General features: G+C 61.3%; 52 protein-coding genes and 7 pseudogenes (1 of these 59 running past the window's edge). 18 read left to right on the forward strand and 41 right to left on the reverse strand.

What is annotated here, in order from left to right; genetic code table 11:
* Positions 1-300: 300 nt before the first annotated feature.
* The 5 genes from DC522_RS36940 to DC522_RS19990 form a co-directional block, all read right to left on the reverse strand.
* On the reverse strand, positions 301-423 hold the full coding sequence (locus DC522_RS36940; RefSeq protein ID WP_256369879.1) for a hypothetical protein: 123 nt from the start codon (positions 421-423) through the stop codon (positions 301-303).
* The gene (gene cydB / locus DC522_RS19970; RefSeq protein WP_116530408.1) at positions 423-1430 is read right to left on the reverse strand and encodes a cytochrome d ubiquinol oxidase subunit II; all 1008 of its coding nucleotides are present in this window, start codon (positions 1428-1430) and stop codon (positions 423-425) included. The genes DC522_RS36940 and cydB overlap by 1 nt, the downstream gene beginning before the upstream one ends.
* Before the next feature lie 3 nt (positions 1431-1433).
* Positions 1434-2858, reverse strand: coding sequence for a cytochrome ubiquinol oxidase subunit I (locus DC522_RS19975; protein ID WP_116530409.1), 1425 nt, complete (start codon positions 2856-2858; stop codon positions 1434-1436).
* A 323-nt stretch (positions 2859-3181) separates the two neighbouring features.
* Complete coding sequence (locus DC522_RS19985) at positions 3182-3829, reverse strand: hypothetical protein (RefSeq protein ID WP_116530451.1); 648 nt, start codon at positions 3827-3829, stop codon at positions 3182-3184.
* Between the two features lie 114 nt (positions 3830-3943).
* A complete protein-coding gene (locus DC522_RS19990; RefSeq protein WP_116530452.1) occupies positions 3944-4780 on the reverse strand; it encodes an alpha/beta fold hydrolase in 837 nt (278 codons plus the stop codon).
* Positions 4781-5394: 614 nt separating this feature from the next.
* Here DC522_RS19990 and DC522_RS19995 point away from each other — a divergent pair.
* Complete coding sequence (locus DC522_RS19995) at positions 5395-5685, forward strand: helix-turn-helix domain-containing protein (protein WP_205769707.1); 291 nt, start codon at positions 5395-5397, stop codon at positions 5683-5685.
* Positions 5686-5819: 134 nt separating this feature from the next.
* On the opposite strand, the pseudogene DC522_RS20000 reads toward DC522_RS19995, so the two are convergent.
* Both DC522_RS20000 and DC522_RS20005 read right to left on the reverse strand, forming a co-directional pair.
* Positions 5820-6161, reverse strand: a pseudogene (locus DC522_RS20000) (cupin domain-containing protein); the annotation flags it as partial.
* Positions 6162-6257: 96 nt separating this feature from the next.
* Positions 6258-6839 carry a TMEM175 family protein gene (locus DC522_RS20005; RefSeq protein ID WP_116530412.1) on the reverse strand — a complete coding sequence of 194 codons (582 nt, stop codon included), beginning with the start codon at positions 6837-6839 and terminating at the stop codon, positions 6258-6260.
* Positions 6840-7377: 538 nt separating this feature from the next.
* Between DC522_RS20005 and DC522_RS20010 the strand changes: the two are divergent.
* Positions 7378-8597: pseudogene (locus DC522_RS20010) on the forward strand (IS3 family transposase).
* A gap of 31 nt (positions 8598-8628) precedes the next feature.
* Here DC522_RS20010 and DC522_RS36085 read toward each other — a convergent pair.
* The 16 genes and pseudogenes from DC522_RS36085 to DC522_RS20090 form a co-directional block, all read right to left on the reverse strand.
* Positions 8629-8774 (reverse strand): annotated as a pseudogene (locus DC522_RS36085) (FAD-dependent oxidoreductase); the annotation flags it as partial.
* Complete coding sequence (locus DC522_RS20020; RefSeq protein WP_116530453.1) at positions 8771-9232, reverse strand: DUF4126 domain-containing protein; 462 nt, start codon at positions 9230-9232, stop codon at positions 8771-8773. The gene DC522_RS20020 and the pseudogene DC522_RS36085, both read right to left, overlap by 4 nt.
* A gap of 230 nt (positions 9233-9462) precedes the next feature.
* Complete coding sequence (locus DC522_RS34955; RefSeq protein ID WP_116530414.1) at positions 9463-9645, reverse strand: hypothetical protein; 183 nt, start codon at positions 9643-9645, stop codon at positions 9463-9465.
* A 37-nt stretch (positions 9646-9682) separates the two neighbouring features.
* Positions 9683-10627, reverse strand: coding sequence for a pirin family protein (locus DC522_RS20035; protein WP_116530415.1), 945 nt, complete (start codon positions 10625-10627; stop codon positions 9683-9685).
* 43 nt (positions 10628-10670) lie between these two features.
* Positions 10671-11864 (reverse strand): adenylate/guanylate cyclase domain-containing protein, encoded by a 1194-nt coding sequence (locus DC522_RS20040; RefSeq protein ID WP_116530416.1) that lies wholly within the window; start codon positions 11862-11864, stop codon positions 10671-10673.
* A gap of 10 nt (positions 11865-11874) precedes the next feature.
* The gene (locus DC522_RS20045) at positions 11875-12807 is read right to left on the reverse strand and encodes a bestrophin family ion channel (protein WP_165820227.1); all 933 of its coding nucleotides are present in this window, start codon (positions 12805-12807) and stop codon (positions 11875-11877) included.
* A gap of 90 nt (positions 12808-12897) precedes the next feature.
* Complete coding sequence (locus tag DC522_RS20050; RefSeq protein ID WP_116530418.1) at positions 12898-14181, reverse strand: cytochrome b/b6; 1284 nt, start codon at positions 14179-14181, stop codon at positions 12898-12900.
* A gap of 29 nt (positions 14182-14210) precedes the next feature.
* The gene (locus tag DC522_RS20055; protein ID WP_116530454.1) at positions 14211-14981 is read right to left on the reverse strand and encodes an SDR family oxidoreductase; all 771 of its coding nucleotides are present in this window, start codon (positions 14979-14981) and stop codon (positions 14211-14213) included.
* A gap of 328 nt (positions 14982-15309) precedes the next feature.
* A complete protein-coding gene (locus DC522_RS20060) occupies positions 15310-15756 on the reverse strand; it encodes an isochorismatase family protein (RefSeq protein WP_245444351.1) in 447 nt (148 codons plus the stop codon).
* A 27-nt stretch (positions 15757-15783) separates the two neighbouring features.
* Positions 15784-15960: a hypothetical protein gene (locus tag DC522_RS36090; RefSeq protein ID WP_245444353.1), complete on the reverse strand. Its 177-nt coding sequence runs from the start codon at positions 15958-15960 to the stop codon at positions 15784-15786.
* Positions 15961-16014: 54 nt separating this feature from the next.
* Positions 16015-16233, reverse strand: a pseudogene (locus DC522_RS36095) (MFS transporter); the annotation flags it as partial.
* Positions 16234-16295: 62 nt separating this feature from the next.
* The gene (locus DC522_RS20070; protein WP_116530419.1) at positions 16296-16751 is read right to left on the reverse strand and encodes a DoxX family protein; all 456 of its coding nucleotides are present in this window, start codon (positions 16749-16751) and stop codon (positions 16296-16298) included.
* Between the two features lie 92 nt (positions 16752-16843).
* A complete protein-coding gene (locus DC522_RS20075) occupies positions 16844-17293 on the reverse strand; it encodes a cupin domain-containing protein (RefSeq protein ID WP_116530420.1) in 450 nt (149 codons plus the stop codon).
* A gap of 50 nt (positions 17294-17343) precedes the next feature.
* Positions 17344-18180 (reverse strand): alpha/beta fold hydrolase, encoded by an 837-nt coding sequence (locus DC522_RS20080; RefSeq protein ID WP_116530421.1) that lies wholly within the window; start codon positions 18178-18180, stop codon positions 17344-17346.
* Positions 18181-18274: 94 nt separating this feature from the next.
* On the reverse strand, positions 18275-19030 hold the full coding sequence (locus tag DC522_RS20085; RefSeq protein WP_116530422.1) for an SDR family oxidoreductase: 756 nt from the start codon (positions 19028-19030) through the stop codon (positions 18275-18277).
* 53 nt (positions 19031-19083) lie between these two features.
* The gene (locus DC522_RS20090) at positions 19084-19560 is read right to left on the reverse strand and encodes a carboxymuconolactone decarboxylase family protein (protein WP_116530455.1); all 477 of its coding nucleotides are present in this window, start codon (positions 19558-19560) and stop codon (positions 19084-19086) included.
* Positions 19561-19926: 366 nt separating this feature from the next.
* Between DC522_RS20090 and DC522_RS20095 the strand changes: the two genes are divergently transcribed.
* Positions 19927-20130 (forward strand): hypothetical protein, encoded by a 204-nt coding sequence (locus DC522_RS20095; protein ID WP_116530423.1) that lies wholly within the window; start codon positions 19927-19929, stop codon positions 20128-20130.
* Positions 20131-20153: 23 nt separating this feature from the next.
* Here DC522_RS20095 and DC522_RS20100 read toward each other — a convergent pair whose 3' ends face one another.
* From DC522_RS20100 to DC522_RS36100, 6 genes and pseudogenes are all read right to left on the reverse strand, one after another.
* A complete protein-coding gene (locus DC522_RS20100; protein ID WP_116530424.1) occupies positions 20154-21110 on the reverse strand; it encodes an MBL fold metallo-hydrolase in 957 nt (318 codons plus the stop codon).
* Positions 21111-21285: 175 nt separating this feature from the next.
* The gene (locus DC522_RS20105) at positions 21286-21696 is read right to left on the reverse strand and encodes a response regulator transcription factor (protein WP_165820228.1); all 411 of its coding nucleotides are present in this window, start codon (positions 21694-21696) and stop codon (positions 21286-21288) included.
* Positions 21697-21788: 92 nt separating this feature from the next.
* On the reverse strand, positions 21789-22433 hold the full coding sequence (locus DC522_RS20110) for a response regulator transcription factor (RefSeq protein ID WP_116530425.1): 645 nt from the start codon (positions 22431-22433) through the stop codon (positions 21789-21791).
* Positions 22434-22497: 64 nt separating this feature from the next.
* Entirely contained in the window at positions 22498-26094 is a 3597-nt protein-coding gene (locus DC522_RS20115; protein WP_116530426.1) for a PAS domain-containing protein, read from the reverse strand.
* Between the two features lie 313 nt (positions 26095-26407).
* Positions 26408-26815, reverse strand: a complete 408-nt coding sequence (locus tag DC522_RS20120) for a TetR/AcrR family transcriptional regulator C-terminal domain-containing protein (RefSeq protein ID WP_245444363.1) — start codon at positions 26813-26815, stop codon at positions 26408-26410.
* Between the two features lie 45 nt (positions 26816-26860).
* A pseudogene (locus DC522_RS36100) lies at positions 26861-27034 on the reverse strand (TetR/AcrR family transcriptional regulator); the annotation flags it as partial.
* Positions 27035-27364: 330 nt separating this feature from the next.
* Between DC522_RS36100 and DC522_RS20125 the strand changes: the two are divergent.
* The 3 genes from DC522_RS20125 (at position 27365) to DC522_RS36945 (ending at position 30869) form a co-directional block, all read left to right on the forward strand.
* Positions 27365-28399, forward strand: coding sequence for an HlyD family secretion protein (locus DC522_RS20125; RefSeq protein WP_116530428.1), 1035 nt, complete (start codon positions 27365-27367; stop codon positions 28397-28399).
* The gene (locus DC522_RS20130) at positions 28396-30060 is read left to right on the forward strand and encodes an MFS transporter (protein WP_116530429.1); all 1665 of its coding nucleotides are present in this window, start codon (positions 28396-28398) and stop codon (positions 30058-30060) included. Before DC522_RS20125 ends, DC522_RS20130 begins: the two co-directional genes overlap by 4 nt.
* A 155-nt stretch (positions 30061-30215) precedes the next feature.
* The gene (locus tag DC522_RS36945) at positions 30216-30869 is read left to right on the forward strand and encodes a TetR/AcrR family transcriptional regulator (protein ID WP_116530430.1); all 654 of its coding nucleotides are present in this window, start codon (positions 30216-30218) and stop codon (positions 30867-30869) included.
* 528 nt (positions 30870-31397) lie between these two features.
* Here DC522_RS36945 and DC522_RS20140 read toward each other — a convergent pair.
* A complete protein-coding gene (locus tag DC522_RS20140) occupies positions 31398-32039 on the reverse strand; it encodes a DUF2585 domain-containing protein (RefSeq protein WP_371680057.1) in 642 nt (213 codons plus the stop codon).
* 43 nt (positions 32040-32082) lie between these two features.
* Positions 32083-33216, reverse strand: a complete 1134-nt coding sequence (locus DC522_RS20145) for an alpha/beta hydrolase (protein ID WP_245444357.1) — start codon at positions 33214-33216, stop codon at positions 32083-32085.
* Positions 33217-33513: 297 nt separating this feature from the next.
* On the opposite strand from DC522_RS20145, the gene DC522_RS20150 reads away from it, so the two are divergent.
* The gene (locus DC522_RS20150) at positions 33514-33771 is read left to right on the forward strand and encodes a hypothetical protein (protein WP_116530431.1); all 258 of its coding nucleotides are present in this window, start codon (positions 33514-33516) and stop codon (positions 33769-33771) included.
* A gap of 196 nt (positions 33772-33967) precedes the next feature.
* Positions 33968-34864 (forward strand): annotated as a pseudogene (locus DC522_RS20155) (LysR family transcriptional regulator).
* A 544-nt stretch (positions 34865-35408) separates the two neighbouring features.
* Here DC522_RS20155 and DC522_RS20160 read toward each other — a convergent pair.
* Complete coding sequence (locus DC522_RS20160; protein ID WP_116530432.1) at positions 35409-36239, reverse strand: SDR family oxidoreductase; 831 nt, start codon at positions 36237-36239, stop codon at positions 35409-35411.
* A 51-nt stretch (positions 36240-36290) separates the two neighbouring features.
* Entirely contained in the window at positions 36291-37481 is a 1191-nt protein-coding gene (locus tag DC522_RS20165; RefSeq protein WP_116530433.1) for an acetyl-CoA C-acyltransferase, read from the reverse strand.
* Between the two features lie 77 nt (positions 37482-37558).
* On the opposite strand from DC522_RS20165, the gene DC522_RS20170 reads away from it, so the two are divergent.
* Together DC522_RS20170 and DC522_RS20175 are read left to right on the forward strand one after the other, a co-directional pair.
* Positions 37559-38155: a TetR/AcrR family transcriptional regulator gene (locus DC522_RS20170; RefSeq protein ID WP_116530434.1), complete on the forward strand. Its 597-nt coding sequence runs from the start codon at positions 37559-37561 to the stop codon at positions 38153-38155.
* Between the two features lie 66 nt (positions 38156-38221).
* A complete protein-coding gene (locus DC522_RS20175) occupies positions 38222-38695 on the forward strand; it encodes a MaoC family dehydratase (protein ID WP_116530435.1) in 474 nt (157 codons plus the stop codon).
* Positions 38696-38834: 139 nt separating this feature from the next.
* Here DC522_RS20175 and DC522_RS20180 read toward each other — a convergent pair whose 3' ends face one another.
* A complete protein-coding gene (locus DC522_RS20180; RefSeq protein WP_116530436.1) occupies positions 38835-39512 on the reverse strand; it encodes a TetR/AcrR family transcriptional regulator in 678 nt (225 codons plus the stop codon).
* Between the two features lie 120 nt (positions 39513-39632).
* Between DC522_RS20180 and DC522_RS20185 the strand changes: the two genes are divergently transcribed.
* The 7 genes from DC522_RS20185 (at position 39633) to DC522_RS20210 (ending at position 46107) form a co-directional block, all read left to right on the forward strand.
* On the forward strand, positions 39633-40850 hold the full coding sequence (locus DC522_RS20185) for an HlyD family secretion protein (RefSeq protein ID WP_116530437.1): 1218 nt from the start codon (positions 39633-39635) through the stop codon (positions 40848-40850).
* A 30-nt stretch (positions 40851-40880) separates the two neighbouring features.
* On the forward strand, positions 40881-42497 hold the full coding sequence (locus DC522_RS20190; protein ID WP_371680062.1) for a DHA2 family efflux MFS transporter permease subunit: 1617 nt from the start codon (positions 40881-40883) through the stop codon (positions 42495-42497).
* 56 nt (positions 42498-42553) lie between these two features.
* Positions 42554-42991, forward strand: coding sequence for a hypothetical protein (locus tag DC522_RS37320; protein WP_371680064.1), 438 nt, complete (start codon positions 42554-42556; stop codon positions 42989-42991).
* 18 nt (positions 42992-43009) lie between these two features.
* Positions 43010-44182, forward strand: coding sequence for a patatin-like phospholipase family protein (locus tag DC522_RS20200; RefSeq protein ID WP_116530438.1), 1173 nt, complete (start codon positions 43010-43012; stop codon positions 44180-44182).
* 138 nt (positions 44183-44320) lie between these two features.
* Complete coding sequence (locus DC522_RS20205; protein ID WP_116530439.1) at positions 44321-45106, forward strand: acetoacetate decarboxylase; 786 nt, start codon at positions 44321-44323, stop codon at positions 45104-45106.
* Positions 45103-45225 carry a hypothetical protein gene (locus DC522_RS36950; RefSeq protein ID WP_256369880.1) on the forward strand — a complete coding sequence of 41 codons (123 nt, stop codon included), beginning with the start codon at positions 45103-45105 and terminating at the stop codon, positions 45223-45225. Before DC522_RS20205 ends, DC522_RS36950 begins: the two co-directional genes overlap by 4 nt.
* 96 nt (positions 45226-45321) lie before the next feature.
* Positions 45322-46107 carry a 3-hydroxybutyrate dehydrogenase gene (locus tag DC522_RS20210; RefSeq protein WP_116530440.1) on the forward strand — a complete coding sequence of 262 codons (786 nt, stop codon included), beginning with the start codon at positions 45322-45324 and terminating at the stop codon, positions 46105-46107.
* Positions 46108-46345: 238 nt separating this feature from the next.
* Here DC522_RS20210 and DC522_RS20215 read toward each other — a convergent pair whose 3' ends face one another.
* Together DC522_RS20215 and DC522_RS20220 are read right to left on the reverse strand one after the other, a co-directional pair.
* Positions 46346-47653 carry a family 1 glycosylhydrolase gene (locus tag DC522_RS20215; RefSeq protein WP_116530441.1) on the reverse strand — a complete coding sequence of 436 codons (1308 nt, stop codon included), beginning with the start codon at positions 47651-47653 and terminating at the stop codon, positions 46346-46348.
* Between the two features lie 188 nt (positions 47654-47841).
* On the reverse strand, positions 47842-49545 hold the full coding sequence (locus DC522_RS20220; protein WP_205769709.1) for an FAD-dependent oxidoreductase: 1704 nt from the start codon (positions 49543-49545) through the stop codon (positions 47842-47844).
* A gap of 613 nt (positions 49546-50158) precedes the next feature.
* Here DC522_RS20220 and DC522_RS20230 point away from each other — a divergent pair.
* A pseudogene (locus DC522_RS20230) lies at positions 50159-50834 on the forward strand (type 1 glutamine amidotransferase domain-containing protein).
* A 63-nt stretch (positions 50835-50897) separates the two neighbouring features.
* Here DC522_RS20230 and DC522_RS20235 read toward each other — a convergent pair.
* The 5 genes from DC522_RS20235 to DC522_RS20260 all read right to left on the reverse strand — a co-directional run.
* On the reverse strand, positions 50898-51947 hold the full coding sequence (locus DC522_RS20235; protein ID WP_116530443.1) for an alpha/beta fold hydrolase: 1050 nt from the start codon (positions 51945-51947) through the stop codon (positions 50898-50900).
* Positions 51948-52032: 85 nt separating this feature from the next.
* On the reverse strand, positions 52033-53286 hold the full coding sequence (locus DC522_RS20240; protein WP_371680068.1) for an epoxide hydrolase family protein: 1254 nt from the start codon (positions 53284-53286) through the stop codon (positions 52033-52035).
* A 393-nt stretch (positions 53287-53679) separates the two neighbouring features.
* Entirely contained in the window at positions 53680-55059 is a 1380-nt protein-coding gene (locus DC522_RS20245; protein ID WP_116530445.1) for an FAD-containing oxidoreductase, read from the reverse strand.
* A gap of 97 nt (positions 55060-55156) precedes the next feature.
* Positions 55157-55813 carry a VOC family protein gene (locus DC522_RS20250; protein ID WP_116530446.1) on the reverse strand — a complete coding sequence of 219 codons (657 nt, stop codon included), beginning with the start codon at positions 55811-55813 and terminating at the stop codon, positions 55157-55159.
* Between the two features lie 932 nt (positions 55814-56745).
* A protein-coding gene (locus DC522_RS20260) for a PLP-dependent aminotransferase family protein (RefSeq protein ID WP_116530448.1) crosses the window boundary here: on the reverse strand, positions 56746-57671 show its 3' portion. 418 nt of this gene lie beyond the right edge of the window; only the last 926 of its 1344 coding nucleotides appear in the window; its start codon lies off the right edge, out of view; the stop codon is at positions 56746-56748.

Here is a 57671-nt window from a genome sequence, read left to right on the forward strand (position 1 = left end):
GCTCAGATCGGTATCGTAGGATGAGGCTGTCATGCCCCTTCAGATGGGCACCACCCGATTTTCCAGACATCCTCTAGCTCTGGCGTGAGTTTGATAGCCTCTGCTTCTCCCGGCGCGGGATCCGTGCTTTTGTTCGAAAGCCAGCCGCATAACCCGTGACCTTGACGCGGCAACAACGAGCGCCTGCCATCAAGCGCCAGTCCGAGCCTTGTCCGACCCTGTTCTTTCGTGATGCGATCTATGCACAAATCCAACGCGCCGATCACGGCCGGTTGCGTTATGTTGGGTCCTGCATGGTCGTCAGGTCAGCCAGAACCGGATGACGAGACCGACAGTTCCCGTCGTGCCCACGCCGGCCATCCAGAGGCCGATGAACCACAGCCAGCGGTGCAAGGTGGAGCCATGTTCGAGATCGTTGCCCATCAGTGATAGCCCTCGTGACCGGTCTTGCCGCGGAACACCCAGTACGAGTACCCGGTGTAAGCCAGGATGATCGGGATCAGCACGCTCGCACCGACCAACATGAACTGGAGGCTGGCATGTGGCGCCGCGGCCTCATGGATCGTGACGGCGATCGGCACCATGTGCGGGAACATGCTGATGCCCAACCCGAGCAGGCAGAGGGCGAACAGCGCCAGCGTCAGCAGGAATGGCCAGTGCTCCCAGCGGCGCGCCAGGCTCATGAGGAGCGCGCCGGAGCAGAGGCCGACCAGCAGCGGCACCTGGGCTGTGAACAGCACCTGCGGCCAGGCGAACCAGCGTTCGTAATAGGCGCCGCTCAGGAACGGCGTCGCCGCGCTGACCAGGCCGATGCAGGCGATCAGCCCGAGGGCGAGGCGACCGGCGAGGCGGAAGCTGTGGTCCTGGACGGCGCCTTCGGTCTTCATCACCAGCCAGGTCGCCCCGAGCAGGGCATAGCCGATCACGAGGCTGATGCCGACCAGCAGGCTGAAGGGCGTGAGCCAGTCCCACCAGCCGCCGGCATAGGAACGCCCCTCGACCACGATGCCCTGGAGCAGGGCGCCGAGCGTGATGCCCTGCGCGAGCGTCGCCACGATCGACCCCATCGTAAACGCGATGTCCCAGTAGCGGCGATGACCCGGATCGCGCCAGCGGAACTCAAAGGCGACCCCGCGGAAGATCAACGCCAGCACCATGGCGATGATCGGCGCATAAAGAGCCGGCAGGATGATCGCATAGGCGAGCGGGAAAGCTGCCATGAGACCGCCGCCGCCCAGCACCAGCCAGGTCTCGTTCCCGTCCCAGACCGGCGCCACCGAGTTCATGGCGCTGTCGCGTTCCGGTCCCGGTGCGAAGAACGGGAACAGGATGCCGATCCCGAGATCGAAGCCGTCCATCACCACATAAGCAAAGACGGCAAAAGCGATGATGAAGGCCCAGAGGGTGGGAAGGTCAAAAAGAGGTGTCATGGTTCAAACCTCCGCGCCGAGAGTGCGGGCCGGATCGACCGAGGGCGCCGGGGTGATGCCGGCCGTGCGGATGGGATGGTCGGGTCCGGCCTCTGGGCCTGTCTCGCCCCGATGCGGCGGCTTGCCCATGAGCTTGAGGATGTACCCGGTGCCCGCGCCGAAGACGATGAAGTAGACCACGATGAAGGTCAGCAGCGACGCCGCGACGGCTGGGGCCTCGAGCGGCGAGACTGACTCCGCGGTTCGGAGCAGGCCGTAGACGGTGAAGGGCTGCCGCCCAACCTCTGCGGTGACCCAGCCGGCGATCACGGCCACGAAGCCAGCGGGACCCATGGTGAGCGCCAGCCAGTGCAGCGGGCGCCAGTCGTAGAGCCGACCGCGAAATCGTGCCCACAGGCTGAGCACCCCGAGACCCAGCATGAGAGTGCCCAGTCCCACCATGATGCGGAAGGCCCAGAACACCACCGGCACGTAGGGCCAGTCGGCGCGAGGGACCGTGTCGAGCCCGTTCAAGGGCGCGTTCAGGTCGTGCTTGAGAATGAGCGAGGAGGCCTTCGGGATCTCGACGGCATAGCGCACCGCGCCAGCCTCCTGGTCGGGAATGCCGAACAGGATCAGGGGTGCACCCTCGGGATGGCTCTCGAAGTGCCCCTCCGTGGCCATGATCTTGGCGGGCTGGTGGTCGAGCGCGTTGAGGCCGTGCAAGTCGCCGACAAGGATCTGGAGTGGGGCGACGACCGCTACCATGCCGGTGGCCATCGAAAACATCACCCGGGCGCCCTTGTTGGTGCGGTCGCGCAGGAGGTGCCAGGCGCCGACACCGCCGACGACCAGCGCTGTCGTGAGGTAGGAGGCGAGCACCGTGTGCACCAGGCGATAGGGGAAAGATGGATTAAACACGATGGCCCACCAGTCCTGCGGCACGAACTGCCCGGCCTCGTTGATGCTGTAGCCGACCGGAGTCTGCATCCAAGAATTGGCGGACAGGATCCAGAAGGCCGAGATGCAGGTGCCGATGGCCACCGCGAGCGTGGCGGCGAAGTGCAGCTTCCGGCCGACCCGGCCCATGCCGAACAGCATGATGCCGAGGAAGCCTGCCTCCAGGAAGAAGGCGGTCATGACCTCGTAGGCCATCAGCGGGCCGACGATCGGCCCGGCCTTGTCGGAGAACACGGCCCAGTTGGTGCCGAACTGGTAGGACATGACGATGCCCGAGACCACGCCCATGGCAAAGGCCAAGGCGAAGATCTTGAGCCAGTACTTGAACAGGTTGAGGTAGACCTCGCGCCCGGTCCACAGCCACAGCCCTTCCAGCACGGCGAGATAACTTGCCAGCCCGATGGAGAACGAGGGGAAGATGAAGTGGAAGGAAATCGTGAACGCGAACTGGAAACGCGCCAAAAGAAGAGCGTCGAACTGATCAAACATCTGTTTCCCCTCCGGATAGAGCGACGGCCAATTGGGCCCGTTCGTTGACGTGGAGACGGAAGGCGTCGGGAAGCGCGTAGTGCCCTATGACGTCGAAGTCGTACTTGCCGCAGGCGATGTTCACGACCTTGTTCCTTCAAGGCTCGAACTTGAGTTTTCTAACGATACCAGGGCCTATACTGACAATTGCAGGATCGCTCTCGCGATCAGCCTCATATTCAAGAACCAGCACTTTTGCCCGTGATGGTGAAAACTTTCTCCTCTGAAGAATTCATTTTAATCTTCGCACTGTATTGAACTAGCGCAAGACCGGTCTCGCCGCGTCACTCTGGAAACGGGGCGTCCGCCACAAAATCGACAGCTGAAGGAGCCTTGTAGTCGGCAACAAAGCGCTCTCCGAAGTCGCGAACAAAGTTATCGTAGGTCAATTCGGGCTTCACTTCGGCGATGTGACAGAAGCATCGCGTCATTCGCTGCTTCATTCCAAGCCTGGGGAACTCAGCGATGATCCGTTGCATCTCGTCGGAAGGAATGAGGTCAAATTGCCAGCCGATCACATCAAGGCAGATGCCAGCCGTGCAAAGTGCGACCTCTGCCTCCTTGTAGAGCCCGATCGAGGGTGTTGAGTTGAGGGCGACGCTATCCCAAATCAATTGGGCACGATGGTCATCGAGTCCACCCGCCCTTGCGAAGCTACTGGCGAGATCGGCAGCCTCCACCTCGAAGCGGCGTGGTCCGGCAAAGCGCTCGTTGAGGGTGATATCATGCAGCAAAGTTCCGACGGCAACGACCTCAGCGTCGTGCGTGATGTTCTGAAGCTGTCCAAGGCGGATGGCAAAGAGCCAAGAACGAACGACATGATTATAAAGGTACGGTTCGCATCGCTGCCGAGCGTACTCGAGAGCGGCATCAACGATCGGAGTGTCTGGAACCGAGACACCGGCGACCACTCTGTTATCTGTCCCAGGCATCGTCATACCCTTCATATCAGATCGGCAGTGCGAATGGATTGGATCGCCTCTGCCGGCGACGGTGGATCGGCCGAATTTCCGGCCGACCCTTGATGCAAGTTCGGCGAGCCGCTCTCAGCCTTTGATGAAGGCGAGCAGATCGGGATTCACTACATCGGCGTGGGTGGTCAGCATACCGTGGGGGAATTTCTCATAGACCTTCAGCGTGCCCTTCTTGAGAAGCTTCACCGACAGGAGCGCGGAGTTCGCGATCGGCACGATTTGGTCATCGTCGCCGTGCATCACCAACGTCGGCACGTCGATGATCTTCAGATCCTCGGTGAAATCGGTTTCGGAGAAGGCCTTGCTGCCGTCATAATGAGCCCTGGCGCTGCCTGCCATGCCTTGGCGCCACCAGTTCTGGATGATCCCCTGCGATGGCGTGGCCCCGGGGCGATTGTAGCCGTAGAAGGGGCCGCTCGCGAAATCGAGATAGAACTGCGCGCGGTTCCCTGCGAGCTGCGCCCGCAAGCCGTCGAGCACCTCGATCGGCAGACCTCCCGGATTGGCTGGCGTCTTCACCATGAGCGGCGGTACGGCACCGACCAAGATCAGCTTGGCCACGCGGCCCTGCGGCTGGCCATGGCCGGCAACATAGCGGGTCGCCTCACCGCCGCCGGTCGAGTGGCCGATATGGACGGCGTTGCGCAGGTCGAGATGCTCGACCACCGCCGCTACATCGGCAGCGTAGTGGTCCATGTCGTGACCGTCCGACACCTGCGCGGACCGCCCATGGCCCCGGCGGTCGTGTGCGACGACGCGATACCCGTGGCTCAGGAAGAACAGCATCTGGTTGTCCCAGTCGTCAGCCGACAATGGCCAGCCGTGGTGAAAGACGATGGGCTGAGCGTCCCTTGGGCCCCAATCCTTGTAAAAGATCTCGACGCCGTCATTGGTGGTGACTGTGCTCATGTCTGCTGTCCTTTCGGTTGGTGGATTGATGCGGTGAGCGGATTGAGCCGCTGCTGGCCGAATGGGCAGTGCCGCCAGAACAGTGGCAACAGTGGCGCTCAGGCCGAGTACGAGGAGATTACGGCGCGCCGGATCAACCGGCTCGGAAAGGGTCAGTTCGGTCATCGGCTCTCCGTCGCTTTGATTGAGTTGACAAGCACGGCGTATGGACGTCCACGGGTATGTCCGCTGGAATCGACATGGCACTGGCGATGATCGAAGAAGATCTTGGAAAGGAGATCGCCCGGGGCCTTGGCATGTTTTGACGTCGTTGTGTCCATGCGCTATCTCCTTGATGGACGCTGTTAGTGCATTGCCTTTGAAGCATGCCTGCCTAGTGGAGATCGCGCTATTGAGCTGGTGGCCTAGGTCCCCACTTGATAAGTCTACGAATGACTAAACCAAAGTTTAGGTCGTACCTATGACAGCATAGGTGCCAATAGACAGGCGCGACTGGATCCCGACACCCCGGTGGACAATACCAGTTCTCGTCGCTTCTCGAGTGCGATCCAGGCTCCGACAAGGTTCGCAGGGCTCTGAGCTTCGCACGGGAGAATCTGCTACAGAAACTTTCGGTGGAGCGTATCGCCGAGGTGGCCAATCTCTGCGTTCGGCAGTTCAGCCGGGCTTTTGTCTCATCGACGGGAATGACACCCGCAAAAGCCATCGAGCGCCTGCGTGTCGAGGCGGCGCGCCCCATTGTCGAGGACAGCCGCCGGACCTCCGACGAGATAGCCCGTCTGGTCGGGTTCCTCGATCCGCACAGGATGTCCCAGAGTTTCATCCGCACTCTCGGCCACACGCCATCGCAGATACGCCGCCTGTCCCGACAGGCGACGGCGGCCGACCAGCACAGCACAAACTGACAATCCTGTCGGTCCTTTGTTTGTCTCAGAGGTTGGCCCGGTTTCGATCAAAGACCCCATTTGGGCTCCGCTCTGATGATTGATGCATCGTCGGAGTGGAATCGATGCCCATACCGAAAGCACCGGAAGACACATCACCTCTGATCCGGGATCGTGAGTTCGGTATCGACGTCATCCACGACGAACACGGCGAGGATCTTCGCAGGCTGCGTCTGGCTCGCGTTGGCGCTGACCCGATGATGATCGCCGGGCATCTCCGTCCAGTTCTGGCCGGTTTGATAGGTCACTTCAGGTCCTTCGTTGACCTGCATGCGGACGGAACCTTCAATGACTGTCGCGTAGATGATCGCGGATTTCGCATGGGTGTGGGACGGCGAATACCCACCCGGTCCGTATTCGACCAGGACACCCTTGATGCTCTTGCCTGGAACCCCTGGCAAAGCGCGCTGGTAGACCTGCGTCACTTTTGCGTTCTTGGCGCCGGAGAGCGTTACCTCTCTGTCCGGCGAGCTGGTGCTTGGGCGTCGACATTGGCCACTCCAAGGGCGGCAGAGCCACCGATTCAAACCATGTCATGGCTTTTCGCGCAGCCCCCTTTCGATTCTACGGTCGGGAACGAGCCACGCGAGTGCAACCAGGACGTACACGGCGAGGGACAGGCGCACATCGACCGAGGCCAGGACGATCGCCAGGATGCCGCCCGCAATTGAGATCTTGCCCTTCCGATCGGATCCGACCGCTCGCCGTAGCTCAGACTCTCGACCCTGCGCATGGATGATCGCGGCCTGGAGGATCAGAAAGGCTCCCGCCGCCATCAGAAGTGACACGCCGTAGATCGCCGTTGGCAGAGGGGCGAAGTGGGCTTCGTTGAGCCATGCGGTCGTAAAGGGAATGAGCGATAGCCAGAACAGCAGATGGGTATTCGCCCATAAGATGCGGCCGTCGACCTTGAAGGAGATTTGGAAGAGATGGTGGTGATTGTGCCAGTAGATGGCGACATACAGGAAACTCAGGACATAGCTGAGGAAGACGGGCGCAAGGGCAAAGAGAGCATCGAGATCCGCGCCATGCGGTGCCTTCAGCTCGAGCACCATGATAGTGATGATGATCGCGATTACGCCGTCGCTGAATCCCTCCAGCCTGTTCTTGTTCATTGCACTGCCTCCTCGGGCAGGATCTCCCTATCCACTATCCGCAGATACGACGAGCGGGACGCGGCCGTGAGGGTTTGATTTCGGGTATACCAAGATTATCCTCGCGGCACTTGGGTTGCCTGTGCATCTCTACAGGATTGTACGTTATAATGTTGCCAGAGAGCTGCCTAAGCAGAATGAACACTCCCTGAGTGGGCGGCGCCTGTAACCAGCTTAACAGCTAACATCTGGATGTCCGACGGTGGATCTTCGCTCATGCCGCCGATCACGTCAGCTCTATGCATGTCTAGCGAGGGTGCTGACCTGCTTGTCCGTAGTTGAAGGGCCTATACCGAGGTACAGGACCGCTGCGCCCGCTGACCAGAGCAGTAGGTATAGAGCGTCTGGTTAGATCCCACCACACCAGCGTTCATGTAGCTACGGTTGAACCGCGGTCGTGTTGCCTTCGACGCATTTAGCGTCTTCATCGTGAAGTAGCCCCCGAATAGACCGGCCACGATCTCCCACCTCGCTAAGAGATAGGAGTAGTGTTGGTGCCATGACTGGTTCTTCCCCGAAGTTAGAGGTCCTGGACGGACCGCAACGCCGCCGCCGTTGGACGGCCTCTGAGAAGCTTTCCATCGTCCAGGAGACCTACGAACCTGACGCCACGGTCAGCCTGGTCGCCCGCCGGCATGGGGTGGCGCCCAACCAGCTCTTCCGCTGGCGCAAGCTCGCCGCTCAAGGAGCACTGACCGCCACCAGGGGCCCAGGAGGAGGTCGTTGCCGCCTCTGAATACCGGGCCCTGCAGAACCAGATCCGTGAGCTGCAGCGCCTGCTCGGCAAGAAGACGCTCGAGGCCGAGATCCTCAAGGAGGCGCTGGAGGTCGCCACCGGGCCCAAAAAGCAGCTGTTGCGCTCGCTGTCGTGGCCCAAGGACGGTTCGCGATGAAGGCCGTCTGCACCACTCTCCGGGTCGCCCGTTCCAACATCGCCAAGCAGGCAGCGGGTCGACCACCAAAGCGCCGGGGCCGCCCGCCGTTGCCGGAGGAGGAGCTCGTCACGGCGATCAAGGCGATCATCGGCAGCCTGCCGACCTACGGCTACCGGCGGGTTCATGCTCTCCTGGAGCGCCAGGCCAACGAGCAGGGTCGTCCTGCTCCCAACCACAAGCAAGTCCATACCTGGTAATGAAGGCCCATGACCTGCTGCAGCGCCACGCTGGAGGTGCCGAGAGGCGCCGGCACGACGGTCGTGTTGCCGTGGAGCGCTCCAATCTGCGCTGGTGCTCGGATGGGTTCGAGATCGGCTGCGACAATGGCGAGAAGGTGCGGGTCGCCTTTGCCCTCGACTGTTGTGACCGAGAGGTGCTGGGCCATGTGGCCACGACGGAAGGGATCAAGGGCGAGGACGTGCAGGAGCTGATGATCACCGCAGTTGAATACCGCTTTGGGCAGGTGAACCGTCTGCCGCAGACCATTGAGTGGCTCTCGGACAACGGCTCGGGCTATATCGCCCATGAGACGAAGAGCCTCGCGCGAGAGATGGGGTTGGAGCCGAGGACCACACCGGTGCAGAGCCCCCAGAGCAATGGCATGGCTGAAGCTTTCGTGCGCACGATCAAGCGTGATTACGTCCGAGTAAACGGGATCCCGGATGCCCGGACGGTGATGGAGAGCCTGCCCTTATGGTTCGAGCACTACAACAGCCTTCACCCGCATAAAGCGCTCGGCTATCGTTCCCCGCGTGAGTTCATCGCCTCACGTCAACTGGGATGATCTGTCCGATCTTTCAGGGGCAACAACACATCGGCATGCAGCCAGTGTTGATGCATGTTCCCAAAAGAGTTTGTGCTCCAGAAGCGCCGTCCTCATGCCGGATGTGGTCAACCGCGCGGCAAGCGAGGGGCCGGCTTGTCCAGCGCCGATGATGATGGCGTCGAAAGTCTGGGTCATGGGAAAGCTCCCACGATCAGCATCGCACCTAAGATTGCGACTGAATCTTCGATCAGGGCGGCAGGACGATCCTTGCCGAAGGCAGCGGCTAGACGCGCCCGGCCTTCCGCCCCTCCAAGCGTGCCAACGATCCCTCCCAGAGCTCCGGCAACAAGCCCGCCGAGAAGGGAGCCACTCTTCGCGGCAATAGCTCCGCCGCATAGGCCGCCCACGATGATCCGAGTAGCGAAGGGCAGGAGCAGCTTGCGGCTCGGTGTGGTCGGGAGCTGATCGGTAATCAGTTCCCCAATTGCGAGCACTGTCAGTATCCAAGGCGTGAATCGATAGCCCAGAAAGGCAAGCCAGGTTCCCTCAAGATTGAGGAGCCCGAAGAAGGCGGCCCAACTTACCGCAGCTGGCGCGGTCATGGCTCGAAGGCCAGCAATCACGCCAATCAGGAATGCTAACAGGATAAGCACCATCAATCATCTCCATCACCGTCGAGACCCAGACCTCGGAAAGCATCCCTGGATTTCGACCATGTCCCGTCACATCAACTTTCTTGTCTATCAAGGCTTCGTGCTGTTGGATCTCAGCGGCCCTACGGAGGTGTTCTCTTGGCATAGCCGGATGTCAGCCCTGGTAGTTTTACTCAGGCGTCGTTTGGACGACTACACAGCCCGAGGTCCAGTCGTAGGCATACGAACGTTTAGGCCTCCATAGCGACCTGCATGCCGCAGCGGTCGCCCGAGCTGACCGGTTGGAGGAGGGAGGAGGTGGGCAGGCGCTTGGCTGCTGAGCCCAAACTCGCCAACTTGCGCTTCAAGCCGCCGGACCCACACGCTTTGCCGGAGCCCTCCAAGTCGTCGCTCACGCCAAGGAGGGCTCGCATCCAGACACTTCCGCGATCAGACTTGGTACAATTGCAGTTATGGATAGCGCACTGGCGGAGGCGGCGGCTCGGGCAGAGGGATAAACTCAGCCTCGTCACTGGGTACCGTATCGAACCGGGCCGCCTTCCAATCAGCCTTGGCCTGTTCGATGCGATCCTGTCGCGACGAGACGAAGTTCCACCAGATATAGCGCGGCCCGTCCATCGGCTCGCCGCCCAGCAGCATGAATCTGGCATCATTCCGTGCCCGGATCGTGATGCGATCACCCGGCCGGAATACCAGGAGCTCGCCGGTCGGGAACACGTCGCCGGCGATCTCGACCTCGCCCGAGACGGTGTAGATCGCCCGCTCGTCGTAGTCCGGATCGAGCGGCAGGCTGGCGCCCGCCGGCAGGATGGCGTCGGCATAGAACATCGGGCTTGAGGTCTGCACGGGTGACGCCGCGCCAAGGATTGAACCGGCGATGATCCGCACCGTCTTACCATCCGCATCGAGCACCGGCATGTCGCCCGCATCGTAGTGGACGAAGCCGGGATTTGCCTCCTCGTCCTGGGCCGACAGGGCCACCCGGCTCTGGATGCCGAAGAGCTTCGAGCCCGTTGCCCGCAACTCCTGCGACGTCCGTTCGGAATGGACGATGCCGCGCCCGGCGGTCATCCAGTTGAGCTCACCCGGCCGGATCGGCAGTTCCGTTCCAAGGGAATCCCGATGCATGATCTCGCCGTCGAAGAGGTAAGTGACTGTCGAGAGTCCGATAGGGGGATGAGGTCTGACATCCATCCCTGATCCAAGCAGGAACTCGGATGGGCCCATCTGGTCGAAGAAGATGAACGGGCCGACCATCTGCCGCTGCGCCGATGGGAGCGCGCGGCGGACCTCGAAGCTGCCAAGATCACGGGTCCGAGGCACGATCACGGTTTCGATGGCGTCGCAGGCGAACTTGTCACCGGGTTTCGGATCTTCTGCGGGATTCCAGCTCATGAGCTTCTCTCCTTCCTAGTTTCTTGCACAAGTGCCCTGGTGTTCACGCTCGATGGCCCTGTTCGGCAGCTATGGCGAAAACGTCGTGCTCTCCGTCCAATCCCTTGAGCTCGAAGCGGCCTATGCTTCTGGGCCATGTGTCCGGTAGGGCGGAGGCGAAGGCTTCGGAGCAAACCACCGTCTCACCGCTCGCCTTGGCGATCACCTCCAGACGGCTGACCATGTTCACCGCAGGCCCGACCACGGTAAAGTCCAGGCGGTCGAGGCTGCCGATATTGCCGTACATCACGGATCCCGCGTGCAAGGCCGCTACGAACGGCGGCAGGCTCTCGGCCCGGGCCACTGCGATCGCTCGCGACACGGCACGCACGGCCGCCGCACACGCCGCTGCGCGGTCGTCCTCACCCAGCTGGAAGATCGACAAGACCCCGTCACCCAGAAACTTGAGAACGTCACCTCCCTCCGCCCGCACAGCATCGGCCACGGCCTCAAAATAGAGACCAAGCGTGGCTAGGAGCTGTGATGGGGGTAATGTGAGCGAGAGAGGTGTGAACCCGCGCATGTCAGTAAGCAGGATGGCCGCTTCGGTCTCGACGATGTCGCCGCGGTGGATCGCGCCGGCTTGCACGCGTGCAGCCGGCTCCTCGCCCAGGAAGGTGGCCAGCAGGCTTGCTGTCGAGCGGCGCATGGCGATGGCTTCCAGCGCAGCAGAAAGCGGAACGGAAAGGCTCTTGATCAGAGCGATGTGGCTTTCATCAAACCCGCTGTCGTGCCGCGTGGCGAACATCGCCGGTTGGATGATCCCGTTGCCAAACGCAATCGGCACCGCGAGGTAATCGGTAAAGCCGGCACTCGCCAACTCATGGAGGACAGCGTGATCCCCGGGCTTAATCTGGTCGAGCCGCCATCGGACCGAGGTCCCGGTCTCCATAACGTGCTGGGACGGGCTGCCGAAATAGGCCGGGGACTCGCGCAGAGCCTGGCTGATGGTGAAGAGTTCGGCTGCCGTCTCCGGCACCCAGATGATGCCCCAGGCGGTCAGGAGCGGGTTATCGACACGCATCGCGATGCGCAGCCGGTGCAACGGAACCCCTATCGCGGTCAACTGCTCTGCAAACCCGGATGTCAACGCAACTGCATCGCCAGACAAGCGCCCCGGCCCGATCAACCACGCCGCGAGTTGCTCCCCCTTGCGTGTCCAGTCGTCCAAGGCAGCGGTCTGACGGAGTGGCACCATGCGCTCTACCTTAGAACAGGATACTATCCTTTGCCTCGATCGGTTTGAGCTCCGTCTGCTCGCCGAGCATCACCCGCATCTCGATCTCAATTCGCCGCGTGATCGATGAGATCGGGACATCGTTGGCGTTCCCTTCAAAGGGGTTCGAGGAATTCTCTCCAACCTTTTCCATCGAGACGAATATCCAGCCGACAATCGCACTGAGCGGGACATTCAACCAAGCTGTCCACGCCGCGATCCCAGCCGGTTCGCCCAGCTCCCGCGCGTATGGGAATAGGCTGAACGGCACGATCGCAGCAAAGATCTTCACCACGATGACGGCAATGGAATAATAGTTGCGCGAATACGGATAGTTCTTGACCCGCTTCAAGCCCCCTTGCAATCGAAGAAGTTCATCGAGGGCGCCCGCCAACCCGGTAAAGATGAATTCGCTGATGAGGCTTCTGCTATGAATGTCCTTGATGGCTTCATACTGCCACTGAAGAAGGAGAGCCTCCTTGTCGCCGCGATGCACCTTGAACTTCTGCAACTCGGCATCCGACAAATAGGGTCTCAGCTCATCCTCAAGGACGGACTGGCTTTCAGGGCTCGGAAGCCTGGCAAGGAAACTGACGTTCCCCCGGTCATAGGTATTTTCCCAGGATCTTTTTTCGCGCAGATAAAAGCGCAGCGCGGTCAGCCAGGCAAAATGGCGATAAAAGATCTCTCTCAGTCCCGGCTCAGGCGCGGCATCTCGGTTGTCGATCGTTGCCATCAACCTGTTGGCCAGGACCAAACTAGCCGTACTGACCTGCCCCGACAGGGTCAGACCGTCATTGAAGCGTGCGTAGCATTGCTGGTTCTTAAAGGCGAGACTGATCGCGAGTGCCGACCCTACAATGGTCAGAATTGGCCCTGGTACCGTCAGAAAGCTCCAGCCCGAGACCTCCAGAAACAAGGTCACTAATATTGACCAGGAAATGATCCAACCGATCTCCCATCGCGTCCAGGCGAGAAAGTCGGTGGTCTTGTACTGTCGACCTAAGTGCATGGCCTAGCCACCCTTAAGTTGTCGGATGCGGATGACGGACCTGTCGGACACCGGATCAGGCGTCTTGTGACGGGCGAGCACGGACTCGTTGATCGATACGGGCAGCGGTAGCGGCGTTTCAAACAGACCAACGACTGGCAGGGCGACGAAATAGCCAAAGTAAACAGCCGTGAGAATTTGAGCGGCAATCACGTATGCGCCCTCCGCCGGCCTGCTGCCGAGATATCCAAGGCCGATGAACGCCACAACGAAAGCCCAGAGCATCCACCGGCCGATCGGGCGGTAGGACATGGAGCGCACCTTCGAGGTGTCGAGCCAAGGTAAGAAGGCGAGCACGAGGACTGCGGAGGCCATCGCGACGACACCGCCGAGTTTGTCGGGAATGGCACGCAGGATAGCGTAGAACGGCAGGAAATACCACTCCGGCACGATGTGCGCGGGCGTCACCGCCGGGTTGGCCGGGATGTAGTTGTCCGCATGGCCGAGATAGTTCGGCATGTAGAACACCCAGTAGGCGAAGAAGACCATAAAGATGATGATCGAGAGGATGTCCTTCACGGTGGCATCTGGGGTGAACGGCACCGTGTCTTTCTTGAAGTCATTGATCTCGACACCGGTCGGGTTGTTCTGCCCCACATGGTGAAGCGCCCAAATGTGAAGCGTGATGGTACCGACCAGCATGAAGGGCAACAGGTAGTGGAGCGAGAAAAACCGGTTCAGGGTTGCATTGCTGACCGAGTAGCCGCCCCACAGATACTCAACGATCGTTTCACCCACGAGCGGAATGGCGGAGAACAGATTGGTGATGACGGTCGCGCCCCAGAACGACATCTGCCCCCAGGGCAGGACATAACCCAGGAATGCGGTCGCCATCATGATCAGGAAGTTGATGACACCCAGGAGCCAGAGGATCTCGCGCGGCGCCTTGTACGATCCATAATACAAGCCACGAAAGATGTGGATGTATACCGCGATGAAGAACATCGACGCGCCCGTCGCGTGCAAGTACCGGATGAGCCAACCGTAGTTGACGTCACGCATGATCCGCTCGATCGACTGAAACGCCAGATCAGCATTCGGCACGTAGTGCATCGCGAGGAAAATGCCGGTCACGATCTGCGACGCGAGCATGAGGGTCAGGATACCACCAAACGTCCAGAGGTAGTTCAGATTCCGCGGCACCGGATACGACACGGCCGTATCATAGGAAAAGCCGATGATGGGCAGTCTCGCCTCAAGCCACCGCTCGAACCGGCTTTTCGGCTCGTAATTGCTATGCTTGAACATTTCGTGACCCGATCCTGTTCAATCGTCTCTTAAAAGGCCACAGGTAACGCATCGGCCACATAGCGCCTGAGCCAGTCCTCGAACCGGGTTGGCGCAAATCGCGGATGATCGCCCGGCACCAGGGTGTCGTCCTTCAGCACCGCCCCGAAATACAAAGCTCGGGGATCGGCAATGACGCTTCGGGGATCCTCGTTGGCAGCCAGGATCTGTTTGGCGAGCTCGTTGAGGCGGAACCTGTCCGGACCGACAATCTCAAGCTCGCGGTTCTGGGGACGACCCATCGCCACGTCGCGCAGCGCTACGACAACATCATCAGCCGCAATGGGTTGGATAGGGGCCGGCGACAGACGAAGCACGTTGCCGTCGGCGGCACTTTCGACAATCCCGGTCAGGTACTCGAAGAACGGCGTCGATCTTAAGATTGTATAGGGTATGCGCGATGCACGGATCAGGTTCTCCTGTGCCATCTTCGCTCTGAAGTAGCCGCTTTCGGCCAGACGATCGGTGCCGACGACGGACAAGGCGACATGATGCTGGATGCCAGCTTTCTCTTCCGCTGCCAGAAGGTTCCGTCCCGATGTTTTGAAGAACTCCAGTGCAATGTCATCCTGGAGTGACGGCGAATTCGATACATCCACGACGATCTGGGCACCATCCAATGCTTCAGCCAGTCCCTCACCGGTGATTGTGTTGACGCCTGAAGACAGTGAAGCAATCACAACATCCTGATTGCAGTCCTGTAGCGCAGTAACCAGTCTGGATCCAATGTGTCCGGTGCCACCTACTACAACCATTCTCATCATTCACTCCGCATGCAAGATCGATCTGGTTCGAAGGAGGATGCCGTGGGCCGGCGTAAGCCGACGGTCCGCTGTTGTAGTTTTAGTCGAGTGCGTTCGGGCCGCTACATAGCTCGAAGTCCAGTTGAAGGCATACGAAAGTTTAGCTCTTTATTTCGGCTCGGGTGATGCGCATCTGTAGTTCCATGTTCGAGGTGTCCGTAAACATCTCGGATGCATCGACCGGAGCCGACGAGGTTACCTTCGCCATTGCGTATCCGCGTTTCGTGACCTGTGGTTCAATCGGATACCCGGCCTACCGATCACAAGTCGCGGCGGCCGGAGCATTTCATTTCGGAGATCCGACCGGGCTTGGCGGCTTGATCATGTCGCGGGCGTAGCTCAGACCGATTCCGTATCCTCCTCCATGAGTCTCCACGATGGAGCGTGCGTCGTCATAGGTCTCGCGACGGGTCCAATCGCGCTGCAGTTCGAGCAGGACCTGGATCCAGGATGTCATGCGTGCTCCAGCGGATTCCATTCGACGGAGAGCAAGATCATGGCTTGTGGGAGTCAGACCTCCGCATGCGTCTGCGACGACGGACACTTCGTAGCCTTCCGCCAACGCGGAGATCACGGTGAATGAGACACATGCTTCCGTCAGGAGACCTGAGACCAGCAGGCGCCTTCGGCCCAATGACGCGACCGCCGTGCGGGCCGGTTCGTCCTCCCAGACATTCATATTCTTCCGGTCGATCGCCTGCACATCCGGAATGATCTTCTGAATCGAAGGCATCAGAGGCCCGCTGTAGACCTTCGTCGCCTATGTCGAGACGACGATCGGAAGGCCGAAGACGACGGCGGTCCGAGCCAGGGCGGCGGTATTGTTGAGCAGCGTCTGACGATCGATGGACTCCACGGCAAACGCCAGGCCCGCCTGATGATCGATCAAGAGCAGCGCGCAGTCGGATGGAGTCAGAAGGGATGTAGTGTCTACCATAATTCCTCCTCTTGGAAGTTGGCGCTGGCCAATACTGCTGGCCGTCAACGATCCTCATGACACGCCCTCCCCTGTGACGGGTCTTCCTGCCCGGTGAGGTTCGAACGCCAGGAGGTGCTGGACCATCGGCTGCTCGGGTTCTTGATGAAAGTGTCGGGCCTCCTGGGTACTCGTATCAGCCACGGAGACACGACGATCCTGACGTAGGTGCTCAGCCCAGGACTCGACGAAGAATCACTCGACCACGCGCTCCGGATTGGCCGCATCCTCCGAATTAGCCTTCATAATAGAGACCCTGAACGATGGCCGGCTTGGCATTGCCGGCTTACGCGAGCTCAGTGTGTCTCGCACCGTAGCGCCGGTGCACCAACCGATCCGAGCCTTGCATCGACCGAGTATTTGCCCGGGCCCGTCACATACAGCAGCATGAAACCGCCGATCATGCTGAAGTTCTTATAGAAGTTGATCATGTTCGCAGAGCGGTCGGCCCCCTCCATGCTCCAGTAGGGATGACCGATGTACGCAGTCGCAAGGCTATAGAGCGCCAGCACCACCGCCAGCGGTCGCGTCCAGACACCAAGGATGATTGCGATAGACACAAAGAGCTCGACCATGATCGCCACGAGGGCGGAAATGGTCGGCAAAGGAGCGCCGCTCTGCGTCATATAAGCGACGGTTCCAGAATAATCGCCAAGCTTATCCCAGCCGAATATCAGAAACAGCAGGGCAAGCAGGAAGCGAGCGATCAGAATGACCTCATCCCTGATCCTCTCGGCGCCAAAGTCGTTCATGATCCGTCTCCGTGGCTATCGGTGGGTTGCGAATTCTGCCGGGCGCTACCGGGTTGTCGTCTTGGCGCGAGCTCGCAGTGCAGCAATACCTTTCACCTCTGATCCGGGATCGTGAGTTCGGTATCGACGTCATCCACGACGAACACGGCGAGGATCTTCGCAGGCTGCGTCTGGCTCGCGTTGGCGCTGACCCGATGATGATCGCCGGGCATCTCCGTCCAGTTCTGGCCGGTTTGATAGGTCACTTCAGGTCCTTCGTTGACCTGCATGCGGACGGAACCTTCAATGACTGTCGCGTAGATGATCGCGGATTTCGCATGGGTGTGGGACGGCGAATATCCGCCCGGTCCGTACTCGACCGTAACACCCTTGATGCTCTTGCCTGGAACCCCTGGCAGAGCCTGCTGATAGACCTGTGTGACCTTTGCGCTCTTGGCGCCAGGAACCGCTAGAGCTTTATCGGATGAACTAGGCGCTTGAGCATTGGCATTTGCCACGGTCAGCAACAATGCTATGGCTGCGGCATTGATCGTCACTTTCATTGGAAGTCCTCCTTTTTCAGCTGCCACCGTCTATGTACAGCTGACGGCCTTCACGCTTTGACGAAGCTAAGAAGGTCCGGATTCACCACATCAGCGTGAGTAGTGCACATGCCATGCGGGAAGCTCTCATAGACCTTGAGCGTGCCATTCGTCAGCAGCTTCACGGAAAGCAGCGCGGAATCCGCGATGGGTACAATCTGATCGTCGTCGCCGTGCATGACGAGTGTCGGAACATTGATTGCCTTCAAGTCCCCGGTGAAGTCAGTCTCTGAGAAAGCTTTGATGCCATCGTAGTGAGCCTTGGCACTGCCTGCCATGCCCTGGCGCCACCAGTTCTGGATGATGCCCTGCGACGGTGCCGCTCCCGGACGATTGTAGCTGTAGAAGGGCCCGCCCGCGAAATCGAGATAGAACTGCGAGCGATTTGCTGCGAGCTGCGCCCGCAAGCCGTCGAACACCTCGAGCGGCAGCCCACCCGGGTTCGCCGGGGTCTTGACCATGATTGGCGGCACAGCACCGATCAGCACGAGCTTGGCGACCCGGCCTTGAGCCTGTCCATGGCGCGCCACATAGTGCGCCGCCTCTCCGCCCCCGGTCGAATGGCCGATATGAACGGCGTTCCTGAGATCGAGATGCTCAACCACGGCCGCAACATCGGCGGCATAGTGATCCATGTCGTGACCATCGCCGACCTGAGACGAGCGGCCGTGGCCACGTCGGTCATGGGCAATGACACGATACCCCTTCCCCACGAAAAAGAGCATCTGAGCATCCCAGTCGTCGGAACTCAGTGGCCATCCATGGTGGAAGACGATCGGCTGGGCGCTCTTTGAGCCCCAGTCCTTGTAGAAGATCTCGACGTTGTCCTTGGTGGTGACTGTACCCATCGGTTGTCTCTTTCGTCAGAATAAATGCTAGCCTGGGGCAGAGCCCATACGTGAACGGAGGGCAGTTCTGCCGGAACGTTGTTCTCGCCGGCGTTCAGGCAGCCTTAGCTCTGGCCGCGAACCACTGGTCGAAAGCGATCTTGCCGAGGCGTGGATTGTTGTCCGAAACCAGCGTGGCCTCTTCGAGCTTGGCCCCGGAATAGGGGACCTCCGCCGAGGCTTCGACAGCCCGGGCATCCCCCGTCGCAGCCAGATACTTCGCAACCAGGTCGCGTATGGGGAACCGCTCCGGTCCGGCGATTTCGATTGTGCCATTGCGGGGCGGAGCAATCGCCACTTCGGCCATGACATCGGCGACGTCGTCCGAGGCGATCGGCTGGATCAGCGCGGCGGGCACAACCACTTTATCGCCGAGATCCCAGGACTTGACCAAGAAGCCCAGCAACTCGAAGAACTGCGTCGAATGGACAATGGTGTAGGGGACACCGGACCTCTTGATCAGTGTCTCCTGTGCCAGCTTGGCTACGAAATAGCCGCTCGCCTGCAGACGATCCGTTCCGACGACGGACAAGGCCACGTAATGCTTGACATCGTTCGCCGTCGCGGCGGCAATGAGATTGCCTGTCGACCTTTGAAAGAACTCGAGAACGGCGGCATCCTCCCAGGAGGGCGAGTTCGACAGGTCGATGATGACCTGGGCCCCCTTTACCGCTTCGGCGAGGCCCTCACCCGTTACCGAGTTGACACCGCTTTGCGGTGACGCGGCAACCACGTCGTGTCCAGCGCTGCGCAGGCGGGCGACAGTCTTCGAACCGATGAGGCCAGTTCCACCGTTGATGACGATCTTCATAACCGATCTCCTGTTGTAAAGCCTTTAATGCTTGTGTGCCGCGATACCCCGGTTCAGCTCAGCCCCGCCCTGTCGAGTCCGTAGAGCTTGTCGGCCGATCCCGGGACAGACCGGAAAGCCACCCCTGCCCGGTTCCAGGCGTTGATCGCCATGACCGCAAAGGTCAGGTCGGATAGTTCCTTCTCGGTGAACTGGCTGCGGACCCGCTCATAGAGTTCGTCTGGAACCCCGCCTTCAGGGAGCCTTGTGAGCGCCTCGGTCCAGGCGAGGGCAGCGCGCTCCCGCGGCTCGAACAGAGGCGACTCGTGCCACGCTGCAATATGATGGAGCCGCAGTTCACGCTCTCCATGGAGCTTCGCCTGCTTTACATGCATGTCGAGGCAAAAGCTGCAGCCATTAAGCTGTGACGCGCGGATCTCGACCAAACTGAGAATCGACGCCGCGATGCTGCCCTTGCGAATAGCCGTCGAAAGATCGACAAGCTTTTTGAGGAGTTCAGGCGATTGGGCACCATAGTTGAGACGTTCTATGGCAGAGTTCGCTTGAAGCGTCTTGACTTGCTGTGAGGTTACGGCGTCCACAGTCTATCTCCGTGATGAGCTCTGTCGGTGCATTGCCTCTGAAGCATGCCGGTCCAGGGGAGATCGCGCTATTGGGCAGGTGGCGTGTGTGCCTACTTGATAAGTCTACAAGTGGCTAAACTAAGGTTTAGGTCGCGCTTATGACAGCATAGGTGCTGCGGCTGTATAGAGGATTGACTCAGATCCACTGGATGGGTCGAAATGGTAACATGAGTCGAAACGCGGCACCCCTGTCAGGATGATTTGCTGCTTATCAGCCAGGGGAGCAGCTCGACGTTCGCTGACGGCGTCCTTGCCACATATCTCATCTGATCGATGGACAGCGAAATAGAAGTCGGCCGGATCGATCCCGGGCAGAGCTCCTGCACCGGCATGCTGCCGGAGCACAAGCCGGTGCGGCGCGGGCGAGAGATGATCGACCTGCTCGCGGTGGAGGAGCCGAGGTCTAAGCTGGCGAAGATACGAGTGGTGTCGTACGAGGCAGCGATCGACCAATTGTTCAAACGCATGGTCGTCTAGTTCGGCCCTAACCCAACAAGCGGTCAATACTCCCAGGGGCCCGGTACCCAACGAAAGACGTCGCCGTCGACCGCCACATGGCAGACGGACGGGAACGACAGGTGAGTGGCCACCAGCGACTCGCGGTTCGCCGCCAGCTCCCGCAGAAGACGGACCCGGACGCGGGCCGCCTCCTCGGGGTCGTGTTCGAAGCCGTTGTACCAGTCGGGGTGCTCGAACCCGACTTGGAACACGGCGTCGCCGGCGAACGTCAGCCGGTCGCCGCCGGACGCCAGGCGGACCACGCTATGCCCGGGGGTGTGGCCGCCGGTGCGTTGGACCACCACCCCTGGCGCCACCTCGTACTCGTTCTCGAACGTCTGCAGCTGGCTGTGGTACTCTTTCAAGAACCGCTTGCCCGTCCGCCGAAGCGCGTCCGGGAACCCTGGCGGCATGGAGACGCGGGAGAAGTCGGGCGACTCCCAGAACTCGGCCTCGGCGGCCGCCACGTGGACCCGCAGGTCCGGACGCAGCCGCTCTTTCACCCCGTAGGCGAGCAGCCCGCCACAGTGGTCCATGTGCATGTGGGTGAGCACCACGTCGGTCACAGATGCGAGATCGATGCCGGCGGCCTTCAGTCGCTGGGCCAACTTCCCGGCCCGCGGCAAGTCCGGGAACTCCGTCCCTATCCCAACGTCGATGAGTATGGTCCGGCCGCCGCTGCGCACCACGACCACGTTCAGCGCCCACTCGAGCACGTCCGGCGGCAGGAACATGTCCTCCAGCCAGGCCGCCCGGACGGCCGGGTCGACGTTGTGGCCCAACATCGCGCCTGGCAGCGACAGCACTCCATCGCTGACCACCATTACGTCAATCTCGCCGACCCGCAGCGCGTAGCGCGACGGAACCAACTCGGACTCCGGTCTACCGTGGATGTACCTCGCGGCCATCTTGTCGGCGCAGTGCTTGACCGAGGGGTGTGAGGTGTTGTCCAAGCTCATGTTTGCCTCCTGCTGACCGCCTTACCCACGGCTGTATCTATGAAGGTGTTTGAAGCATGCATGCTTACCGGAGATCGTGCTATTGGCCCGGCGGCGGGGATACCCACTCGATAAGTCTACGATGCCTATACCGAAGTTTAGGTTTCACTCGGTATGGGACCGCTTCCTGGCAATCTTACGCATCAGCCGGACGTTCCTCATCGTCACCTGGAATATCCCTGTCGGGTAGTGCGGTCTTGAGGCTCTGAAGGAGGACGTCGTCAGTGACCGGCTTCGTCAGATACGCATGTGCCCCGCTCTCAAGCGCCCGGCTTCGGATCAATGGATCGGTTACGGAGGTCACGATGATCACTGGCACGGTCGAGCCCTTTGCCTTGAGCTGCTGCAGCAGTTCCAGGCCGCTGATGCCCGGCATCCGAATATCGGTGATGAGACAATCGAATCGATCGGGCGCATCGGACGCCAGGAAGGCTTCGGCCCGGTCGAAGGCACGACAGGTGTAACCCATGACAAGAAGGAGATCGGAGAGGGCATCACGGATGGCCTCCTCGTCATCCACGACCGCAATGACAGGCGGATTGAACAAGCGGGTGACCTTTGCTGCTGCAGCCCGGCAGGCCGACGTCCCCGAGGCTGCGCTCAATCACGCCGCAGGGAAACCATACCGAGGTCTAGGATTCACAGCTTATCGCGAAGGTCAGCGGGCAGCGTCTCCCACGCACGGATCAGCTCGCCAACGGACGCCGCCTGCATCTTGCGCATGACATTGCCGCGGTGAAGCTTGACCGTAATCTCCTTGATGCCGAGGTCGAAGGCGATCTGCTTGTTGAGCCGGCCGCGCGCCACTTCGCGCATGACCTGCCGCTCGCGCTGTGTCAGCGTTGCAAACCGGTCGAAGTGTTGCTTGGCGCGACTGGTAGCTGCCATCTGCTCTACGTCTTTCTCGATTGCAACGGTTATTGCGTCGAGCAGGGTCTGGTCGCGGAAAGGCTTTGTGAGGAAATCGACGGCTCCGGCCTTCATGGCTTGGACCGACATGGGAATGTCGCCATGGCCCGTCAGGAAGATGATAGGCTTTAGGTTGCCCTTCGCTGCCAGTTGGTGCTGAAGATCGAGACCGCTTGCCCCGGGCATGCGGACGTCGAGCACTAGGCAGCCAGGGCGGTCGGGAAGCTCGGATTCCAGCAATTCACGAGGCGAAGCGAAACAAATCGCATCGAGACCGATGGACAGCATGAGTTCCTCGAGCGCAGTCCGGACTTCCTCATCGTCGTCAACGATGAGAACCAGCGGGCGATCTGCTTTGGTGTCGGGTGTGATCATAGGAATGCCTCCGGGTTCCACGAGGGCAGCGAGGGCGGAAAGACGGTCATCTGCTGTCCGGGCGTCATGGCGCCATTTCCCCTTCAAGTGGCAGCGTGAAGCTGAACGTCGCCCCCTGTCGCTCGTTATTCTCGGCCCATAACCGCCCGCCGTGAGATTCAACAATCGATCGGCAGATTGCCAGCCCCATGCCCATGCCGTGTTCCTTTGTCGTGAAGAACGGCTCGAAGATCTTCTCCGGAAATTCGATGCCCATACCGCGATCGCTGATATCGATCTGAACCTCATCCCCTCGTCGGTGCACACGTAACCCGAGAACTCTGTCGGCTGCTACAGAGTCCATCGCCTCCATGCCGTTGCGGATAAGATTGACAAGAACCTGCTGAACCTGGACGCGATCGAGCGCGACAGGCGGAAGGTCGCCTTCGACCTCAACAGTCATGCGAATGCGGCGCCGCGCCGCCTCCTCAGCCATGAGGGAATAGGCCTCGGCGATGATGCTGTCGAGTGTCGTGCTCATCCTCGCCCCCACGGAATGCTTGAACAACGCGCGGATGTGGCTCACGACGTCAGCGGCGGAATTGGCATTATGAATGATGCGCTCCACCGTTTTCTGAGCGCGCTCGAGGTTCGGAGGGGCCGCCGAGAGCCAGCGCTGGCACGCATTGGAGTTGGCGACGATCGCGGTCAAGGGTTGATTCACCTCATGTGCAATGGCAGCCGACAGCTCAGCAAGGTTTGCTGCTTGGCTTGCTCTTGTAAGGCTCTCTCGCGCCAGATGCAGCTCTCCCTCAATGCGGACCTGATCGTCGATGTCGTGCGAGAGGCCAAACCACTGGACGATGCGTCCGCTCTCATCCCGCAGCGGCTCGGCGCGGCCCGACATCCAGCGGTAGACCCCGTCCACGCGACGGATGCGGTAGTTGAGAGAAAAGCTCTCGCCGGTGGCCAGAGAGCGGTTGAGCGCTTCCTCCAGCTTGGCTTTGTCGTCGGGATGGACGAGGGTCATTATGGTGGCCGCCAGTCGACTCGTGCCCGGCTTGTCGAAGTCCCCTACATCCAGGCCGCAGAACTCGATCAAGCGCTTGCTGAAGAAAGTCGGCTCGCCCTCGGGAGACAGCCGCCAGAGCAGGCTCGGGACCATGTCCACGAGCTGCGAGAGCTCCCGCTCCCGGGCGTGCAGAGCTTCGTGTGCGCGCATCTCATCGTCGATATCAAGGGAAATCACGTACCATTGCACAATCGCTCCACTTTGATTTCGCACCGGTTCCCCGCGGGTATCAACCCAGCGATACGCCCCGTCGGCACGGCGCATACGGTATTTCATGGAGAAGGGCTCGCCGGCGGCGAAGGATTGGCGGACCGTCGCTAGCACACTAGCTGCATAATCGGGGTGGACAAGGGTCTGGATGGCAGCCGCCAGCCGGCTCATGCCCGGCTTGTCCAGATCGGCCACGTCCCTCAGACCGAAAAAGTCCAACAACCGCTTGTTGAAGAAGATCGGCTCGGCCTCGGGCGTCATGCGCCTGATGAGAACTGGAACCATGTCGACAAGCTGCGACAGCTCCCGTTCCCGGTCGCGCAAGGCCTCCTGCGCGACCACTAGGTCGTCGATGTCGACACTCACGCCATACCACTGGATGATCTTGCCGGAGTCGTCGCGCAACGGCTCCGCGCGGCTCTCGACCCACCGATGGGGGCCGTTGGATCGGCGCTGACGATATCTCCCCACGAAGGACGCGCCTGTCGCGATTGAACGTGTAAGCGCCTGATCGACCGCGTCCCGGTCCTCCGGATGGACGACCGTCAGGGACCGCGACCCGTCAGGCGCGATCAAGTCCCTCAGAGTGACGCCAATGACATCCGTGGCCCGCTTGTTGAGGTAGCACGGTATTCCTTCCGGGGTCGTACACCAGATGACAGCCGGCACAGCGTCGATCATCTGCTGAAGCTGGCGCTCGCTCCGCCGCAGCGCCTCTTCAGCGTTCATCTGATCGTCGATGTCGTGACAGAGGCCGTACCACTGGACGATGCGTCCGTTCTGATTCCGCAACGGCTCCGCGCGGCTCGACATCCAGCGATAGACCCCGTCGGCACGGCGCAGGCGATACTGCAACACGAAGCTCTCGCCCGTGACAAGGCAACGGTTGAGAGTGTCCCTAAACTCTGCCGCGTCCTCCGGATGGACGGTCTCTAGGACTGCCTCCAATCGGCTCATGCCCGGCTTGTCCGTATCCTTCACGTCAAAGCCGAGATAATCCACCATGCGCTTGTTGAAGAAGGTCGGCTCGCCGTCGGGTGTCAGACGCCAAACGTGGCTCGGAACCATGTCCACGAGCTGGGAGAGCTCCTGCTCCCGATCGCGCAACGCTTCCTGAGCGCGCATCTCATCGTCGATGTCGAGGCAAACGCCGTTCCATTGCACGATCGCGCCGTCTCTATTGCGCATGGCAGCAGCGCGCATTTCAACCCACCGGCACTCGCCGTCGAAGCGCCGTAGGCGATGCCTTTGGGTATATGGCTCGCCGATGGCCAAAGATTGCGCGAAGAGTGTGTTGACCGTGCCCAGATCGTCTGGATGGATGATCGCGCTCAGCACGCTAGATAGCCGTGAAACGCCCGCGACGTCCCTGTCCTCGGCATTGAAGCCGATGAAGTCACGAAATTGCTGACTGAAGTATATGGGCTCGCCGTCTGGGGCGGCGCACCAGATGTGCGCGGGGAGCGTCTCAACGAGTTCTCGCAGGGAGCGCTCGCTTTGGCGCAATGTGAGCACCGCCAGCTGGTGCTGTCGGGATATGGCGGCCACGATGAGCGCCGAAGTTGCCGAGATGGCCAGAAAAAGCTGCAGCATGATCTGCTTTTGCTTCTGGGACTCAGGATCGCCAAGAAATTGGCTGACGCCGGATATTGTGAATACCGCCGTGATCAGAGCGAGGAGGGTCAAGGTGACGGCGGCGCCTTTGAACTCAAAGCGCACCGCGGCCCAAAGAAGAGGCGGCATGATGATGTAGGCGAAGGGCAGATAACCGCTCAAGGAAAGGGCAGCGACACCAAGAAAGATCAGTCCCAGGACGCAAGCTTCCAGCCATCGTGCGCCCGAAAGCTGAGCCTCACCGCGCCAGTTCTGAAACACGACCAGTGCCAGTGGCGCTACGATCAAGACCCCGGTGGCGTCGCCGATCCACCAGAGAGGCCAAGCCGACGCGAAGGATTGTATTCCAAACCACGCCAGTGTCGCACTTCCCACCGTCGCGCTTACGACCGGTGCAATTCCAGCGCCCAATACGACCAGTGCGAGAACCTCCTGCAAGGTTTCCAGCCGGACCGGCCGCCTGCAGGTCCGGTTCACGAGCCATGCGCCGGTCGCTGCTTCAAGAGCATTGCCGGTATAGATCAGGACGGCGACAGGCAGTGGATTGTGGAACCACAAGACATTGCCAAACAGTTCAGCCAGACAGCCCCCCAGCATCCACCACGGCCAGCTGTACCTTGAAGCGAGGATAAGCGTAGCAAGGAAAAGCCCGCTCGGAGGCCAAATGGAAATACCTGTCCCAGGTACGATTGCGAGCGCCTGAGCGAATCCGCTGGCCAACACATAGGCCGCGATAAACAGGCTCAGGTGCAAGAATTGAGGACGGTGAGACCAGACGCACATCATCGGCTTCTCCTGCCGGACAAAGAAAGCCTGGAACTGTAGCGCTTAGTATAGCACTTGCTCACCATATTGAGCGGGCGAACCCGCATCTCATCCTAGTCCCAGGGCCAGCCGTACCTCGTGGGAATCTTCGAGAGGGCAGGCTGAAGGTATCGGCTTGAATGTCGTGACAATATTGCTAGCTTGCCCGGGCAGCGAATTGCCTCTTTCGCTTGTTTCGCTAAGGCTGGGTTCAGCTCGTGCCAGCATGAATTGTGAACATAAGCGATATTGGCCAGCCCTCAAGCGATAGTGTTATCACGGGCAGAAAGACATTCTACTTGTCTTGGCCAAGTCCAACCCCGTTCAAAAAGATCTCTACGGCGGAAGCTACCGCCTTCCGCACTTCTTTGTCTGACGGTGGCGGGCGGAGTCCAAGAATGACCTGCAGATGCAGGTTGTCGCGGATCATGCCAACAAAATGCCCGGCTGCGCGCTGGCAATCATCCGTCCGGATTTCCCCTCGTTCCTTCGCGAGTTCAAGCACGTCAGCGAGCTGGGCCGCGGCTCGGCCCGGTCCTTGTTCATAGAACGACTTCACAAGATCAGGGAAGCGATTGGCCTCGGTGACGGCAATTCGATAGACGCCGATCACGGTGGGGGACATGTAAATGTCCATGAGGTGCTGACCGAATGCTGTCAGCGTTTCCCGTAAGCCGCGCCCCTCGATCTCCTCGATCGCCAAGCTCGACAACGCCATGTCCGCGCTACTTGTGACGATAGCCGAGAACAGGCCCTCCTTGCTGCCAAACTCACTGTAGATGTTGCGCTTCGATCCACCGGCGCGCTCGATGATCGCATCGATGCTTGTCGCTGCGTAGCCTTGCTCAAAAAAGACCTCGGCAGCCGCTTGTAAAAGGGCTTCCCGGCGGCTGCTTGGCCGCCCTGACTTTACTGCAAGCAAAATCTTTGAACCCCATCTTTCGACGTCTGCTCTTCGTGGTAACGTGCGTTACCGCGCTTGTCAACAGTGGCGCTGTCTTCTGGCTATCCTAGACTTCGGCTTAGTTCTCATAGACCTATCGAGTAGACGCCCACACCGCAGGATCAATAGCGTGATCTCTGTTGCGCGGAGCATGCTTCGGCAGCAATGCACTGAAAGAGACCATCAGGGAGATCGCGCCTGGCAGCCGCAGTAAATACGACTGCGGCTGCACCGTGAGGCAACATCTTCTTGACTGGTAACTGTCATTACCATATGAGTGGTTGGTAACACCTATTACCGGAGGGCGCCATGGCGCAGCTCAGCAAGAAAAAGCGGATCGGCCTGCTGTTGTGCCTCGGCGCCGTGGTGGTCCCCGCTGCAGGATGGGCCTGGGCTCGCTCGAACGACGAGACGTCGACCGACAATGCGTACATCCGCGGAGACGTGACCTCCCTCGCCCCGAGGATTGCGGGCTACGTTACGGCAGTCGAAATAGAGGACAACCAGACGGTCCGGGCGGGTGACGTTTTGTTCCAGATCGACGATCGGGACTATCGTGCACGGCTTGCGCAAGCGGTGGCCAATATTGAAGCGGCTCAAGCTCGCCTGACCAATGTCGATGCGGAGACCGAGCTTCAGCATGCTCTCATCCAGCAGGCGGAAGCCCAGAAGCAATCGGCTGTGGCCGAGTTGAACCGCGCGACCAAAGCCTCGGACCGCCACCGCCAGCTGATCCGCAGCAACGCCATCAGCCAGGCTCAGATCGATGAAAGCGACGCGGCGCGAGCGCGGGCGGAGGCAGGAGTCACAGCGGCGGCAGCAACGGTAGAAGCTCAGCAGCGCCGCATTGCTGTCCTAGCCACGCAGCGCGAAGCGGCCGTAGCGGCCGTCGCGCAGGCCCAGGCTGCACGCGATCTCACCCAGATTGATCTCGACAACACCGTTGTCCGTGCGCCAGTCGGCGGCGTAATCGGCAACCGCCAGGTTCGCGTCGGCCGGCTTGTCGCGCCGGGCGCTGCCTTGCTCGATATCGTTCCGGTCACCGATGTATGGGTCGTGGCGAACTTCAAGGAAACCCAACTCGAACATATCCGGCCAGGTCAGCGCGCCCGGATCACGGTCGATGGCTATCCGAACGAGGCGCTTGAAGGTGTCGTGGACAGCTTTGCGCCCGGAAGTGGGTCTGCCTTCAGCTTGCTTCCCGCGGACAATGCGACAGGCAATTTCGTTCGTGTCGTCCAGCGCGTCCCGGTCAAGATCCGGTTCGCCAATAATCCGTTGCCCGGCCGCCTCGTGCCTGGCCTGTCCGCGCGCGTCGAGATCACCGAAGGAAGCGGCTCATGACCATGGCAGTCGTCTCCCTGCCGAGCCGCGACAAGCCTGCGACAGGTGTCCTTCTTGTTACAGGCATCGTGCTTGCCGCGCTGACGGAGGCGATCGCCAGCACCGTCCTGTCGCTCGGGCGGGGCGATATCATCGGCGACACCTATGCCACGCCGGATGAATTCGCCTGGCTGGATGTTGGATACACCGCTTTCAAGCTGATCGGGTTCATCGCTGCTCCTTGGCTGATGACCCGGATCAACCCGCGCAGCCTGATCATTGGGGCGACCCTCGTCATGGGCACAGCCTGCGGTTTGGCCGCCCTCACGGCTCGGTTGGACCTGCTCGTCGCGCTTCGCATCTTCCAGGGCTTGTCTGGCGGCATCCTCCTTGTTGGGGGGCAGGCAATTATTTTTCTCGCCTATCCGCGGTCCCATCAACCGATCCTGCAGGCTCTGTTTGCGGTAGGGTCGGTCGTTGCGCCCGCGACGATCGCCCCTGCCCTTCAGGGCTGGTTGCTCGATGCCCACTCCTGGACATGGATCTTCTTCAGTGTCGTTCCGGTAGCTCTGGCGGCCGCCGGGCTGCTGCTGATTGCCGACGGTGCAATTCCTAGTAAGATCACGCGTCGTCCGTTCGATTGGATGGGCTTCTCGCTGATCTCCATCACACTCTTCTGCTTCACCTACGTGCTCAGTCAGGGCAGCCGATGGGACTGGTTCGAGGAACCACGCATCCTGTGGCTGACCGTGGCTGGCACAGCCACACTGCTGGCCTTTCTTGGCCACCAAATCATGACCAAGGGCCAAGGCCTGCTCGATTTTACCGTGTTCCGGTCGGATGATTTCACCTTTGCCTTCATCGTCAGCTTTGTTGCCGGCGCCGCATTGTTCGGAAGCGCGTTCCTGATCCCCTCCTTTGCCGTATCCGTCCTCGCGTTCACGCCGACCGATGCCGGCCTGCTCTTACTGCCAAGTGGCGCATTGTTCATAAGCGCGCTCCTGATTGCCGCCGTCCTCATCCAGGTGCGTCGTGTTCCTCCGTTCGCCACGGTGCCATTCGGCATTCTGCTGATCATGGTGGCGATGTGGATGCTGTCCGGCTCGACCAGCGAAAGCGGCGCGGACGACATGATGGCGGCCATCCTGCTGCGCGGCTTTGGCCTCGGCTTCCTGTTTTTGTCGATCACCCTGATTGCCTTCAGCAATCTCACCGGCAGCAACCTCGCGTCCGGCATTGGCCTCTTCAATACGGGTCGCCAGCTTGGCGGTCTGATGGGCGTCGCCGGGCTCCAGACCCTGATCGAGCATAACGTCACCGCCAATATTGCGGTGCTTGGCTCCCACGTCGCGGCAGGCGTTCCTGTGATCAGCGAGCGGTTAACGACCACGACAGCCATGCTGGTAGCAAAAGGCATGGACGCCGTCGCGGCTAGCCGCGCCGCCATGAGTCTGCTGGGCCGGGTCGTTGTAGGTCAGTCCACCGTGATTGCCTTCGACACGGCGTTCACTGCCGTCGCCCTGCTTTTTGTCATCGCCGCGCCCGTGCTGGTGACCATCAAGATCGGCCTGCACAGATACGCGAAATCGCACGCTGCGAATTCAATGGGGACAGTTGAGTTACATTCCCGGCCACCGGTCAAACAACAGGCGGAGAAGATACCTCTTCAGGCGTTCGGCTGAGACTACGGAAGCCGACTCAACAACGGTCGACCCACTGGAGGCCCAGATCGCGAACCTGTGCCCCCTCCACGCAGGCTCCATCAGCATCCCGCCGGGCCCTGGCCGCCGCAGCCAGGGCCCACTCGTAACCACGTCACAGGTGTCTAGGATGGATCATGCTCGATAACATTCCTTCTGTGAGTAAGGGACCAATCTCTGATCTTCGGAGCATCCGCAAGAAGCGCCAGATCCTCGACGGCGCGCGACAGATCTTTCTCCTGAACGGCTATGCGGAAACCAGCATGGAAGAGATCGCCGTCCAGGCGGGAGTCTCGAAGGGCACGCTTTACAACCACTTCGACAACAAGGACGACCTGTTCAAGTCGCTGATCGATGCGGAAGCATCGCGCATTGCACGAAAACTGCCTTCCCCTAATCTGGAGGATCCCAACTCAGCCTCTGCTCTGATGCCGATCGGGATTGCCATTCTTCAGGTCATGGAAGCCCCGACTACGGTGTCGACACTGCGCCTGGTCATCGGCTCGCTGGGCCGTTTCCCCAGGCTAGGCGAGGAGTTCCTGACGCGAAGCCTTGGTAAGACGGTCGAATGGATTGCGGAGTACCTCGGTACTCATGGAGCTGCTAGTGGCATCCAGATCCAGGACAGCTATGCCGCAGCGGAGCAGTTCACGAGGTGGTGTCTGGCACATGCGGTGGAGCGTGTTCTCTTGCCCGACCAGCCCCGGGATACAGGCGCGGATTGCTCCGCATGGGTAGAGCAGGCGCTTTGCGCATCAGGCATCTCAACCGGTGCGCATAATCATGCGTGATATCCCGTCAGCTTCAACTCATCATCGCCCTAGCGATCTCCTGCGGCACCCTTCACATCGCCATCTAGCCAGACACTGGGACATTGGACTATCCGTTTGCACTCGAGCGAATGGCTGGCGGGGTACATTGGCCGCTGGATGTCTGGTCGCTGCATTGATTGTTGGTTTCGCAGTCCAAGCTGACGAGCTCGACCCTCTGATCGTTTCTGAGGAGGCGAGAGTTCTGAACGATCAATGGCAGGTGTGCGCCGCGACCTTCATAAAAGGAAGACTTCAGGCGAACCAGCCGGCGGAGAAGCTTGCAGAGCAAGCACTTGATCGATGCCGTGCAAGACAGGACAGTCTGAACCGCTTCTTGATCAAGAGAATTGGGGGGGACGAGCGCCAGCAATGTGGTCGTGCTCCTGCGCGAGAAGTATCAGTCCGGGTTGATTGCAGCCATCGCCGAGCTGAGAACACGCGATTAGTCCTGCTCGGCTGGCCGCTTGACGGCGTCAAGACGTGTGGGTCGGTTTGATAGCGGTCCGGTCAGCTCGCCGCTTGCCACTGGTTGATGACCTCAACGGGATAGATCAACATGATGATGTTGAGGATGAGGTTGTCCCGGATCCAGTATCCGACGATCAGCTCCATGAGCAGAGCGATCATCACCGTCAGCCAAACCGGCCAGATGCGGGCAAGCCAGAAGCCGGCGATCATCGCGGCGATGTCCATGATCGAGTTGATAACACTGTCACCATAATAGTTGAGAGCGATATTCGTCGCCCGGTAGCGTTCGATGACCGTGTTCGTGTTCTCAGCAATCTCCCACGCGCACTCGACGCCGAGAGCCACCAGGAGCGCCACGCCCAGCGGCAGCGACCGCCCTCGCACCAAGCCGGCGAGCCACGTGGCACCATAAAACAGGAAGCCATGGATGATGTGGGATGGAGTGTACCAGTCCGTCAGGTGCTGGGAATTGCCCGAGTCGTTGGCCGTCCCATGCCACAGCTCGATCGTTCCGCAGGTGCAAATCGGCGTCCGGCCCATGGCGAGCAGGACGCCAGCCGTGAGCGCAAGCAGGCACAGGGCAACACCAGTATAAAGCATGGTCCGTGCACCAGCAGGCTTGTCCACCCCAGTCGCGGCGGCTGCAGTGCAGGCGTTCTCGGTTCCTTGCAATAACGTCATCTTGCCCTGGCCCAGCTTTCAGAGTTCTGATCGGATTGGCCGCTCACCGGTCGATGGGCTCCAGCGTCGAAGTCGCGGCTTTGAACACGAAGACACCGGGTCCAGCATAGTGCTTCTCCAGCGGGTCTTCGATCTGCGTCTGAAACTTTGAGTAGAGCGCCACCATCGCGGTGAAGCGCGCATGCCGGAAGCTGTCGGCCGTCGTCAGCTCCGAGATGTCGACAACGCGGGCCCCGTATCGCCTGGCCGCGGCCTGAACCCACGGATCGTGGACATCGTCGGCGCCAACACGCCGGCCACCGGTGATGATACGGGACAGGGTCAAAGCGGTGTCATCGCTCGACACCAGTAGCGTGAGCGGGCGAGGAAGCCGACCGATGATCTCGAGCTGGCGGACCATGTCGACGACGTCGATATCCGGAGCAGCCAACACGACATTCGAAAACCGTTCGAACAGCGCTCGACGACGCTCGCGGCTCATTTTTGCCAGCGTCTCCATCGTAAGCCATCCTCCCATGCTGTGTGCAAGCAACACGACCCGCGCGCGTGGCCGCTCAGCCAGAATTTCGATGGTCCTCGCAAGGCCGTCCGTCGATGCTGATGCCGCCGCTCTGTCCGCGCTATAGCTAAGCGTCCTTGCCTTGGACGGCCAGGCGAAGAGCACCGCGACCCGGTTATCGTGGGCATCCGCGGCGATCTGGGCGAGGCGATAAACTGTTTCCTGAAAGCTGTTATTGTATCCGTGAACGAAAAGCCGAATGGACCGTCCGTTGCCCTCCTCGCCGGTGATGCCGGATCGGAACTCGGCCTCCGAAAGGCGCGCCGATTCGATCATGACGAAATCAGTGGCGGGATTAGGTGGATCACCTGGCCACTCGATCGCATCGGTTTTGTGCGTTGGTGGGATTGAGATCACGTACCGGGCGAAGCGAAGTGTCTGCGATTGACCGCTGTTGAATGCAGTTGCCGATCCAGGCTCTGGCGTTCGCAGTGTCGCGACAAAGATGGTGACGTTCCTGTCGCCACGCTTCGCTCCAGATGACTCCAGGATCTTGGGTCCAGGCCGTGAAACGCACGCAACGAGCGCAACGACGAGCGTGATGGCCAGGCCCCATCGAGCCAAGGAGGCTGGCCAGACCCCGATGTCATGGTTCGTCTTGGTTCGGTCAAGAACCACCTGCCAGCCCTCCCATGGCACTGGATCAAGTACCTCGGAGCAACTGGCGCTCATGCGCTTCGTCGTTCCGAGCACTATCTTTCAATATCGGAAAGCAGTCGGCTATCGACCGAAGGGAGATACACTCCTATGCCAAAGCACAGGGCGCCCTAAACGTCTTGATAGCACGCCTTAGCACAGCCTAACGGATGCCTGCGTAGGATAGGCGAGAACGCCGGACTCTTCCATTCTCCTCACACCAACCACCTCTGCCGGGAACAGACAGGCGAACTGGGATTAGACGAAAAGGAGATGGATATGAAAAATGAAGCACCAAACAAGGAATTGGAGTGGACCAATCTGGTTCTCGGCATCGGCCTGGCCTGCGCCGCCTTGATGTTCACCGGCGCACCTGCCGCGGCATGGAATGCTGGGATCATCGGCTCGCGGATTGGGCTGTGCTCCGCGATTGCGCTCTACTGCTATGGGGATTGGGTCCAATGGTCCAATCTCACTCTGAGCTCCTGGGCGGTCGTCGCTCCGTTCCTGCTCGGCTTCGGATCGTATTGGCTTTGACAGCAGAGATATGCTCGTGCGTCCCGTTCAAAGTCCTAGGCATGCATGCCTCCGTAGCCGGTGACGCCCAGTCTTCGCCGTTGATCGGGTGAGTGACGGCGGGGCGCTCCTGAGGCTCACGCGGAGAACATAGACCGTTCCAGTTTGGGGATCAGACGGTAAACTTGGGAGGCATCCTCTCATTGGGTGAAAGGATATGGACCGCCTCGAAGCCATGACCGTTCTGCTTGCCGCTGTAGACCCAGGAAGCCTGTCTGCCGCCGGCCGTTAGCTCCGCCTTCCCTTGGCGACGGTCGGCCGACGGGTTTCGGAGATGGAGGAGCACCTGAACATCCGCTTGCTGCTACGTGGTCACCGTAAACTGACACTGACCGACGCTGGGCGCAGCTACGTCGCCTCATGCCGACGGATCATGGAAGACATTGCGGAGGCCGAACGCACTGCCGCCGGAGAGTATCCGACCCATCGAGGGGAACTGCCCATCAGTGTGCCGCAAGTCATGGCACGCATCCATGTCATGCTCGTCGTTGCGGAATTTCTGCGGACCTATCCGGACGTTCGCAGGCGCGTGCAGCTGAACGATCGAAACGTGAATCTGCTCGATGAGGATGTCGAGCGCGCGCTGCGCATCGGCAAACTGCCCGACAGCAGTATTATTGCTGTGCGTGTTGCGTCGATCCGCTAAGTGCTGTGCGCCAGCCCGGGCTATTTGACAATACGGGATGTGCTAAAGACGCCAGCCGATCTCCCGGCGCACGACTGTGTGGCATACGAAGATTTAGTGCTTGGGAGCAATTGGGATTTCCATTCGTAAGGAGCCCCGCAGATGATACCGATCCTGTCCAGCCTCGTCGTGAACTCAGTTGAGGCGGCAGTTAGCGCCGCAACGGCTGGGGCCGGCATTGCCCGGGTGTTGTCGTACAAGATCGACGATTTGGTGAACTCGGGCGCGCTCGTGACATTGCTGGAGGCGTATGAACCCTCGCCTATACCGGTCAGCTTCATCTATCCCAGTCAATGCCAAGTACCGCTGAAATTTCGCGCCTTCCTGAACTTTTCGATCCCGCGTCTGAGGGAGCGGCTTGGCGCATAGCCAGCACGGATAATCGTCGAGAAGACGTGTTTCGTAAGTCGAGATCAAGTCAGCCCTTACACTGGGATCTCCCTGCTCAGGGGATACTTTCAGGTCGGCCAGAGTGTGAACCTGTGGCAGGTCCTGGGCATGAACACGTCATGCAACTCTAGCCGCGGCTCCCGCTTTCCAGCCGAGATCATCAATCAGGCGGTCTGGTTGTGTACTGTGTCAGCCTCAGCTCTTCCGACGCATCCCCGAATGCGGGATGATGCGCATCGAGCGGCTAAGCGGAAATGGCTGAATGTCTGCACCAGATCAAACCGAGCCTTTACGCGAGCCCGTGTGAAGGTCCGCTCCACTCTGCTCTTGCAGAAGTTCGGCTCAGGTCAGCCCCGTGCCGGAAACAGCCATTTGTTGATCCTAACGTCACGGCCCATCCCATCATTTTGTTCTCAGTGGTGGACAAGGGCCGATCGTCTGCCGATGGGGAGCAACAACTCTGCGGTCTCCAGCACCGCGACGAGGAGCCGGCCGAGATGACACCGGCCGGCAACCATCACGCTCACGAGGCCTTTGGCAGAGGAACCAAGCCCGAACTCCGGCTGCCGTAGCGCTCCGCCGGCAGACGGTGGGACAGGTTGGGACCGAGTGCCGCGCGGGCGGTCTTGAACGCGAGCCAGTCGGCGATGTCAGGCAGCGCAGGAATCGTGACGCGCTCTCCCTGATCGAGGCCTGCGAGCGCGGCATCGACCATATCGCCCGTCTCCATCACGACCTCCTGCGGCAGGGTGTTGATGTCGATCCCACCCTTCGCCCACAGCTCCGTGCGCGTGGCTCCGGGCAGTACCGCCTGCACACGCACACCGTAGGACGAGAGCTCGCTGTCGAGCCCTTCACTGAAGGCAAGCACATAGGCCTTGCTGGCGCTGTAGCCGACGCTGATGGCAGGCTGATCGCCGCGAATGCCGGCTACCGAGGCGATGTTGATGATGTCACCTTTGCGTCGCTGTGCGAGCCCCGGCGCAACGGCCCGTGCCAGACGCGTTGACACCGCCACATTGAGCTGAATCATCGCATCAAGACGCTCGGGATCCATGCTGATCGTCGGTCCGGAGACCGCGATACCGGCATTATTGACCAGCATGGTGATGTCATCCGCTTGGAGCCGTGCCTCCACCTTGCGGGTGTCGTCCGCATTAGCGAGATCGGCCGGCAACACCTCGATCATCACGCCAGTCTCGTCGCGCAGACGAGACGCAAGCGCATTCAGCTTCGCTTCGTCGCGGGCAACGAGAACGAGATCATATCCGCGTCGGGCGAGCCGGTCCGCATAGACCCCCCCGATGCCGGCCGAAGCGCCCGTGATCAGCGCTGTTCCTTGTCCTTGGCTCATGGTTCATCCCTTTCATGAGAAAGTACACGTTCGGGCGTGTAACCGGACCTTTCAGGTCGGACGCTCGACTGCGATGGCCGTTGCCTCGCCGCCACCGATGCACAGGGACGCAATTCCGCGGGACAATCCTCGGCGCTCCAGGGCATGCAGCAGGGTCACGATGAGGCGGGCGCCGGTGGCGCCGATGGGATGGCCGAGCGCACACGCGCCGCCATTCACGTTGAGGATGTCGCGTGGGATGCCGAGGTCCCGTTGCGCCGCCATAGCGACAACTGCGAAGGCCTCGTTGATCTCGAACAGGTCGACATCCCCCACGCTCCAGCCCACTTTGTCGAGAAGCTTGCGGATCGCCGGGATCGGCGCCGTGGTGAACCAGGCCGGATCCTGGGAATGGGTCGCGTGGCCCCGGATCTCCGCCAGGACCGGAAGACCCTCGCGTTCGGCGATGGAGCGGCGCGTGAGCACGAGCGCGGCCGCTCCATCGGCGTTGGCGGAGGAACTCGCCGCTGTGATGGTGCCGTCGGGCCGGAAGGCCGGCTTGAGGGACGGGATCTTCTCGGGCGAGACCTTGAGTGGGTTCTCATCCGTGTCGATCACCGTGTCACCCGTCTTCCCGGCGATGACCACGGGCGCGATTTCAGCTGCGAAAGCCCCCTCCTCGATGGCCTGACGGGCTCGGGTGAGCGTCTCGATCGCATAGGTGTCCTGGTCGGCCCGGCTGAACTGATAGGCCCCGGCCGTCGCCTCGCCAAAATCCCCCATCGGCCGGCCGCCCTCATAGGCGTCCTCCAGGCCGTCCATCATCATGTGGTCGATGAGACGGTCGTGGCCGACCCGGTAGCCGCTGCGCGCCTTGGCCAAGATATACGGCGCATTAGACATGGACTCCATGCCGCCGGAGACGACGATCCCAGCCGAGCCGGCCAAGATCAGATCATGGGCGAGCATGCTCGCCTTCATGCCGGAACCGCAGACCTTATTGATGGTCGTCGCGCCTGTCGCATCCGGCAGGCCTGCCCCACGGGCGGCTTGACGGGCCGGGGCCTGTCCTTGGCCGGCGGGCAGCACGCAGCCCATGAGAACCTCGTCGACCTTCTCGGGCGCGAGCCCGGCGCGGTCGAGCACGGCGCGAATGACATGGCTGCCGAGGTTCGGAGCGCTTAGTCCCGAGAGACTGCCCTGGAACCGTCCGAGCGGGCTGCGAGCGGCGGAAACGATTACGACCGGATCATGCGACGACATCTGCGCCTCCTTTATATGATGCTTGACATATAATATGATGGTCATAATGTAAAGCCCATAGCGAACGGAGTGCTGCATTGCGTTACGAGAAGGGTCACAAGGAGCAGACGCGCAAACGCGTCCTTGACATTGCGGGGGCGCAGTTCCGCGCCAAGGGAATCGAAGGGACCGGCGTCGCCGGCCTCATGGCTGATGCCGGGCTCACCCATGGCGGCTTCTACGCCCATTTCAAATCGAAGGACGACCTTGTCCGCGAAGCCCTCACAACCGCCCATGCGAGCAGCCGCGAGGCATGGGCCGCGGAGGCAAAGGCCGCACGCGAGCGTGGCGAAGACGGGCTTGAGGCCATCGTGCGTCGGTACCTGCGCACGGTGCACCGCGACCGGCCGGAGGCAGGCTGCTCCATCGCCGCGCTCGCGCCCGAAGTCGCCCGCAACGATCCGAAAACCCGCAACATCATGGCCGATGCCGTAAGGGAAATCGTCGCGATCATCGCGGCCGAACTGCCCTCGTCCTTCCGCGAGGAGAAGGCGACGGAAACCGCCTATGCGATCTTCGGACTGATGATCGGCACGTTGCAGCTTGCCCGCGTGACGACGGATCCTGCTCTCTCCGAGACGATCCTGCGCTCCGGCCAGGAGGCTGCTCTGCGCCTCGCCCGCAAGGGGGTCTGACGAAGCCGGGCACGAACCCCGCCAACCGGTGAGGCTGCTTGGAAGCGATGAATGGAGGGTGCTGGAATGGACATCCCAAAACGAGATCATCTGTTTCTTGACGACGTGCACGTCGGCCAGACCTTCACGAGCGCATCGCACAGACTGGATGCCGAACAGATCAAACGGTTCGCGGAGGAGTTCGACCCGCAACCGTTTCACGTTGATGAGGATGCCGCTGCCAGGTCGCTCTTTGCCGGCCTCGCCGCCAGCGGCTGGCATACGGCCGCTCTCACGATGCGATTGCTCGTGAACGGTGGCGCGCCCATCGCTGGCGGCCTTGTCGGCGCGGGGGGCGAGATCGCGTGGCCGAAGCCGGCCCGTCCCGGCGACGAACTCCATGTCGTCAGTGAGGTCATGGAGATCATCCCGTCCCGCTCCAAGCCGGACCGGGGCATCGTGGTTTTGCGGAGCGAGACCCGGAACCAGCGCGGCGAAGTCGTTCAGGTGATGACGTCGAAGCTTGTGGTTCCGCGGAGCCCGTCCACCGCCGCGCCCTGAGTGTCACCTGACCGACGGGCGATCGGTCAACGATCATGGCCCCCAGGAGACGCCGGAGCCTCCGGAGCGCGTCACATCGATGGGTCTACCCGCCCCTTCTGTCCCTTGTAGGGATCCCAGACTGTGCATGTTGATTGCCTCAGGCCGGCGGGCTTGCGGCTGTGACGCGATCGGGGCGGCAGCCGTTCAGGAACAGGTTCGCGCACATCCTGGCCCTTGCCGCGATCTCCTCGGCATCGAGCACGCCGCGTTGGCCCAGCATCACGGCTCGCTGCGGCTCCATGACCATCATGCCGCGCAGCATGTCCGCCGCGACACGAGGATCCTCGAGCGCAATCAGTCCCCGGTCGCATTGCCGCCGCAGCCAGCCCTCAATGGCCTCCCGGGTACGTCGCAGGGCACCCTCGTAATAGGCCGACCCGAGTTCGGGAAAGCGGTCGCGCTCACTCAGGACGAGCCGGGTGATGGCGATGACCTCCTCGTCAAGCGCCAGGTTGCCGTAAGCGCACAGAATGCGCTCGAGCGCCGCCTCAAGCTCGAGGGTTCCGACGACCGTCTCGTCGATAGCCAGCATGAAACGGCCGATCCGGTCGGAGCACATGCTTTTGAACAGATCCGCCTTGGTTGGGATGAGGCGATACATCGTCTTGGTGGAGACGCCGGCCCGCTGGCCCACGGCGGACATGGTCGTCGAGGCGTAGCCGTTCGCCCGAAATTCCAGTGACGCGGCCTCGAGGATCAGGCGCCGGGTCTCCTCATCGGAGCGGATTGGCGGACGCCCACGGGAGCGCTGGACCGTATGTTCATTTTGTCGCATGAGCATTTTCCAAAATCAGGTTGACGGGTTCGGTTCCCGCGCTCATTTTGGAAAATAATAGTTTTCCATAAAAAAGCCAAGTGCGTTTGGGGGCTCGCGGGAACGGAAAGGACCCGAACAATGAGCCAACATCCGACAGTCTTCACCATCGAGAAGGCGATCCCGGCAGCTGAGGCGACGCCCGGGTTCGTGGCACCACGCGAACTCCGCGTTCCAGCCCCCGAGGCCACGCCCCAGCCGATCGGAGAGGCCTCCAGCGCATCCAGAAAGCGCCCCATCCGCAAGCTGTTGCTCATCGGGGCGAGCCTCATCGCCGTCGCCGGTGCCTCGGACTTCGGCTGGCGGTACTGGACCGTCGGGCGCTTCGAGGTCTCGACCGACGATGCCTACGTCAAGGCCGACAACACCACGATCGCCCCGAAGGTCCCCGGCTACATCGCCGCTGTGCTGGTGGGCGACAACGAGCGCGTCAAGGCCGGAGAGATCCTGGCCCGGATCGACGATCGCGACTTTGCCGTGGCGTTAGTGCAGGCTAAGGCCGATGTCGCCGCAGCGGCGGCGACGGTCGCCAACAAGGAGGCCGCGCTGGCCGCTCAGCAGTCGCTGATTGACGCGGCACGTGCAACGATCGCCGTCGATCGAGCCAACGAAGCCTTCGCCGAGCAGGAGGACCGGCGCTATGCCGCCCTTGCGGCCAAGGGCTTCGGCAGTGTCCAGAATGCCCAGCAGGCCTCATCCCGCATCGCGGCCGCCCGTGCGGCGGTCGCGCGCGACGAAGCGGCCCTCGCGAATGCGACCCGGCAGACCGACATCCTGAAGGCCGAACTGGCTCAGGCCCAGGCGGCGCTGGCTCGGGACGGAGCGGCGCTCAATCAGGCCGAGCTGAACCTGTCATACACCACCATCACTGCGCCGGTCGATGGGGTCGTCGGAAACCGGACGCTGCGCGTCGGCCAATACGTGCAGGCGGGAACGCAACTGATGGCCGTCGTGCCCGTCGATACGACCTACATTGTCGCCAATTACAAGGAGACGCAGCTCACCAACGTCAGACCCGGGCAGCCGGTCGAGATCGATGTCGACACCTTCCCGGGCGCCACCTTCAGTGGCCGCGTCGACAGCATCGCGCCGGCCAGCGGGCAGGAGTTCGCCCTGCTGCCGCCCGACAATGCCACTGGCAACTTCACGAAGGTGGTGCAGCGCATTCCGGTGAAGATCGTTCTCGACACCAGCAGACCGGCTGCCGGCCAACTCAGGCCCGGCATGTCGGTCTACCCAACCATCGATACCAAGGCCGAAGCCACGCGCATCGCCTCCGGTCCCGAACGGAACGGCTGAGACCTGAATGACTCACGCAGGAGACATGTCATGTCCACCATGACACCGACCATGAGACTGGACCCGCCCCGCCCTGTACCCGCGACCGTTGCCTCGTCCCACAAGGCGAGCCTCACCTCCTGGATCGCCGTTCTGGCGGGCATGATCGGCGCGTTCATGGCGATCCTCAACATCCAGATCACCAATGCTTCGCTCCTCAACATCGAGGGCGGCATCGGCACTGGCGTCGACAACGGAGCTTGGATCTCAACCTCCTATCTCATCGGCGAGATCGTGGTGATTCCGCTCACCGACTACCTGAGCCGCGTGTTCTCCTTCCGGCGCTACATCATAACGAACACCGTCCTGTTCGCGCTGTTCTCGATGGCCTGTGCCTTTACGCATGACCTCGGTTCCATGATCGTCATGCGCGGCCTGCAGGGGTTTTCCGGCGGCGTCCTCATCCCGATGGCCTTCACCATGGTGCTGACCAAGCTGCCCAAGCCACAGCAGCCGATCGGCCTCGCCCTGTTCGCGATCTCGGTCACCTTCGCGCCCGCGATCGGTCCGGCCATCGGCGGCTATCTGACCGAGAACTATGGTTGGCAGACCATCTTCTTCGTGAACACGCCGCCCAGCATCGTCATGATCATCGCGCTCGCCTTCACGATCGAGAAGACGCCGATGCAGCTGCCGTTGCTGAAGGAAGGCGACTGGGCCGGCATCGCGACCATGGCCATCGGACTCTCGGCGCTGCAGACCGTGCTCGAAGAGGGCAACAAGGACGACTGGTTCGAATCGCCCTTCATCTTCTATCTCGGCATCGTGGCGGCCGTGTTTCTCGCCGCCTTCGTGGTCATCGAGCTGACGGTGGAAAAGCCGCTCGTCAATCTGCGTCTTCTGAAGCGGCGCAACTTCGGCATCGGCGTGCTCGTCAATGTTCTGGTCGGCTTTGCGCTGTTTGGCAGTGTCTACATCCTGCCGCAATACCTTGGTCAGGTGCAGCGGTACAACGCTGAGCAGATCGGCAATGTGCTGGCGTGGACCGGCCTGCCGCAGCTGCTGCTCATCCCGCTCGTGCCGCTGCTGATGAAGCGCTATGACGTGCGTTACATCGGTTTCGTCGGCATCAGCATCTTCGCCGCGAGCTGCTTCATGAACATCACGCTGTCGCTGGACAGCGCAGGCGACCAGTTCTTCCTGCCCAATGTCGTGCGCGCCATCGGCCAGGCGTTAGTGTTGACTCCCCTCAGCAGCATCACGACAGCCGGGATCGCTCCAAGCGAGGCAGGCGAGGCATCCGGCCTGTCCAACATGCTGCGCAATCTCGGCGGGGCCGTGGGCACCGCGACGCTCGCGACGGTTCTGACCAAGCGCGAACAGTTCCATTCCAACATCATCGGCCAGTCGGTCACGCTCTACCGCGAGGAGGTGCGCCAGCGGATCGATGATTTGACCCAGTACTTCATGGCGCATGGCGTGGTCGACCCCGCAGCAGCGCATCATCAGGCGATTGCGGCGATCGGCGCAACCGTCCGCCGACAGGCGCTCGTGATGGGCTTCAGCGACACTTTTGCCGTGATCGGCACGCTGCTCGCAATCGCGGCTGCCGTGCTTCTCTTCGCCCGCAAGGTGGGCGTCGGGAGCGGCGCGGGCGGCGCACATTGAGACGCCACTGATCAAGAGAAAGCCAATCCAGGCCTCAGAACTGTACGGAGACCAAAATGCTACCGAAACCTAGCCTGTCGTTTCCAAATGCCGTCCGGTCGATGCCCGGTTGTGGCGAGACCCCACCAAACGCAGGACCTGAGACCCCGCTGGTCGCTGCAGTGGTAGAGAGTTCGGCACGCGTCTCCCCTGCGTACAACCTGTTTCGGTCCAGGCTCGAATCCGACCTTTTCTGCGCCATCCCGGAGGATCGTCCGGTTCCAATCTTCATCGAAGCGCCGAACTGGACGTATGCCGGCAGGGCCGACGCTCTTGCTCAGGGGGTGTTCGACCTGGAGGCGGCGAGGACAGCCGTGCGGTTCAACGGGTTCTACCTGTTTGTCGCTCTCAATCGACGCGGCGCTGAAATTCGCCAATCCGTCCGACCACTCGCATCGTTCACCGATTGCGGACCGCACGAGGCCGCTCGATGGGAGCCACCCATAAGCCAATGAGATGAAGGAACATATGTCATGAACATTCAACTCCAGCCAGATCTGACTGTCGCGAAGCGAGACCTTCCGTTCGAATGTGTCGCGCTGGTATTGCAAGGTGGCGGGGCGCTCGGGGCCTACCAGGCCGGAGTCTACGAGGCTCTCGCGGAGGCCGGCATTCATCCCGACTGGGTCGCCGGCGTCTCAATCGGCGCCATCAACGCGGCCATTATCGCGGGAAACGAGCCCACCGAGCGTGTCGCCAAGCTGCGTGCCTTCTGGCAGGAAATCACCGCCAACCCGCTGCTCGACTGGGCTGCCGCTGTCAACGCCTTCACACCGAAAGGCGACCTGCCGCGTGCGCTCTTCAATCAGCTGAGTGCGACCTACGCGGTCATAGCGGGCGCCGCAGGTTTTTTCGCACTTCGGCAACCCGCTCCCTGGCTGCACCCGAACGGCGCTCTTGAGTCCACGAGCTTTTACGAAACCAAGCTCCTGAAGAGTACGCTCGAGCGGCTTGTCGACTTCGACCGGATCAATGCCGGTGGGATGCGCTTCAGCGTCGGTGCCGTGAATGTGCGCACCGGCAATTTCGTCTATTTCGACAACACCACGCACACGATACGTCCCGAGCACGTGATGGCGAGCGGCTCGCTGCCGCCCGGGTTCCCGGCCGTCGAAATCGAAGGCGAATACTACTGGGACGGTGGCCTCATCTCGAACACGCCGCTGGAATGGGTGGTCGAGCAGGGCCCCCGTCAGGACACGCTCGCGTTCCAGGTCGATCTGTGGAGCGCTCGCGGCGAGTCTCCCCGCAATCTGGCCGAGGTCGTGATGCGGCAGAAGGAAATCCAATATTCGAGTCGCACACGCGCCAACACCGATCAGTTCAAGCGGTACCAGCGCGCCCGAAACACACTCGCGAGCCTTCTCTCGAAGCTGCCTCCCGACCTCCTCGCCAGCGAGGAAGCGAGAACGCTGAACTCGATCGCCGACCATAAGGTCTACAATCTCGTCCAGCTGATCTACCGCTCGAAGCATTACGAGGGCCACTCGAAAGATTACGAGTTTTCCCGGTTGTCCATGGAGGAGCACTGGCGCGCCGGTTATCACGACGCGGTGCGCACGTTGCGCCACCCCGAGGCACTCCAGCGGCCCCGCAATCAGGAAGGGGTCTCCACGTTCGATCTTGCCGTGGACGGTCGGGAATAGCGCAAGGAGACTGCCGCGGGTCAAGAACATCCTGCGCCCAACCTCTCAAGCGCGACCAAGCTCCGTACCAACGTATTCGATCTGCGAGCCAGCTTGCAGCCCCAGTGACCCGCTCAATCCAACGTAGGAGATCCAGCCATGCATGAAGACAGTGTCCGGACCAGAGCATTCGCGATGCCCCTGACCAGCCCGGCCTATCCGATCGGACCCTATCGCTTTCGCAACCGGGAGTATCTGATCATCACCTATCGGACCGACCTGAAGAAGCTCCGGGAGCTCGTCCCGGAACCGCTCGAGGTCGACGAGCCGCTGGTGAAGTTCGAGTTCATCCGCATGCCGGACTCGACCGGCTTCGGCGACTACACTGAAAGCGGACAGGTCATCCCCGTCTCGTTCCGCGGCCGCAAGGGTGGCTACAGCCACTGCATGTTTCTCAACGACCACCCGCCCATTGCTGGCGGGCGTGAGCTGTGGGGCTTTCCCAAGAAGCTCGCGAACCCCACCCTGCGCACGGAAGTCGATACCCTGGTCGGCACGCTCGACTACGGTCCGGTCCGCATCGCGACCGCCACGATGGGCTACAAGCACCGAGCGACCGATCTCGCAAGCGTGAAGGCTGCGCTCCAGGAGCCGAATTTTCTGCTCAAGATCATCCCGCATGTCGATGGTACGCCGCGCATCTGCGAGCTCGTCGAGTACTACCTGGAGGACATCGACCTGAAAGGGGCCTGGGTTGGTCCCGCATCCCTGGACCTCTGGTCCCATGCCTTGGCGCCGGTCGCGGAGCTGCCGGTCCTGGAAGTTGTCTCGGCAACTCACATCGTGGCCGACCTGACGCTCGGGCTTGGCAAGGTCGCGCATGACTATCTGGCACCATCCGAGCCGTCTTACCGGAAAGAGAGACGCCATGAACTTGCAGAATGAGGTCTCACCCGGTGGCGACCTTCGTCCAGGAGAGTATCGCTGAACTGGCTTACTTGATCGGGCTCTATGGCTCGGTCTCGGTCACCTTTAATGGCTTGGCCGTGCCGGAGGATGGTTGAGACGCACTGACAAACTCAGGATCACTTTGACAGAGATCGGCGCTCAAGACGAGCGCTTCGAATTGAACGATTGGACCCAGCAACACGGAGGCTTCGATGACGCTTCGCTCCAAATCCGCCGTTGTGACCGGCTCGACCAGCGGGATCGGGCTTGGCATTGCGCGTGCCCTAGCTAGAGAAGGCACCAACGTGCTGATCAACGGCTTCGGCGAGCCACAGGACATCGAGAAGGAACGCGCCGGCCTCGAGGCCGAATTCGGTGTGAAGGCGCTCTACTCGCCCGCCGACATGACGAAGCCGGATCAGATCGCCGACATGATCCGAGGGGCCGAGGAAGCCTTCGGAGGTGTCGATATCCTCGTCAACAATGCCGGCATCCAGTTCGTCTCGCCGGTGGAGGAGTTCCCGATCGAGAAATGGGACCAGATCATCGCTATCAATCTCTCGTCCGCTTTCCACACCACCCGGGCGGCCGTACCCGGCATGAAGGCCCGCAAGTGGGGCCGCATCATCAACACGGCATCGGCGCATTCGCTGGTTGCCTCGCCCTTCAAGGCGGCCTATGTGGCGGCCAAGCACGGCATCGCCGGCCTCACCAAGACGGTGGCGCTCGAGCTCGCAACGCACGGTGTCACCGTCAACTGCATCAGCCCGGGCTACGTGTGGACCCCGTTGGTGGAGAAGCAGATCCCCGACACCATGAGCGCGAGGGGGCTAACCCGCGAACAGGTGATCAACGATGTGCTGTTGGAGGCTCAGCCCACGAAGCAGTTCGTGACAGTGGAGCAAGTGGGAGCGCTGGCGGCCTTCCTGTGCTCGGAGGCGGCAAGCCAGATCACCGGCACAAACCTTTCCATCGACGGAGGCTGGACGGCGGAGTGACGGTTCGCATCAGAAAGCCGAATGGGGTGCCCTGCGGTCTCGTCAGATCGAGAGCCTGAAGCCTGCTTGACGCCTCCCAAAGGACACTTGGCCACAGGGCAATTGCGGGGCCAGCCCCAGGCCACGAATGCCCTCGTGTTGGCCGTTGGTCAAGTCCTCAACGGGCTTGACACAGCCTTGCGGGTCTCGGCGAACCCGAGCCGCGCCAGTACTGCCTGTATTGTTGCTGACATTGATGTTAGCTGGGCATGAGAGGCTCGCTCGGCGTTCTCTCGCAGATCCACTTCATGGACTTCCGCGCACGTTCAGCGAACGGCTCGTCGAAGTCACGTGGCTCCGTAATCGGCAGCTGCAGACAGACGCACTGGGCAGGCAGAACCTGGCACCAGTCGTGGATCAGCTGTCGGTAGCTCCGCCCGACCGCCCGGATGTTGCGATCCAAGTCATACAGGCCGAGCGGGTTGACGGTGCCATTCTCCTCCCGCAGGGCGGTGTCCCAGTCGACCTGGTCCGTGAGCGAGTACCACGTGAAGCCGATAACCGGCACGCCGGAGTTGCGCACGCGCAGGACGTTGGACCACTCCTTCCAGAGCCACTTGACCGCCTCGTCGCCGCTCGGGCCCTCCTTGGTGTTGGTCTCCGTGTGCATGACCGGCAGCCTGTAGCGGTCGTGGTACTGTCGGGTGATCTCGGCATAGCCGAAGACCTCGTCGGAGGCGCTGGTGTGCCCGTTGGCCGAGACGAGGTGCTCGTTGGTCACGTAGTAGTCGTTGCCCATGACGCAGTGGCGCTTGAGGTTGGCCCGCATGAAGAACTCGTATTCCGCCCGGCTCATGCCGTTGTCCATGAGATAGTCGAACATGTCCGAGTCCACCCGCCGGCTATAGTTGAGGTCGAGCGGGATAAAGCGGCGGGCGTTGTAGAACTCGGCGAACGGGATCGCATTCGGACAGTCGGGGTGGAAGTGCTCCGAGGACTCGCTCTGGATGAAGATGGCGTCGGCGCGGACGTCGAGGATCGTCCCCATGGCCAGCACATTGGCCTTGACGATGTGTTTGAGGGCCGTGACGAAGGCCTGATCGCTCGACAGCTGCTCGTTCCACCAGCCATAGGCCGCTGAGAACGTGGCGCAGATGAACATTTCGTTGACGGGTGTGTAGAACTGGACCCAGGGAAAGCGCTCGGCAAAAGCCTGCGCATACCCGGCAAAGAGCTCTGGAAAGTCAGGGTTCTGGAAGTTGCCGATCCAGTCGGGCACCCCGAAGTGGCAGAGGTCAACGATCGGCACGACATTGCGCCGATAGAGGTCACCGAAGGTCTCGTCGCAGAAATCCCAGTCGTAGCGCCCCTGCCCGAGCCATGTTGTGTGGATAGGCGGGCCGTACCGCAGGACCCTGATGCCGAGCTCGTTCAGGAGTTCGAAATCCGTCCGCCAGTTCTTATAGTGGCCACACTTCTCCATCTCATCGACGCGGGTCCGGCCACCATTGATGGTCGGATAGCTGTTCTCGATTCCTGTGGCGAACAGAAACGTCCAAGCAGTCATGGTGGACCTCCCTTATGATGGGAAGCGGCACGGATCGGGGTGTTATAGTGGAGGACCGCCTCCCGTCCACTCCGCTCCCTATTCGAAGGCGGCGGACTGACCATCCTTGGCCGAACAGCCGGGCCGCCGTGCAAACAGTGTTCACCAGCGGAAGCGATCTCGCGCTGGCATGGGCGATCCCGCCGAACTCAGTTGCGGTCGTCCACGCGGGTCTCGCCGCGGGCCCTGGTCAGAACAGCGTCCTTGGTCAGAAAGGCGTGAAGCGCGGCCACCACCTGCGCCCCCTCGCCCACCGCTGCGGCCACCCGCTTCACCGAACCGGAACGGACATCCCCGACGGCAAAGACGCCGTTGAGGCTCGTCTCCAACGGGCGCCGGCCGGGAGCCACATCGGCTCCGGTCAGCACGAAGCCCTTGGGGTCCAGCGCCACATGAGACGGATCGAGCCATTGGGTGTTCGGCAAGGCGCCGATGAACAGGAACAGATGCCGCATCGGCCGGCGGATTTCTTCCCCCGTTCCCAGGCGCCAGCGAACCGCCTCCAGGCGGCCGGGCTGTCCCTCAAGTCCGGTGATCTGGGCCTGGGTGATGATCTCCACATTAGGAAGGCCCTCGATCCGGTCGACGAGATAGCGCGACATGCTCGCCCCAAGATCCCGCCCCCGGACGAGTAGCCACACCTTCGCCACCCGGCTGGCAAGGTAGACCGCTGCCTGACCCGCCGAGTTGCCGCCGCCGACGAGGGCAACCTCTTGGCCGGCGCAGAGCTTCCCTTCCAAAGGCGAGGCCCAATAGTGCACGCACGCGCCTTCGAACCGTTCCAGGTCCGGGACATCGAGCCGCCGGTAGCGGGCGCCCGTGGCGATCACCACAGACCGGGCGCGGGCTTTATCGCCATTGAGCAGATGCACCACGTATGGGCCGTCTCCTGACACTCCGTCGCCCTCAAGACCAACGGCCTCATCCGGTATCGCCATCTCGGCCCCGAACTTCTGTGCCTGCGTGAAGGCGCGGGCCATCAGCGCCATGCCCGTGATTCCGGTCGGAAAGCCGAGATAGTTCTCGATTCGGGTAGAGGCCCCCGCTTGGCCGCCGAATGCGTGGCCATCGAGCACCAGGACGGAAAGGCCTTCGGACGCGGCATAGACGGCCGTGGCAAGTCCAGCTGGCCCCGCCCCGACGACAACGACATCACAGATTCGGTTTGGATCGAGCGCCCCCACCAGCCCGATGCTGCGGGCCAGATCGAACTCGGTGGGATTGCGCAGCAACTGGCCGCCCGGACACAGAACAATCGGCAGATGTTCCGAAGCGATATGGAACCGCTCGATCAGCGTCGCCGCTGCAGGATCGCTCATGGGATCCAATCTCTGGTGAGGATGGCCGTTGCGAGTCAGGAAGTTTTCGAGCCGCAATACATTGCCATCATCGGCCGATCCAATGATCAGCGGTCCGCCGATTCGTGCTTCGATCAAGCCGACACGCCGCAGGATCAGGGCCCGCATGATCCGCTCTCCAAGTTCCGCCTCGGCCACCAGAAGCGCCCGGAGGCGCTCAGGCGGAATGATCAGGGCCTCCACCGGCTCCAGGGCATCGGCGTCCGCGAGTGCCGGGCGCCCAGATAATTGAGCCAGTTCGCCCATGAACCCACCCGGACCATACGTGACGATCGGCTCTTGGTGGTCTGTTTCGTCGTGCCGGGTCACCTCCACCCTGCCGGTCAGGATAACGGTGAGGCCGTGACCCGCCTCCCCGCTCCGGACGAGCGGCTCATGAGCGCGGTAGTGCTGGACCTTGCCGAACCGGTGCAACCGCGCGATCTCGTGTGGCTCCAGGATGGGGAACATCTGATCGCGGCGCGTGGCGACAATTGATTGCATCGGCGAGGGCATGATCGCCTCTCCTTCTGGGCCAAAGAACTGCGCCGGGTGAACGAGTATACAGCGGGTCCCGGTCCAAGGGCGAGACCGTGCCTGATCAGCTGTTATCCTTGTTGCAGCACATCCGATGTGCCCGTTACATCAGGTCAGTGGGTGACAATTCGGATGGGTGTTCGCCTTATCCGGCTCTCCAGGACCTGCCACTGCTGAGCTTCGGTAGCACTAGCGGTCTGATACCATCACCGGCAAGGCCAATGCTCGGCGTTCGCTGCATGCCACTCACCCGAAGTGACTGAGGCAAGGGATCGATCCACTCCGCGGTGGTGAAGCAACCAAGCCAGCCATAACCCGCTCAGAGCCGCTTCTTTCACATGTACATGCGGCAGTGGATACTGTTGGCCACACCACGCATTAGGGTGAAACCCAAGGTTTGCAACATCGCCTTCATGTGAGTGGCAGCGAGGTGTAGAGTTTTTCCTGTTCCAATGGCTCGCCCGCTCTGCTTGAGAGCTCCAATCGAATCCTCCGAGAACCCGTAAAGGGCTCCCGAGGACTGATTCATCGGACCGTAAGTCTTGAAACAGAACTTTCTCAGTCATGCTTCCGTCAACAAAGGAGTCCGCCCATGAAAATCCTGATGGTGCTCACTTCCCATGATCGGCTCGGCAATACGGGCAAGCCGACAGGTTTTTGGCTCGAGGAGTTCGCCGCGCCCTACTATGTTTTTCAAGGATGCCGGCGCCAGGATCACGGTCGCTTCGCCCAAAGGCGGCCAGCCACCGATCGACCCCAAAAGCGACGAGCCCGGCAACCAGACCGAGGCCATGGCGCGGTTCAAGAACGATCCAGAGGCGCAGGAGGTCCTGGCGAACACCGTCAAGCTCAGGGACGTCAGGGCGGATGACTACGACACCGTCTTCTATCCGGGCGGTCATGGCCCGATGTGGGATCTCGCCGACGATCCGACGTCCATCGCCCTGATCGAAGCGATCTACAACGCCGGCAAGCCTGTTGCCGCCGTGTGCCACGGGCCTGCCGTCCTGCACCGCGCGACCTATCAGGGGCAGCCAATCGTCAAGGGCAAGCGCGTCACGGGCTTCACCAACTCTGAGGAGGAAGCCGTCGGTCTCACAAACGTGGTGCCGTTCCTCGTCGAGGACGAGCTGAAGCGGCTCGGGGGCCGCTATGAGAAGGCTGCCGACTGGGAGAGCTTCGTCACTGTCGATGGCCGCCTGATCACTGGGCAGAACCCCGCCTCGTCGACCGCCGCGGCTCAGGAACTCCTCAGGCTTCTCGGCTGAAGCCCAACCCTTGGCGGCTCTCGTCGCTTTCAGTCGCCAAGGGACTTTCCATCTTGCAGCCGCTCAAGCACGGTCGACGTCGATCACGGCCTGAGCGAAGGCCTGCGGCGCCTCTTGCGGCAGGTTGTGGCCAACCCCACCGGTGATCAGCCGATGCTCGTACCGGCCGGAGAACTTCCTGGCATAAGCCGCCGAGTCCGGATGGGGTGCGCCATTGGCATCGCCTTCCAGAGTGATCGTCGGGACGCCGATCAGCGGGAACGCGGCGAGCCGCTGTTCCAGGTCGTCGTACCGGCGCTCACCATCGGCCAATCCGAGCCGCCAGCGGTAATTATGGATAACGATGCTGACATGATCCGGATTGTCGAAGGACGCTGCGGTGCGGTCGAAGGTCGCGTCGTCGAACTGCCATTTCGGCGAAGCGAGCTGCCAGATCAGCCGGGCAAAATCGTGCCGGTATTTGTCGTAGCCGGCTCGGCCGCGCTCCGTGGCAAAATAGTACTGGTACCACCATTCGAGTTCGGCCTTGGGCGGCAAGGGCATCTTGTTGAGCTCACGGCTGCCGATCAGATAGCCGCTTACGGACACCATCGCCTTGCATCGTTCCGGCCAGAGCGCCGCTAGGATGTTGGCGGTCCGTGCGCCCCAGTCGCAGCCCGCGATGACGGCCTTCCCGATCCTGAGGGCATCCATCAGGGCGATGACGTCGACGCCGAGCGCCGATTGCTGGCCGTTCCGGGGCGTGTCGTCCGAGAGGAAGCGCGTCGTACCATAGCCGCGTAGATACGGCACGATCACCCGGTAGCCGGCATCGGCGAGTAGTGGCGCAACATCCACGTAGGTATGGATGTCGTAAGGCCAGCCATGCAGAAGGATCACTGGAGCGCCGGTGGCGGGGCCGACTTCTGCGTAGCCGATATTCAGGACATTGGCATCGATCTGCTTCAGCGGACCGAATGACGTATGCGTTCCCGACTTGATCGCGGGCAGATTCAACGATCCTTCTCGGTTGGACTGCGCCCCTGCCGAACCCATCACAACGACTTCGGCGGCAGCGGTCAAGGCCGCGAGGCTCAAGAAGCGGCGGCGATCATGATTGACTCCTTCGGACATGATCCTCTCCCGATGGGTTCAAACCGGTGATACGAAGTGAGTTGGGCGGCGACGTAGGGCGTGCATGCCGCCCAACTCCTTCCCATCAGCGCAGCGACTTGAAGCTCGCGCGAAGCTCTTCCGTGAAGAATTGCGGCTGCTCCCATGCCGCGAAATGCCCGCCCTTGGGCAACCGATTATAGTGGATCAGCTTGGGAAAGGCTTTCTCGGTCCAACTGCGCGGCGCGGTATAGATTTCGTCCGGAAACGCGCTCACCGCGACCGGAATGGTAACGCCCTTGGGAGCGAAGAATGCGAGCTTGCTCTCCCAAAAGAGACGCGCCGAGGAGACACCCGTGTTCGTCAGCCAGTAGAGCGTGACGTTGTCGAGGATATCGTCGCGCGTGAGGCCTTCTGACTGTCCGTCGAAGACTCGTCCGATGAGCGCTTGGCTGGCCGCATCATGGTCGAGCATCCAGGCGGCAAGGCCGATAGGCGAATCGTCCAGCGCGTAGAGCGTCTGCGGGCGGTTGCCCATTTCCTGCGCGTAACCCACACGGTGCTTGTAGAAGAAGTCCAGTTGGTCCCACGCATACTTTTCGTCACCCGAGAGACCGGTGGGCGCTGGCCCGCCAGCGAGCGCCGCTGAAATATTGTCAGGGAGGGTTCCCGGCATATTGGTGTGGATGCCAAGCAACCCCGCGGGCTTCTGAAGCGCCATTTGCTCGGAGATGGCATCGCCCCAGTCACCGCCCTGTGCGACATATTTCTTGTATCCCAGCCGGTCCATTAGGACGGCCCAGACGCGCGCGATGCGCTGCGGATCCCATCCGAGCTCCGTGGGCTTGCCGGAAAAGCCGTACCCTGGAATCGAAGGAATGACGACGTCGAATGCGTCGTCGGCGGTCCCGCCATGAGCGGTCGGGTTGGTCAGCGGCTCGATGATCTTCAACTGCTCGATAATCGAACCCGGCCAGCCGTGCGTGATGATCACCGGCAGCGCATTCGGATCCTTCGATTTGACGTGGATGAAGTGGATGTCGACGCCGTCGATGTTAGTGACGAACTGCGGCAGCGTAGCGAGCCGCTGCTCGACCTTTCGCCAGTCGTACTCATTGGCCCAATAGCCGGCGAGCTTCTGCATCGTCGCAAGTCGCACGCCCTGCGAGTCGTCCGCCACCAGCTCCCGGCTGGGCCATTTAGTCGCTTTGATCCGCCGCTTGAGATCGGCCAGTTCCTCGTCGGACGCGCGGAACTTAAACGGCCGGATCGCGGTGTCTTCCGTCGCTGCGCCCGCTACGGCGGGCTGCGCGGCCAGATTCGTCGGGATCAGGCTGACGACGACTGCGGCTGCCGACATGGCCAGAAGCCCTGCGACTGAGTTGGTAAGGAAAGACATCACCATTCTCCCTGTTGGACAAGCGAACCTGAGGGCTGACAAGTGGCTTCATCGAGGATGGGCTTCCGTCGACCCAAGCGACCGTGTTTTCTCAGGATGGACTTTCGTGGCTTCGACGGCTTGAGCTCCCGAAGGCTGGGCCTGCGGTGCATAGGACAGTCAGTAGAGCGAGCAAAGCGGATGCACGCATCGTTACTCTCCTCTCGTCCCGCTAGGCGGGCGCACGAAAGAAGCGGACCAGCGCCACCGATCCTATTAGGTACCAGGCTACGACGCTCTGCCTGGCTATTTGGGACAGCGACATATCCGTTTGGGCCTCCGGATGTGGCATTCACGTCGAGTAAAGCCGCAACCTCAATTCAGAGGCTTCAGGTTTCCCAGCACGGTGGGGATCAGTTCCGAGACAGTCGGGTGAATGGGAACTGCCCATTGCAGGACCGGATAGGTCGCTCCCGCATTCATCATATCCAAGATGCCGTGAATCGCCTCATCGCCTCCCACGCCTAGAATGGCTGCCCCCAGGATCTGCTTCGTGTCTGCGTCGGCGACCACTTTCATGAAGCCCTTGGTCTCACCTTTCTCGATCGCACGCCCAACCCGCGTCATTGGGCGTTTGGACACCAACAGCCTGCGGCCCGTGCGCATCGCTTCGGATTCCGACAGGCCGACGCGCCCGAGCGGCGGATCGATGTAGAGCGCATAGGCGGAAATCCGGTCGCTCACCCGACGGTTTTCGCCGTCGAGGAGGTTGGCGGCAACAATCTCGTAATCGTTGTAGGACGTGTGGGTGAAGGCTCCGCGGCCATTGCAGTCGCCCAGGGCCCAGATGCCCGGAACATTCGTGGCGAGCGACTCGTCCACGACGATGTAGCCGCGAGCATCCATCGCGACGCCGGCCTTGTCGAGACCGAGATCGTCCGTGTTGGGCCGGCGCCCCACTGCCAGCAGCACATGGGAACCGGCCGCGAATGGCTCCCCGGACGTGCAATCGACGTCGACCGCCACACCGTCCGCAAGCGGCTTGAAGCCAATGCAGGTGGCGCTGGTGCGGACCACGATCCCCTCCTCGGTGAGGATCCCCCTGATAGCATCCGACACATCCTCGTCCTCGCGGGCAATCAACCGCGGCGCCATCTCGACGACCGTGACCTGGGCACCAAAGCGCCGATACATCTGGGCGAATTCGAGCCCGATATAGCTTCCGCCAACCACGACGAGATGCCGTGGAATGGTATCAAGCTTGAGAATCGATGTGTTGGTGAGGTAATCGACCGTGCTGATACCCGGCATGTCGGGCACGTTCGCGCGGCCGCCGACATTGATGAAGATGCGAGGTGCCCTCAGCCGGCTCTCGCCCACCCGGACGACATCCGGGCCCTCGAACCGGGCATGCCCTTCGATGACCGTCAGGCCGTCCATGCCGCGCAGCCACGTTTCGACACCTGTGCGAGCGTTCGTTGAGACGGCATCGGCGCGGGCCTTGACCCGCATCATGTCGACTTTGATCGCACTCTCGAGCGCGATCCCGTAATCGGCGCCGCGCCGGGCAAGGTGCGCAGCATAGGCGCTAGCGACCAGCGTCTTGGTCGGCATGCAGCCGGTGTTGACGCAGGTGCCGCCGAACAGCTGACGCTCGATGATCGCCACCTTCATGCCGGCGGCGGTCAAACGCTCGGCCAGAGATGGTCCCGCCTGTCCGGTCCCGATGATGATGGCGTCGAAGACTTGGGTCATGGCTTGGGTCCCACGATGAGCGCCGCGCCGAGGATCGCAGTGGCGTCCTCAAGCCGAGCAGCATGCCGATCCTTTCCTAAAGCGATTGGGCCGCTGCTCATGTCGGCAATGGCTGGCCGGCCTGCTCCCGGACGATGTACTCGGCGTACCAGTCCGGCCAACCCTCATCATGCTGGCCGGTTCGCTTCTCATGCTCGCCATGCGCCGCCGCCGCACGGCGGAGCGCGGCCGCGAGTTCGCTCGACGAGGCGAAGGTCGTGTCGTTCGCGTCCACGCGTCCGGGCAACCGCGCCGTGACCTCCTGCAACAGCCAGCTATTGCCATCGGGGTCACTGAACGAGGCGAACGAGTTGTAACTGCGCCGCTCCGGATCGGGTCCGCTCAAAGGGCCCTCCCCGACGGCGGCACGATGGAACACTTCACTCACGTCGACACCGCGCTCGACGAGTTCGGCGCGGGCAGCCTCGATGTCGGACACGACGAGATAAAGTCTCTGTGCCGACCCCGGCTCGGCCGAGGTGACGCCCCGGCCAAAGTGGATCGAGCACGGCGATCCCGGAGGCGTAAATTGTACAACCCGAAACGCATCGCCCTTGACGAAGTCGGCGTCGAGCCTCCACCCCAAGCCGCCGTAGAAGCGCTTGGCGCGATCGACATCCGAAACAGGGATGACGATGACCTCAAGCTTCATATCGATCTTCCGCGCTTTCGGAATCTCGATTGCGGTTTCATCATCTACCTGAGTACTGCTCATGTCTGGCTCCTTAGGTATGGGTACCTTGAGAGCGGCAACACACCCCTAAGCGCGTGCGTCACAGCAAAGGCACGCAGTCGAACTGATTTGGCTATCAGATTACGCAAACCGGGCGGGCCAGGAGCGACGTCGACAAGGCTGTCGATCAACGGCCGCCCGTCGGAGCCCAGGTCCAATGCAGGACTTTAACTTGTGTGAACAGGATACGCCTTCTTGCCATGGTGGGGAAGCGTCACAGAACCTGTTGATTACGTAGGGCAGCGGACGGTCAGCTCATGATCAAAGCGTGACTTTGTACAGGCCAAATAAACATCCGCTCGCGAACCGGTCCAGAAATCCGAGTATGGTCCGCCCGGTGCCGATTTCGTGAAGCGAAGCGTTAGGTTAACGGTGCCCGTCGGAAGAACTTTGCTTATTCGTCGGCAGCCATAACTCCATCATCAAGTAAATGCCGTTGAAATCAGATCAGTGCAGCTTGGCTCGACTCGGCGAACTTCTCTTCATATGGGCTGAAATGACCGCTTGGCACGAGGACCAGATGTTTCGGATCCAAAGCATGGCGATATCCTCTAAAGCAAGGTCGGTCGGAGTCACATTGTCATGCTCTGCTACCACCATCAGGAGCGGTGTCGGTGAGATCCGAGAGATGTAGATCCCGGCTCATACTCCGAGCCCATCTCGGTGGAGATGGGCTGCACCCCTTACCCTATCGCACATCAGCCCGTCCCGTCAGCCGTTTGCGTGAAATGCCCAGACCGATGGTGGCCATCGTGCTCATGGAATACTCCTGTGTCGCTGACTGCTTACAGCAGCCATGCTATCTCACCATTGGGTGCGGGCCGTCCACAGCATCATAAGCTGACATCGGTGAGTCGGTTCAGCCCAACGGCTACGCATGCGCAACAAGCATTGCGATCGCGACCGCACCGCGCTCATTCGGTCGAAACGTAATCGTCCTCCCTGGCATTCAGCATCGCGGCCAGTGTGCGCAGGCCAGTATCGAGCTGGTCCATTGTCGGAGCCGCCAACGCCAGCCTGACAGCGTCCGGCGCATGGCCGGACGTGACGGCGAAGGTCGTCGAGGGCGTTAACGCAATGTCGCGCCGGGCCGCGGCAGCAACAAAGGTTTGCGAACGCCAGTGTGCCGGCAGCGTCAACCACAGATGATAGGATTTGTCGTTCCTCTGGATTTTGAAAGCCGAAAGACGATCGGCCGCGAGTTTCTGACGCGCGCGCGCATCGAGGCGCTTCAGCCTCGAAAGCTCGGCAACGGTGCCGTCGCTGATGAGCCGCTGAGCCGCCGCAAACGCAAATCCTGAGGCGGTCCATCCGCCCGAACGCACTGAAGCCATCACGCTTTCACGCAGCCGCTGCGGCGACACGATGAAGCCAAGCGCCAGACCGGGAGCGACCTTCTTGGAGAGGCTGTCGATGACGATGCAGGATTCCGGCGCGAGCGCCGCAAGCGGCGGCTCATTGTCGAGGAAGCTGTAGACATTGTCCTCGATGACCGGAAGGTTGAGTTTTTCGACGACGCGCAACAGATCGGCTCTGCGCGTCGGGGGCATTGTCATTCCCAAAGGATTTTGCACCGCCGGCTGAACATAGATGGCTGAGAGATATGCCTCATGGTGCGCCTTTTGCACCGAGTCGGGCCGGACACCATCCTCGTCCATCGCCAGCGGCACCAACGAAATACCCAGACGGGCGGCGATCCCCTTGATGAACGGGTAGGTCAAAGCCTCCACACCACAGCGACCGCCTATGGGAACCACTGCGGCGAGCGCAGCGGCAATGCTTTGCCGTCCATTGCCGGTGAAGACGAGTTGTTCTGGGGAGGGGGACCATGCGCCCTGCG

Source organism: Microvirga sp. KLBC 81, from assembly GCF_003075415.1.
Classification (GTDB): domain Bacteria; phylum Pseudomonadota; class Alphaproteobacteria; order Rhizobiales; family Beijerinckiaceae; genus Microvirga.

Bases quoted from the DNA above. Each gene is read 5' to 3' on its own strand.
- DC522_RS36940 (WP_256369879.1), bottom strand. From the start codon at position 423: ATGGGCAACGATCTCGAACATGGCTCCACCTTGCACCGCTGGCTGTGG.
- cydB (WP_116530408.1), bottom strand. From the start codon at position 1,430: ATGACACCTCTTTTTGACCTTCCCACCCTCTGGGCCTTCATCATCGCT.
- DC522_RS19975 (WP_116530409.1), bottom strand. From the start codon at position 2,858: ATGTTTGATCAGTTCGACGCTCTTCTTTTGGCGCGTTTCCAGTTCGCG.
- DC522_RS19985 (WP_116530451.1), bottom strand. From the start codon at position 3,829: ATGCCTGGGACAGATAACAGAGTGGTCGCCGGTGTCTCGGTTCCAGAC.
- DC522_RS19990 (WP_116530452.1), bottom strand. From the start codon at position 4,780: ATGAGCACAGTCACCACCAATGACGGCGTCGAGATCTTTTACAAGGAT.
- DC522_RS20005 (WP_116530412.1), bottom strand. From the start codon at position 6,839: ATGAACAAGAACAGGCTGGAGGGATTCAGCGACGGCGTAATCGCGATC.
- DC522_RS34955 (WP_116530414.1), bottom strand. From the start codon at position 9,645: ATGCGAGCCCTCCTTGGCGTGAGCGACGACTTGGAGGGCTCCGGCAAA.
- DC522_RS20035 (WP_116530415.1), bottom strand. From the start codon at position 10,627: ATGAGCTGGAATCCCGCAGAAGATCCGAAACCCGGTGACAAGTTCGCC.
- DC522_RS20040 (WP_116530416.1), bottom strand. From the start codon at position 11,864: ATGGTGCCACTCCGTCAGACCGCTGCCTTGGACGACTGGACACGCAAG.
- DC522_RS20050 (WP_116530418.1), bottom strand. From the start codon at position 14,181: ATGTTCAAGCATAGCAATTACGAGCCGAAAAGCCGGTTCGAGCGGTGG.
- DC522_RS20055 (WP_116530454.1), bottom strand. From the start codon at position 14,981: ATGAGAATGGTTGTAGTAGGTGGCACCGGACACATTGGATCCAGACTG.
- DC522_RS20060 (WP_245444351.1), bottom strand. From the start codon at position 15,756: ATGCCTTCGATTCAGAAGATCATTCCGGATGTGCAGGCGATCGACCGG.
- DC522_RS36090 (WP_245444353.1), bottom strand. From the start codon at position 15,960: ATGGTAGACACTACATCCCTTCTGACTCCATCCGACTGCGCGCTGCTC.
- DC522_RS20070 (WP_116530419.1), bottom strand. From the start codon at position 16,751: ATGAACGACTTTGGCGCCGAGAGGATCAGGGATGAGGTCATTCTGATC.
- DC522_RS20075 (WP_116530420.1), bottom strand. From the start codon at position 17,293: ATGAAAGTGACGATCAATGCCGCAGCCATAGCATTGTTGCTGACCGTG.
- DC522_RS20080 (WP_116530421.1), bottom strand. From the start codon at position 18,180: ATGGGTACAGTCACCACCAAGGACAACGTCGAGATCTTCTACAAGGAC.
- DC522_RS20085 (WP_116530422.1), bottom strand. From the start codon at position 19,030: ATGAAGATCGTCATCAACGGTGGAACTGGCCTCATCGGTTCGAAGACT.
- DC522_RS20095 (WP_116530423.1), top strand. From the start codon at position 19,927: ATGGACAGCGAAATAGAAGTCGGCCGGATCGATCCCGGGCAGAGCTCC.
- DC522_RS20100 (WP_116530424.1), bottom strand. From the start codon at position 21,110: ATGAGCTTGGACAACACCTCACACCCCTCGGTCAAGCACTGCGCCGAC.
- DC522_RS20110 (WP_116530425.1), bottom strand. From the start codon at position 22,433: ATGATCACACCCGACACCAAAGCAGATCGCCCGCTGGTTCTCATCGTT.
- DC522_RS20115 (WP_116530426.1), bottom strand. From the start codon at position 26,094: ATGATGTGCGTCTGGTCTCACCGTCCTCAATTCTTGCACCTGAGCCTG.
- DC522_RS20125 (WP_116530428.1), top strand. From the start codon at position 27,365: ATGGCGCAGCTCAGCAAGAAAAAGCGGATCGGCCTGCTGTTGTGCCTC.
- DC522_RS20130 (WP_116530429.1), top strand. From the start codon at position 28,396: ATGACCATGGCAGTCGTCTCCCTGCCGAGCCGCGACAAGCCTGCGACA.
- DC522_RS36945 (WP_116530430.1), top strand. From the start codon at position 30,216: ATGCTCGATAACATTCCTTCTGTGAGTAAGGGACCAATCTCTGATCTT.
- DC522_RS20140 (WP_371680057.1), bottom strand. From the start codon at position 32,039: ATGACGTTATTGCAAGGAACCGAGAACGCCTGCACTGCAGCCGCCGCG.
- DC522_RS20150 (WP_116530431.1), top strand. From the start codon at position 33,514: ATGAAAAATGAAGCACCAAACAAGGAATTGGAGTGGACCAATCTGGTT.
- DC522_RS20160 (WP_116530432.1), bottom strand. From the start codon at position 36,239: ATGAGCCAAGGACAAGGAACAGCGCTGATCACGGGCGCTTCGGCCGGC.
- DC522_RS20165 (WP_116530433.1), bottom strand. From the start codon at position 37,481: ATGTCGTCGCATGATCCGGTCGTAATCGTTTCCGCCGCTCGCAGCCCG.
- DC522_RS20175 (WP_116530435.1), top strand. From the start codon at position 38,222: ATGGACATCCCAAAACGAGATCATCTGTTTCTTGACGACGTGCACGTC.
- DC522_RS20180 (WP_116530436.1), bottom strand. From the start codon at position 39,512: ATGCGACAAAATGAACATACGGTCCAGCGCTCCCGTGGGCGTCCGCCA.
- DC522_RS20185 (WP_116530437.1), top strand. From the start codon at position 39,633: ATGAGCCAACATCCGACAGTCTTCACCATCGAGAAGGCGATCCCGGCA.
- DC522_RS20190 (WP_371680062.1), top strand. From the start codon at position 40,881: ATGTCCACCATGACACCGACCATGAGACTGGACCCGCCCCGCCCTGTA.
- DC522_RS37320 (WP_371680064.1), top strand. From the start codon at position 42,554: ATGCTACCGAAACCTAGCCTGTCGTTTCCAAATGCCGTCCGGTCGATG.
- DC522_RS20200 (WP_116530438.1), top strand. From the start codon at position 43,010: ATGAACATTCAACTCCAGCCAGATCTGACTGTCGCGAAGCGAGACCTT.
- DC522_RS20205 (WP_116530439.1), top strand. From the start codon at position 44,321: ATGCATGAAGACAGTGTCCGGACCAGAGCATTCGCGATGCCCCTGACC.
- DC522_RS36950 (WP_256369880.1), top strand. From the start codon at position 45,103: ATGAGGTCTCACCCGGTGGCGACCTTCGTCCAGGAGAGTATCGCTGAA.
- DC522_RS20210 (WP_116530440.1), top strand. From the start codon at position 45,322: ATGACGCTTCGCTCCAAATCCGCCGTTGTGACCGGCTCGACCAGCGGG.
- DC522_RS20215 (WP_116530441.1), bottom strand. From the start codon at position 47,653: ATGACTGCTTGGACGTTTCTGTTCGCCACAGGAATCGAGAACAGCTAT.
- DC522_RS20220 (WP_205769709.1), bottom strand. From the start codon at position 49,545: ATGCCCTCGCCGATGCAATCAATTGTCGCCACGCGCCGCGATCAGATG.
- DC522_RS20235 (WP_116530443.1), bottom strand. From the start codon at position 51,947: ATGTCCGAAGGAGTCAATCATGATCGCCGCCGCTTCTTGAGCCTCGCG.
- DC522_RS20240 (WP_371680068.1), bottom strand. From the start codon at position 53,286: ATGTCGGCAGCCGCAGTCGTCGTCAGCCTGATCCCGACGAATCTGGCC.
- DC522_RS20245 (WP_116530445.1), bottom strand. From the start codon at position 55,059: ATGACCCAAGTCTTCGACGCCATCATCATCGGGACCGGACAGGCGGGA.
- DC522_RS20250 (WP_116530446.1), bottom strand. From the start codon at position 55,813: ATGAGCAGTACTCAGGTAGATGATGAAACCGCAATCGAGATTCCGAAA.